Origin of the sequence: Bartonella sp. MF74HXZ (genome assembly GCF_042194445.1) — a bacterium.
Taxonomy (GTDB): Bacteria; Pseudomonadota; Alphaproteobacteria; order Rhizobiales; family Rhizobiaceae; genus Bartonella; species Bartonella grahamii.
Genome location: NZ_JBHIMW010000010.1, coordinates 1 through 54,111, shown reverse-complemented (window position 1 = coordinate 54,111; position 54,111 = coordinate 1). Strand labels below are relative to the sequence as shown.

Here is a 54,111-nt window from a genome sequence, read left to right as displayed (position 1 = left end):
ACCAGCGTCTTTTAACTGCAACCATTACGGACCATGCCGGTAATGAAGCCGATACATTTGAAGCAGAGTTTGATGATAGTGGCAATGATTTAGAGGTTCCGCAAACGGGCAACGCTCTGCAGGTGATCTTTGGCTATGAGAACAGCATCAGTGCTTTTATGGGGCGTTTTGTTGTCAAATCGGTTGTGAGTTGTGGGGGCAGTGATGGAGAGATCTTACGCCTTTGCGGTAAAAGTGCTTCGATGCGCAAAGAACTCAAAGAACAGGCGAGTGAGCATTTTGATCACAAAACTGTTGGTGAGATTGTTGAGACACTGGCCAAACGCCATGGCTATCAAGCAAAGGTCAGTCCTCAGTTCACTCAACAAACTTTACCTTATGTGATTCGTACAGATCAATCGGCTGTTGATTTTTTAACCCGCCTTGCCGACCGCATGCAGGCACGTTTTTTGATCAAGGACAATAAGTTTTTATTTTTAAGCGGAGATAACTTACCAGCACTCGACATCCATAAGCATGACTGTTCCAGCTGGGAATTCACATTAGAGCCACGCACGCAATATGGCACCATTGAAGCTGCTTATTTTGATCGCTCACAAGGGCAGCAATGCCACATCAAGCATCAGACAGGGGTTAGCGGTCCCGTGCGGCGTTTACGGACTTGTTACACTTGTGAGGAGGAAGCACGAGCTGCTGCTGCTTCCGAGTCGGACAGGTTGTGTCGTGCTGTGGGCAGTGGTTCTTTGACCCTTGAGGGGCGACCCGAAATCATGGCGGATCAACCTCTGCTTCTTCAAGGGTTTCGTATGCAAATCAATGGTCCATGGAAAGCTTCCACTGTCACCCACTGCTATGAGAAACAAAGCGGATACACCACAGAAATTACACTCGAAGCACCGGACAAGGGAAACAAAACAAGAGAAAAGGAAAACTCTGAGTGACAAAAAATCAAAGGGTCGACTTGACCCTTTGATCGGTGTTGAAGAGTATTGAGACCAAAATCAAAAGTTCGCACTTTGGTGTGGAGGTAAGGAATAGGTGCAACTTGCACCAATTGCTAAAACGAGAAATAGGATCAAGTTGATCCAATTGCATGAGTACAGCAATAGGATAATGTTTACCCAATTCCTAAAAGGAGCAATGGTGCAAACATTGCACAATTGCAGACTGAAGAGCAATTTGGTCAAGTTGACCGAATTGCTTAAACGCTTTTTCTCTTTTTGATAGTATGCTTAGGATACAGAAAAATTATCAGTCAATTTGATTGATCATCTCAAATTGTGATTTTGAGCAGAAAAGAAAAAGAGGCTTTAAATGATCTTTGAAAGGTCTTTGAAGATCCTTTGAGAACCACTTTAAAACTCTTTGAGAAAAAATAAATTGGTACAAAACCTAGTGGCAAAATATACAAAACCCGCTGGCAAGCTACAGTGGCGGAGGGGGTGGGAACGTTATATTTATATATAATCAATAGGTTATATATAAGTTCGGGAATTTTGATTCCATTGATTCTTTTAACTTATTTTCATGTTTATCCCGAACTTTTTTGTAGCTTTTTGATCGCTTCTATTGCAAGTCGTTTTCTATCAGCTGTTTTGGTATAAAGGGATGCCATTTTATCTTCTGTCCAGCCAAAAAGCGCTTTCATTTGCGAAACTGTCGCACCAGCATTGGCTGCACGTGTTGCTGCTAATTTTCGTAATCCGTGCGCTGATTTTTTAATACCCGCCGCATTACAAGCTTTACGAAACAGATTACCAAAACTTTCTTTGGTCAGTTTTTTACCTTCTTTACCGCAAATAAATGTTTCATCACCTATGGGACCAATTTTAAGGGTTTCCTCTAGTTCTGGTAAAATAGGAAGAAAAACATCTGTTTTAAATTGGCTCTTTTCTGTTTTGAGATAAATGATATTATCTTTGACGTCTTTCCAGCCGATACGAACGGCATCACCACGACGCAAGCCTGTATAAAGAAGAACATCAATCCAGACGCGTTCATGTGTACCATGTGACCAACGGTGATAATATTTGTCTATGTCCTCTTCTAGCCATGGCAGTAATCCCTCACTGTTTAAAGATTTTGGTGCTTTTATATTAAAGGCAGGATTTCTATTTAAAAGGGCATTATCAACCGCCCAATTAAAGAGACCGTTTAAAGAGGTCAAAAAATGTTTTGCCGCCGCGGGGGTCTCTCGCCTTCTATCTACGGCTTCAAGAATGTGTTGTTTGTTTATGCTTTTATATGCACGATCACCGATATGTTTAGAAACATTATTCAGAATTCGATATTTAACTTTTTTAGTAGATTCTGATTGATTATGCCATTGCATGCTTTGTAAATACTGATGCAACAACCAATCGAAAGACCATTCTGTGAGTCTGGTATGCCTCTTTGTTTTGGAGGAGCCATTTTGCGCTTGTTTAATAGCCAGCGTATAATTGTCAACAAATTCTTGCGTTCCATAGGTTCCTTCAATCCGAAACCGTGGTCCATGACCAATACGTACATACCATATAACTTTACCATGGCGTGTACGTTCACGAACAAGATGCGGTGGACGGCGTTTTGGCATGGCTAAAACTTTATACCGTCGACAGAGGGGCAGCTTTTGCTGGTCTCGTAGTCTTCTTGTTCATTTTCAAGCGGTGGAAAATCGTCAATGCTATAAGTATTATCTGTCGTTGTTGGTGTTATGGTTTTATTGATATGAATTAATAATTCCCCTGTAGGTTTGATTTCTATGAGTTCACATCCTTGTTTTTTAGCTTCTCTTAAAGCACGAGCAATAGCTGGTTGCGTGATAGTAGGTGGGCGGTGTGGCATGTTTATTCCCCTTCATTTTAGATGTAATTCTCCCGTGGCGTGAATCACGCTGGTGTTAAAAGGCTGGTTGGTTGTTAAATTTTTATGTCTTGAGGAATTCTCGTGTTTCCGCGAATATTAGCTAATCCACGAATTTCGGCATTTCTAAAAATCTTGACTGCGTCATAAATGCGAGCACTATCATAAACTTTTGCATCTCCAAAAATCTCAACATTTCCATAATTAACATCATCCTCATACGTGAAATTGGAGCATGATATAATGACATCACCATAAACTTTAGCATTGTTATAAATGAGAGCAGGACCACAAATTATTGCGTTCCCATATACACGAGCATTGTCGTAAACCTTGGCACTATTCTTTATTCGTGCATTCTCAAAAACTGCTGCGTCACCATAAATACGTGCGTCATTGTAAACTTCTGCATCACCGCAAACATGAGATTTGTCGCGAACAACAGCATCACCAAAAACATGTGCACTACCAGAAACCTTGGCATTACCGTAAACAACAGCACGACTGTAAACTTGTGCATCAGAATAAACTGAAGCATTTCCACTAATACAAGCGCCATCAAATATCTTAGCATTATGAAAAATGGTAGCGCTTTCATACACCTTGGCATCATCATACACCCAGCAATTACCTTTATGACCTAAGTTATATTCCTTTTCAATAAAGCCACCAAGATCTCCTTTTTTGACATCATCAAAATCCCTTAAAGCACGAATACGGTGAAGAGTTTTGCCCCCAACTTCGATTGTTTCATCAGTAAGTTCGTATTTTTTTTCCATGGTTTATTGCCTCACGCCCGTTGTGATGATTTCATCATTGATGATCTCTGCGTTTCCATGAATAAATGCATAACCACAGATTTGGGCATTTCCCCCAACTTTTGCTCTGATGGAAATCAATGAACCGTCATAAATTTTAGCATTTCCATAAATTTTAGCTTTTCCACTAATAAATGCGCCACCGGAAACTTGTGCATTCTCGTAGATTTGTGCACTGGCAAAAACACGAGCATGTCCAAAAATCTGCGCATTGCCAAAAATATTAGTTTCTCCGGTAACAGATGCACTACCAAAAACACATGCATTTTCGTAAATATCAGCAATGTTATTAATATAAGCATCACCATAAACCTTGGCTTTGTCATAAATTCTTGCATGACCATCTACACGAGCGTTTCCATAAACATGTGCATCACCAAAAACCTTGGCATAACCATAGACTTTTGCATCATCACCTACCCAGCAATTGCCATCATGACTTAGATTGTCTTCTTTTTGTATAAAACCGCCTAGGTCGTCTGCTTTAACATCATCAAAATCCCTTAAAGCACGAATGCGGTGGAGAGTTTTGCCCCCAACTTCGATTGTTTCATCTGTCAGTTCATATTTTTTCATCTGGTCTTTTCTCCAGTTGATATGGCGTTATAGTCATCAACGTGTGCGCTACGATAAACTTCTGCATCACCGTAAACTTTTGCTTCTCCGTAAATTTCTGCCTTATCATAAACACGTGCTTCATCGTAAACGCGTGCATCATTGTAAACTTTTGCACGCCCATGAACATGTGCATTGCCAAAAACCAAGGCATCACCAAAAACCTTGGCATAACCATAAACCTCTGCATTATGGGAAACGCATGCATTACCGTAAACTTCTGCATGATCATAAATTTTAGCATCACCATAAATCCTTGCACTATCGCACACATGTCCGTCTTTAATTTTTGCATTGCCATAAACTTCTGCCTTATCGGAAACATATGCATAACCGTAAACATGTGCATTTTCTAAAACTTTTGCATAATCGTAAACGCGTGCACAACCGTAAACCTCTGCCTTATCGTAAACACGTGCTTCATCGAAAACGCGTGCACAATCGTAAACCTCTGCCCTGCCGTAAACGCATGCCTCACCGTAAACTTTTGCTTCTCCATAAATTTCTGCACGACCGTAAACGCGCGCTTCATCGAAAACGTGTGCGCTCTCGTAAACATGTGCATTATCGGAAACTTTTGCTTCATCGAAAACAAGTGCATTGCCATAAACACGGGCATCTCCAAAAACACAAGCCTTATACCAAATCCAACAATTGCCCTCATGGGATAAGTTGCCTTCATGCTCTATAAGACCGCCTAGGTCGTCTGCTTTAATACCACCAAAGTCTCGTAAGGCACGAATGCGGTGGAGAGTTTTGCCATCAACCTCAGTTGTTTCATCAGTAAGTTCATATTTCTTTTCCATGGTTTATTTCCTTGATTTGCGCACAATCCACCCGTAGCGTGAATCATGCATTACTTAAAAGTTGTTAGGAAAGGGCGGGGGTGCTGGGAGGAGAGAGCACCCCCATATGTTTAAGCAGCTTTTGCCAAAATCTTTTGCATCTCTTGTTCTATTTCCCCTAAAAAAATCTCGACCGCTTTATTGATCTCTTCAATGTGTTTCTCATCACGGAGGACGCGTTTGACTTTCATTCTCAAACCAGTAGATTTGCCTACAAAGTTTGGATTATAGCTAATGAAATCACACCATTTGCGTCCAGTGCATGCCATTTGAAATTGCATCTGTGCGATATATTCAGGTTTGATTTCGTCATACATAAAGAAGCGCAAATGCGTGGTTGATTGTGGACATTTGACTTCGATTAAACCGTCCTCTCCAATGAACCCATCAGGACTTGCACCAGCCATTTCCATTTTTGGGTGTGAAATAAAACCGCATCTTGTGACTTCTGCGTCATAAATGAATTCATATTCTCTTAAGGCATCTTCTTCATGCTCAATACCCCATTGCATAGCAGGTGTTGTATAAGATTGGCTTATTCCCTCTATTAAGCGTTCTGTCATGAGTTTCGTTTTGTAGTCTTCATATTTGCTTGTAGGCAAACCTTTTGCTGTCTTACTGAGTACGTTGTAAACGTTTGAAGCAGTGACTTTTCCTAGCCTTGCTTGAAACCATTCTGCTGTTCTTTGTTCCATCTCACACCGCCGTTTGTTGCTCTTGTGGTGGGAGCGATTGTAGAGCTTTTTCTTTTTGAAAATTTTTTCTTCTTTCCAAATGCCCCAAAACCAATTCTGCTTTTTCACAAGACATATCTGTTAGTTCTTCTGCTTCTGCATAAGAGAGAAGCTTATTTTTATCCGTTTCTGTTTGTTCGATTAATTCTTCGATTTTTATAATCATATCTTGAGAAACCATTTTTTTTGGAATGCTATGGTTTGCTTCATGGATACGTGCGGCTTCATCTTCTTCATAAATACCAGAAAATCCGAAAGCATAGCGAGCACATTGTATAGTGGCTTTGTGACGTAGCATGCGTGCTGGATATTTTTTCCATGCTTCACTTTTTTCTTGTTCGCATTCTTTGAGATATTCGGTGACTTCGATAGGATCCTTAATTCCTTTGAGACGAATAGCACATTTGATAGCAATGAGATTCCCATCCTTATCGAGTTGATCTTGAAAGGTCATGCCATCAAAGTTAGGATTTGATTTGATGATCTTTATCCAACCGTCGATAGAAACAACAGGGATCATGCCGCCGCCTTTTTTAGGAAATACATAAATTTCTTTAGTTAAAGGATTAAGTCCATAAGTATTGGCAACAAAAAGAAAAGTAATAAATTCCGCATCAGTGATGACACTAGCATTTTTATCTCCAATACAAGTTTTTATGATTGTGGTTTGAAATTCTTCAGCAGAAAATCCATATTTTCTTGCTATTTCTTTTAAAAGAGTGGAATTTTTCATCTTGATTTCCTCCTATTTGAGCGCAATTCTCCCGTGGCGTGAATCACGCATGTTTTAAAAAGTTGTTTGTGTGGTTAGAAACGGTTTATAGAGAGACTATAAGATTAGTCGTTCGTATTTTCTCATCTAGTTTGTTCTCTAGTTGAGATGAGGTCAGTATTATCAACATGCCCATAAGCACCTGCATCATTGACAATGTATATAGCATCGCAGTTACCAAAAACACGTACATCACCGTAAACTTCTGTATATCCATAAAAATGTATACCCTCGTAAACTTCTGCATTACCAAAAATCTGAGCATTATCAGAAATTTGTGCATCATCATAAACACGGGCACCTTCATAAACCCATGCATTATCACCAACCCAGCAATCCCCTTCGTGACTTAAATTGCCCTCATGCTCTATAAAACCCCCTAAATCGCCTTTCTCGACGTTTCCAAAGTCTCGTAAGGCGCGAATGCGGTGGAGAGTTCTGCCATTAACTTCGATTGTCTCATCAGTCAGTTCGTATTTCTTTTTTATCATAATAACCTCCTCTTAATGCATGGTTTGTCTTTTAAGCTCTTGAGACAGCACACCAATTCCTTTTGCTGTGATTTTTGCGCAAGGAATGACTTTTTCTATTCCACTTGCGGTTTGAAGTGTGATGGTTGGACAATCCATAAGTTTCTTTTGGATTTTGTCTTGATAAGGAAGCAAATTTCCACCTGCTGCTCGTCTGTAAACCCAACCTTTTTTCTGTAAGAAGAGAATGAACTGTTTTGGTTGCATCTCGAGTATTTTAGCGGCTTCTGTAAGACCAAAAAGCCCATTATGGCGCTGTAAGCTTTCAAGAGCCATTGCCTTTGGTGTTAAATCTTCAATGATGGTGTCTTTTTGATCTATTTGACCTTGTAGGTAATTCAAAAAGCCAATCATAGCCTTTGGACTTGAGTAGTCGATTTGTGGTGTTACTGCTTGCTTTTCCAATTCTTGCCAACGGTCTATAATCCTAGCACGTAATGTCATGCTGTAACCCGAAACTAAGATAAGGCATTCACGTTTAGGAAGGTTGTAACAGTTTTGGGTCTTACCCTGTTTATCTAAATAGGTGGATCCAAATTTGGATTGACCCCCTTCAGGATATAATTCTCCTAACATTTGTCGAATATCACGCATAATATGCGCATGTTGCTTACCGCATAACTCTGCAATTTCACGACTAGACATGGTTGGAACAGTTGTGTTTTGAAAATTGTTTTCAGGTATTGTAATAAAGTTTCGCATCATCACCCCCCTTAATTAAGAAAAACACAAGGTTTTATATAATATTCTGCCATAGTTTCTATGACGTTCTGCTTGAGCAATTTTCCTTGCTGCGTGAATTTTGAAATAATGATTATCGGTTTTATCTGTTTCTATTTCAGATTTTGGACAAATCTTCTGTCTGTTCCATTCTTGTTTTGTAAAAACAAAATCCATGCCTTCTTTTAGATCAAGCTTTTCAACACAATCATTAAACCAAGTGGAAAAATCTTGTTTCAAATGTAAGTACCTATGCATTACATGGGCATTGACCATTTGGACATAACCGATTTTGTTGTCTACCTCGTTTTCAGGCGTGAGATATCCTTCACTATGAATATGAGTATCATGTGTGGTCATAAGTTTACTCTAATCAATTATTGATGGGAAAAGGGGAGGCGCTTTTAAAAGCGCCCTTTAGAATTTTTAAAGCACATCACAAGGACGCAAACGGTGTTGTTGTTCGTAAGTACCGTAAATCTCATCATTATATTTTTCGTCTGCGATCTCGTCTAAAAGTCTATTGTAAACATCACTTTCTTGTATAAAGTAATGAACCTCACTATCTTCATCGAGACGTTCGATATTTTCTTTTACATATGCTTCTGCGATCTCTTCAGAAATGTCTTCACAGTTCTTTTCAGAAGGATTGATGCGAAAGATTTGGATTGCATCATCTGCCTCGTCAATAATTTTTAGAACTTGGCTTTCATCCAGTGGTCCCGACCGACCAATGTTTTGATCATCATTATAGACAACTAATAAAATTTCATCAGAATTTATAAGAATTGGATTTTCCATAATTTCTCCTCCCTAACGCCTCTTGGCAATTGTTTGTGCGTGGTTTATGGAATATATATAATACGCATAATGCATACTTGTCAACAATAAAATATGCGTTATGTGTATTTTATTTTTAAAGGTATAAAAATTTTGTAAGAAGATTTTTTCTAAATGACGATTCTCATGAAAGGGGAAGGTGAATGGTTATGAAAATAATAAAAAGTGATATAGAATTAGATAACAAAATAATGCATCTGGTTTCTACATTTAGTAATGAAAGAAAAAAAGCTTTTATTTTTTTTCTTCTGCATGCAGGCGATTTAAAAGGTGAAGAATTGTTTCTTTATCTGGTTGAGTTGTTTTTTGCAGTAGATTAATAATTTGCTCATCAACAGTTTGTTTTGTGGCAGGAATTGGAAAGGAGGGGCCTTCTCCCTCTCCAGTTAATAACCATCCTTCACTAATTCTAAATGCTTTTGCATATTTCGCAGATGCCCGTGATATTCCTCTTAATCCTTGTTCGTGCTGTATATAGCTAGAGTAGTTCCAGCCAAAATATCTAGCTGCTTCTTTAGCACTTCTAAAACCACGCGCTAAACGCGCTTTTATTAATCTAGCAGATTGGTCTATCGTGTTACTAAGCATTTTTATCTCCTTAATATATTCATATTGCATATAATTGGTATGCATTTCGACTTGACTTTTAAGTACTCATAATGCATATTATTTTTTATGGGAAAAATAGCAGTAAAACAGTTACGTAAAAATCTGAATTTAACTCTGAAAGAAATGGCAGCACGGTTAGGCGTCAACAAGTCAACAGTATGGCGTTGGGAAAAATATGGTGTTCCTTCAAGAGGAGCCGTTGCATATCTTCTCGAAGCGTTATGGAATGAACAATCTCCTCCAACGCCTTCTTTTGTCAAGGGTTCCACTGTTTGCATGAAGCCATGTGAACAAAATGAAATGACGAAGCTTCAATATGAAGAAAGAAAATAAAAATGGACAATTTCGCAACGATTATTGTGCTTTTTACGACCAATGTAATCACGATTTTTTGTTTTTATGTCTCTCATAAAAAAATGCAAAGCTCTACAAAGGTGTTGCAAAGACCATATTACACTTTTCACATTTTGAAAGATTCAATAAAAGAAATGGATTTTCCAGACGGCAGCAAAATTATTTTTTATGATTCTGATTGGAATTTTTCTCTTGATGCAAATGATAATTTGATAGTTCAAAGTACTTTAGGACCTTCATTGTCTATCAGGGCATATAGTGACGCATATGGTTTTAAAAAGTATCTTATAGATAGTTTACAGAAATACACACGATCTGCGCATTTAGTTAGTGCAGCGAGATGAAGCATGCAGTGTATTTTTGAATTGAGTGAGTTCATTTTTTTAAACTTATGACTACGCGCTCTGTCACAGCGCACGCATAAATACGCAACAGCCTTAAGGGGGGATTATGATCACTAATTTATATTTAATGAAAGAAGGGGATGCGCATGTCTAATGGTATGCCATGGATAAGATTCCATTTGTATGACTGGATAAGTGGTACAAATGGAATGACATCTGAACAACGGGGGGTTTATATAACCCTTCTCGTTTACATGTATGAAAAAAAAGAACCACTTAAAACAGATTTTCAAACGCTTGCACGTGTTTGCAATTGTTCACAAAAAAAGTTTGCGACTATTGTCGAATATTTAACGAATAATAACAAACTTCTCCAAACAGATAAAGGGTTGTGGAATACGCGCGTTGAAGAAGAGCTAAAAGATTTTTCTGATAAAAAAGAGCACATATCGCAAGTTCGTAGTGAGGCTGGTAAAAAAGGTGCACAAGCAAAAAACAATACAAAACAACATGTTAATAATTTTGCTGAAGCAAATGATAAGCAAAACGTTTTTTTTGCTGAAGCAAACGCTAAGCAAAATCAAGCTATAAAGAACCAGAATAAGAATATATATAAAAAAACTAAAACTATCGTTTTAGCAAAAAAAGAAATTGGTTCTGAAAGTTTAGAAACAAACGAACAGGTTGACGAGCCAACAGAGGTTGCTGCTGTTGAGACCACATCAGAGCAAATCGCAACCTCATCAGACAACCAACCTCCCATTCACGAGCAAGAGAACGTTCCCAAAAAAGCTAAACGAGCGCAAGCTAATCGCGGTTGTCGATTGCCTGCGGATTTTGAACCCGATTACGATTTTGCCATTGCAGAGGGCTTGCCTCCAGAGCGCGTCAAAGTCGAAATCGCAAAATTTAGAGATTATTGGAATGCCAAGGCAGGTAAGGACGCATGCAAAACGGATTGGCAAGCAACATGGCGCAACTGGGTACGCAGGGCTATCGAGGGTTTAGAAAAAACGAAAAACACGAACAACAATGGTGGAAACAATGGAAATTACACTCAAAAGCAAAAAAGCATTGGGGAGCGTATCGCAGACAGTCTCCTTGATATCGGAAATCGAGGGTATTTTGAAACACATTCATGCGATGATACCTCCGAGCGGTCCGTTTGTTTTGAAGGATGGCAGCCAATTAACGAAACAGCAGGAATCGATTGCTTTAGAGGCTGGTGATCAATTGCAAGAGCTCTTCGCAGTGAAAGCAGGTAAAGAGGATATAGCAAAAGCAATTCGCATGCTGTCGTGTGGTTTGAAAATAGCACAACAATCAGACCATGAGGGAATGGCGTTGACCTATGGAATGGTTTTGGAAAATGTCTCTGCATGGTCACTGATGACAGTGGTCAAACGGATTTTATGTGATGAAATAAATTGTTTATCCGATACGTTTTTTCCGAGCACACGAGAACTTGTCAGGTTGTGTCGAGATTTAGAAAACAGTCTTTTGAGAAAAGCCAATTTTGTACGCAATGCTGTTTTGAGATTCCGTGAAAAGGAGTTGAAAGAACAAGCAGAGAAAGAGCATTCAACGCCTATAACGCTTGTTCACAAGCAAGAGCTTGAAGAAACTTTAAATGGCATTGGTGGGATAATGAAACGCTTTGGTCCGCAGCAAACTAGTGAAAAGTGCTGATGATTTTACGATTAGGCATGTGTTTAAATCGATAAAAAGATACCGTAGGAAATAAATATGTTTACAGATAAGCAGCTAAGAGCCTTGTGTGGCATTATAACTTTTATATTTTTATGTTTTTTAGGAATAAAAAAAAATCCCTACTTTATTCAAAGTATTTTGATATTTGCATCTGTTTCTTTGGTAATAGTCACAACGGTTTTTGCAATTTTATGCAATTCCAATACTCCTTCTGAGTTGCAAAACAACCCAAAATACAAATGCGGAAATACAACAGGTTGGGTGAAACTAACACGTGATTTACAACAATATATGCACCGACTTTTAAAGCTAATAAGTGTAGCGCTTGTCGTTTTAATTTTCCCAAGTAGTTATAAAGAAACGGTCTCTTTACCTATTATTTCTAAGTACGTGGAGTACAAGCTTTCTTTTTCATTGGATACTATACTTTGGTACTCAGATATTGCTCTTTGGTATTCCTTTTTAGTTTGTGTATTGTTTCTTATGTTACATACACGCAGTTTAATAAATATATCTATTTACACACTACAGTGCTCAGTTAAAAAGCCATAGTAAAATTTCCGAACGTTTATAGATAAAATCAACAAGAGCATAAAAAACTATCGTGGGCTGCTTGATTTTAAAGATGCCCTACTTGCTCTAAAGGTGAAATATGTGGGATTGGGCTGTTATGCCGAGCTTGCCACAAATCATGCTTTTGTTGCAATTTAAGCCAGAATTCCGCATCATTTAAACCCGCTTTTTCTAACCGTAAAGCTAAATTAATGCTAATCGCTGCATGGCAGTTTAAGACGCGGGATAAAGTTAAACGTGCAACGCCAAGACGATTTGCAGCTTCTGTTACTGTTAACCCTAATTCATCAAGCAATTCTTCTTTCAAAATGCCGCCAGGGTGTGGAGGATTGTACATCATAATAACACCTCAAAACTCAATGGTAATCTTGATAATCAACCAGTTCAACGTCTGTCCCAATGAAACGAAAGGTAACACGCCAATTTCCATTGACACGCATTGACCAGTAACCTTTTAAATCGCCCGTAAGCGCATGTAGACGATACGATTTAAGAGTAACTTGTTCAGGCGCGGATATTGTATCTAAAATTACTAAAATGTTTGCTAATTTTTTAGCATGCGCGGGTTGTATGCCTTTGCAGACTCCTCTTTCAAAGAATAATTTCAACCCTTTATGCTTAAAACTAACGATTGCCATATATACCCTCTTGATACTTGATACTATACACCATGCATTTATGTCAATTGATTATTTATCAAAGAGCGCTTTAAAACATAATTTTATATGTTAAAAAACAATAATATCCTTTTGAAATAATTGAAAAAATATGCAAATCATGCTAGGATTTTGTATGTATTAAAATACAAGTTTAAGGTAAAAAAACATGCTAAATAAAGTGATGTTAATCGGGCGTTTAGGTGCTGATCCCGAAAGCAAAACAATGAATTCTGGAACAGAAGTAGTCAATTTTAGTATAGCAACTTCTGAAAGCTATACGGATAAAAAAACCAATCAAAAAGTAGAGAAAACAGAATGGCATTCAGTTGTGATTTTTAATCCACATTTGGCAAAAATTGCACTTCAATATCTAAACAAAGGTTCAAAAGTTTACGTAGAAGGAAAATTACAGACACGCAAATGGCAAGATAAAAATGGGCATGACCGTTACACAACAGAGATTATTTTACCGCAATTCAAAGGCGAGTTGTATTTGCTTGATACAAAGAAAGAGCAATCTGCCCCTTCATCTATTACTTCTCAAAATTATGCTATCGCTTCAGGTGCTGCTGATCATAGTACCTCTCTTAATGACAGCATACCATTTTGATTGATAAAATATAACAAAGAGAAACATGTGGGCTCCCACAGATTAGGGGATGTATGAAAAAGAAAGATGCTTACATTTCACAAGTGAAAGTACGTCAAGATCCTGTTAATCAATTGGCAATTGAAATGCGTGCTAAACGCTTTGGTTTGACGATTGAAGAGGCTAAAAATCCGCTTGCTGGTACTTATGTTGGGCGGCTTTGTTTGCAAGGTGTGCTTACTCAAGACCAGTATGATGCTGCGCAAAAATATCTTGAAGTAAAAAATGACTATTTGTGTGCAAAAGGTTTACCAAGCGCTGTTTATGATGAAATACCATCATCTTCTGATGACAAAGCAAGAGAAAAATGGGTTGAATTTGCAACAGAACAGTTTTCTAATATGCAAGAGGCGATAAAAGAAACACAACATCTCTATAGACAGTATAATCTTTATGCAGCAATACAATATATTGTTATAGAAGACCAAACATTACCACATCTTGTGAATTCATTGCGGGTCGCTCTTAACGCGCTTCATAAATATTTTGACAGAAAAACTAAATGGTAAATGTTGTATGTTGTTTCTTTCGCTATGACGCGAAACGTTTTTCTGTACAATTCGTTATATTTGTATTACAGTGAATACAAATATGAGGATTGTGTTATGACGATATCTATTCGATTGCCAAGTGATCTCGAAACACGTTTGAATAATTTAGCTGCTAAGACAGGACGTACAAAGTCTTTTTATTTGCGTGAGATTATTGAACGTGGAATAGAGGAAGCAGAGGATTATTATTTAGCTTCACAAGTAAGAGAGCGCGTTCGAAGGGGAGAGGGTACTTTTTATAGCTCTGAAGAGGTGAGGAAAGAGCTTGGCTTGGACGATTAGGTGTTAGAAAACTGAAGCAAAGGCTGGACAGATATTTTCACAAAAGCTTGTCGCTGTGTTGATTTAAAAGTAATCATCTGAGTAATTTAAATGTTTGAGTTTCTTTTTTAATTCGTCCCGTTCTTCAATCGCCTCATCTCGTTCCCTAACAGCATTGTCACGGTCTTTTAGCACTGAATTATAGGAATTAACTAGATTATTATGAGTATCGCAAAAACTTTTAAATCCTTTTGATGCTAAAAACTCATACAGACCAACAAGGAAGATTGTTATTACTAACAAAATTGTTGTTGGGACTCCGAAAAAATGAAGTATAGCGATTCCTATTACTAGGCAAATTGTGATTTCGATCTCTACATACAAAAGAAACAAAAACAGCATGATTGGTATTGTAATTACAAGTACTATTATTCCCACATCTAAGGACTCGTAGAGAAGGATTCCTGTAGATATTATAGCTATAGATATCAGTACGTGCGTGAAATCACTACTATCATAACAATAATTATCACCTATTTCCCAGTAGGGCGTCGAAAATCTATATCTAAAGATTGACCAGAAAATAGAAATAATCGATATTGCTGTCAAAACTCGAAGAGATAGAGAACCTGATATAAATAGTATATTAATTATTTCTACTATTGCACCCAAATATATTGATATTGGTTCCATAGTTTCTCCCCCGCTTTTTATTAGTTTCTAGTCATATAATTGATTCGTTTAGAAGATACAATTGTGAGTGGTTGGTTGTTAACGACACTAGATTTAGGTGAAAAAAATAAAAAACACACAATATCGTGATTTTTTTGTTGACAGGATATGAAAAATAGTGTTTTATGGCGTTGCTGTACTAGTCGAATTGCGTCTAGAATTACGGTAAAGGTATAACCTTTCTTATAAGTTTATCTGATTATTCAGAGCCCTGCTTTTGCGGGGTTTTTTTATTGTCTTGTTTACAAAAAGAAACACACATGAAAACCACTGAAAAACTTGCAAAAAGAACGCCCCCAAAGGCAGGTCAAGGGCGGGTAAAAGGCGTGCCAAATAAAACGACACGTATTTTGAAAGAAGCAGTGCTTAAGGCAGCAGAGCGCGCTGGTAAGAAATATGGTGATGATGGTTTGATCTCTTATCTCGAAAAACAGGCAATCAAATGCCCCGCTGCTTATTTGGCATTGTTGGGGAAGATTTTGCCTCTTCAAGTGACAGGGGAAGATGGGGGAGCCATTAAGATGATAACGCGTGTAGAAATCGCGCCTTTGGTCAATGACAACACGACAGATTAATATTGTACCAAAGCTTATACCGATTTTTACAGGTAAGGCTTTGGTACGAGCGGCTTGGGGTGGACGAGGGTCTGGAAAGACAAGATCATTTGCCTTGATGGCTGCTTTAAAAGGCTATCAATTTGGTATGCAAGGGATATCGGGCACTATTCTTTGTGCACGTCAGTTTCAGAATTCTTTGGCAGAAAGTTCATTGGAGGAAATTAAGCGCGCCATTGAAGCGCATGACTTTTTAAAGGACTATTACAAGGTTGGGGAATCTTCGATTAAGTCAATTGATGGTCGTATAGCCTTTCAGTTTTCTGGTCTTGACCGCAATATAGCCAGTATCAAGTCTATGGGGCGTATTTTGCTTTGTTGGGTTGATGAGGCAGAGCCCGTTACAGAGACAGCTTGGCAAACGCTTATACCGACTTTGCGTGAAGAGGGAGAGGGGTGGAGAGCAGAGTTATGGGTGACATGGAACCCTCTTCGAGAGAATGCCCCCGTTGAGAAGCGGTTTCGCTTTTCAGACAATGAGGCAATCAAGCGTGTTGAGATCAACTGGTTAGACAATCCGAAGTTTCCCAAGATCTTGAATGAAGCGCGATTGGATGATCTGAGAAACCGTCCAGAGACCTATAAGCATATCTGGGAAGGGGCTTATCTTACAGCGGTTCAAGGCGCTTATTATCAAAAGGAAATGTTGGCAGCCGAGCAGGAGGGGCGGATAGGGCGCGTTGCTCGTGATCCTTTAATGCAGATACGCGCCTTTTGGGATATTGGGGGCACGGGTGCTAAGGCAGATGCCACAGCGATATGGATAGCGCAATTTGTTGGTAGAGAAATCAGAGTGCTTAATTATTATGAAGCACAAGGACAACCATTATCGGAGCATATCGGTTGGTTGCGTCAAAATGGTTATGAGAAGGCATTGATGGTTCTCCCACATGACGGTGCGACCAGAGACCGTGTGCACAATGTGAGTTTTGAGAGTGCTTTAAATGATGCGGGTTTTGAAACGCAAGTGATCCCTAATCAAGGGGCAGGCGCTGTGAAAATGCGAATAGAGGCGGTGCGGCGTATTTTGCCGTCTGTTTGGTTCAATGAAGAGATGACGGTAGCAGGGCGCAAAGTACTGAATTGGTATCACGAGAAATGGGATGAGAAGCGCGGCATTGGTTTGGGTGCAGAGCATGATTGGTCGAGCCATGGGGCGGATGCCTTTGGTTTAATGTGCATTGTCTATGAAGCACCTAGTGTCAAACCCAAGCAAGAGCGTTATTGCACTATGGAAAGAGAAGCGGCATCATGGATGGCATTCTAGATCAAGACTTTCAAAAAACGACAATCCTCGATGAATATGAAATCTATAAGCGTTTAAAGTCTTGGTACGCAGAAGATATTGAACATGTTAATGAATGGCGTGAACAGGCGCGTGAAGATTTTGATTTTTATAATGGTCGTCAATGGGCAGAGGAAGATCTTGCGGTTTTAAAAGAGCAACGCCGTCCTGTCATGACTTTTAACCGCATTGCACCCCTTGTGAATGCTATTGTTGGGGCGGAGCGTAATAATAAGCGCGAAGTACAGTTTCAACCACGGCAAATGGGAGCAGCAATACCCAATGAATTGCTTACTGGAGCAGCAGAATGGTTTCGTGATGAGGCGGAGGCGGAATATGCCGATTCCGATGCTTTTCAGGATATGGTTATTTGCGGTATGGGCTGGACAGATACGCGGCTTGATTATGATACAGATCCCGAAGGGATACCTGCTGTTCAACGTTTAGATCCTTTAAAAATGGTTTGGGATGCCAATGCTGTAAGACCAAATCTCATTGACGCACAGCGTATGTGGTATGTTGATCGCAAATCCGTTGAGGATGCGAAAAGTCTTTTTCCTGATGTTGCTGTTGAAGATCTTAACGCCGATTGGGCTATCGATAGTACAACCGCTTCTGAGGATTCTCATGTGTCGCTTGATGCGTATCATGATGACTCCAATGTGTCTTCTCTCTCAGAGCCGTGTTCTGGGAAACGCTATGTTACGCTGGTTGAATGCCGTTGGTTTGAAAGCGAGCGATATTATAAAGCGCCCGATTTAAGCACTGGAGAACTTCGTGATTATAGCGAGGAAGAATTTAAACAGCTTCAATGCATGATGCCTAATATTCAAGGGGCAGCTTTCAATAAAAAGGTTGTAAGGCGTGCTTTTTTAGGGAGAAAGCTGCTTGAATCCCCCGATCAACCTATGGTTCCAGCTGGTCAATTGGGTTGGGAGTGTATAACGGGATATTTTGACAAGATAGAACGGCAATTTTATGGGGTTGTTCGCCCCGCAAAAGACCCACAAAAATGGTCGAATAAATATTTTAGCCAAGTGATGTATATCCTTAATAGCCAGTCTAAGGGCGGTTTGATGGCAGAACGAGGCGCTTTCGATGATGATCGCCAAGCGTTAGAAAGCTGGGCGCGAACGGATACGATTACTTGGGTTAAAAATGGCGCGCTTACAGGAGGGAAAATTCAACCAAAGCCAAGTGCACAATTTCCCAATGGATTTTTCCAGCTGTTTAATGAATCGCGTGAAGCGATAACGCATGTAACAGGGTTATCGGCCGAGTTTATTGGAACACGGGAGGTCAACCAAGCCAATGTGTTGGAAAATACACGCCGGCAATCAACGCTTAATTTGCTTGCGGGGTTGTTTGATAATCTCAAGCTTTATCGGTGTAGGCAGGGAAAGATTATCCTTTATCTCATTCAGAATTATCTCTCTGATGGGCGTTTGGTACGTATTTCTGGACAAGAGAATGCCCAATATGTGCCGTTGACGCGTGAAGCTGTTACGACGCTTGAGTATGACATTATTGTTGATGATTCACCGACAAGCCCCAATGAAAAAGAGAAAACTTTTGCGGCAATTACGCAGATGTTGCCGTTGCTTGGTGGTTTCTTAACACCGGAGATGATTCCAGATCTTTTAAAGCTTTCCCCACTACCGGCAACATTGGTAGCAAATTTAACGGCAAAAGCACAGCAGGCACAACAAGAACAACAGCAACAACAGATGATGCAACAAAGCCAAGGGGCGCAATTAACTCCAGAGCAACAAGCAAAGATTGCTGTTTTACAGCAGGAAGCGCAAGCAAAGAGCACACTCTATCAACTTGATGCGCAGCAGAAACAAGCGGCATTGCAGCAGAAAAATATCGAACTTTTTTTAAAACAAGAACAAGCACGCATGCAGCTTGAGTTGCAACAGGCAAAAAATGAGATAGCGCAGCGTGATTTAGAACGCAAAGCTTTACAAGCACAGTTGGAACACTATCGAGTTTTGACAAAAAATATAATAGCACGTTGAAGGGACAGAATATGGAAGAAGAGTTTACGCCTGAAGAACAAGCAATCTATGATGAACATTTTGCCAGTGATAATGCTGTTGAGTTGGTCGAGCCAGAACAAGTTGAGGAAGTTTTTGATGCAGAGGAAAGTTCTGAACAGCCAGCTGTAGAACCACTTCAAGAGCAGCCAAATTCTGATGTAATAGAATCTGATAAACTAGAGCAAGAGCGGCAAGCACGCCAAAAGGCAGAACAAAGCGCCATTGAAGCGCGTGAATTGGCTATTGAACTTGCGCAAAAATATGCCGCAATGCAGGAAGAAATCACGCGCCGCCGTGAGGAAAATATTCCCTCCCTAGAAGACGACCCAAAAGCACATTTTGCATGGCTTAGTCATAAGGTACAAGAACAACAGAAATTGCTTGATGAGTTTTCTCATATGAGAGAGAGCCAAGAGCGCATGAGTCAAGAGGAATATGAACGCCAAAAGTTGGGGGATTATTTCGAGGAAGCCAAAGCGCAAGTACAAGATAAATATCCAGATTTAGACAGTATCACGGACTATCTCTATGAAAGAGCAGACAGTGTCTTACAAGCGCAAGCAAGCCTTTATCCGCAATGGAAAGACCCAGAGGCACGGCAACAACAAATTGGTGCTGAATTGCGCCAAATATGCCAGCAGTGTCAGAAAGCCGGTATAAATCCAATTGAGGTGCTGGTGCAAAAAGCGAAAGCTTTTGGCTATAGTGGAGCGCCAGTTAAGGACGAAGTGGGAGCCCTTCAAGAGCGCTCTCAAGCAGCGCGGACGCTTACAGCGCGCGGCGGGCAAGTTCCAACAGGCGGTATGGATGTGAGAACGCTTTTTTCCATGCCGGAAGCAGAATTTGCAGCATGGGTTGAGAAAAATCCCAAAAAATTTGAACAAATTATGAGCAGAGCATGAAGATGTGCGCAATGGCGCGACAGAGAGAACCAAGTGATTGTTATCGTTTGGGGGTGCCGCAAGGCGAGTTTTAAAAACCAAGAAAGGCATTAATTGAAATGGCAGTAACAGAAGTAAAGCTCAATGACCCATTAGCCGTTGGAGTTTGGGCTAAGATGCTAAACACAGAGACCTCAAAAGCGTTGCCTATTGCACCGCTGATGGGGGAGAGCAAAAACAGCATTATCCAAGTGTTGGATGTGCTAGGAAAATCCGCTGGTGACTCTGTGACGAGCGGATTAAGAGTCCAACTTATGGGGGATGGCGTTAGCGAGGGACAAACGCTGGAAGGCAATGAAGAAGCCCTCCAATTTATGAATGAAAAGGTGCGCATCAACGAGCTTACTCATGCTGTGCGCATCAAATATGAAGGCTCTATTGATCAACAACGTGTTCCCTTTAATTTGCGTAAGGAAGCAAAAGATGGGCTTGTTGATTGGTATGCAGATCGCTTAAGTTTGATGTTCTTCATTCAGGCAGCAGGTTATACAGCACCATGGATTCACTTCGAAGGACGCAGCATAACCCTTAAACCCGTACATTATGGTTTTAATGCTCCATTAGAGCCAAGCAAACTGCGTATTATTCGCCCAGCTAAGAAAAAGACTGATGAAGAACTTACAAAAGACGATGTTTTTACATTAGATCTTATAGATCGGGCTGTTGAACGCGCTAAACTTGCTAATCCACGTTTGCGCCCTGTTCGTGTTGAAGGAAAATCGGCATATGTGATGTATCTCCACCCAACACAGGTGACCCAATTGCGTACCAATACAAAGAGTGGTCAATGGTTAGACATTACCAAGGCAGCTTATGATGGCTCTGGAGCTAAGAACCCAATTTTTAATGGTTCTTTAGGGATGTATAACGGTGTCATTTTGCGTGAAGCTGAACATGTCCCCAATGGTATCAATTCAAAGACACAAGAGCCTGTAACATCTGTTCGCCGTGCTGTGTTGCTTGGTGCGCAAAGTGTTATCATGGCTTATGGGCGCGTTGGCAATGGAGCAACAGGAGGCGATGGGAAAGGGGGAACACGCTATAAACTTGTTGAAGAACTGTTTGATTATCAACGTGAATTTGGGGTTGCAGCTAAAACCATTATCGGCATGAAAAAATCACGCTACACCTTGCCTCATTCTGATCAAGGGGGACAGGATTTTGGTACCATTGTCATCCCTTCTTTTGCTGAAGCAAGCTAATTATTAAAGGATGACAATTATGGCAGAAAAATCGCTAATTACACAGGAACCTGTTGAAACCGTTGAGACCGTTGAGACTGTTGAAACCGTTGGCATGATAGATGAGGGATTGCCACCTGTTTTGCAGGGACGTAACAACTCTACGCAGCAGGTTAGTTTTTTACGGGCGCGTATTAAATGTACAGACCAAGGGTTGATAACGAAAATTGGCGTTCTACCCCGAGGGGCTTTTATCAAAAGTATTATAGCTTATACCATAGAGGATTTTGAAGATGTAACGGCTACATTTGGAAAAGAGCCTCATGGTAATGATTATGGAGAAACAAAGCTTAATCAATCTTACAATGGCAATGTGTACATACCCATGGAGGAACGAGATGTTCCATTAGAAGCTGAAAATACGATTTACATGACACGAGACAAGCAAAGCACCAAAGGTGATGCTGAGGTGATTGTTGAGTTTTACACCAATCGTTAAAGGCAAGGGGGCGTTTATTGCTTGCGTCCCCCTACCATAGAAGATGCCCCAAGACATTTGGAAGAGGGTGATATGACAATAATAGTACAGACAGGTGGTCCGATTGGAGACAAACAGACCATTGCTCCTTGGGATAAAAATTTTATCCAGATGTTAAACGATATTCAGGATGAAATAGATGATCAAACAGATGAGTATGTTGATCAAGTGCAAAGGGCGATATTTTCGGCTATTCGCTTTTGTGAACGATTGCCTTTTTATTTCAATGAAAGCCGTGAAGTTGTTTTTACCACTCTAAAGGGCAAAAGCCGTTATGGCGCAGAGGCACATTCCTCTATAACAGGGGCTGTTCGAATTGTTGATGCTTATATTTATGAGGATAATCATAGCAAATCAAAGCTTTTGCATACAGATCCTCTTGTTATTGAGAATCTTGAGGATGATTGTAGCCATGGCATGCCTACACGCTATGCTTATTTTGAACAAAAGCTTGTCTTGTATCCAACACCAGACCGAGTTTATTCTATCAGGCTTATTCTTGACCCTATAAGAATAAAAGATATTGAGAGTGCACAAGAAGCGTCCATATGGTTTTTAGAAGCCTATGAACTGATCAAAACGCGTGCAAAATATGAAATTTATACCAATATTATTAAAGAACCACAGATGGCAGCTGCAGCTTTTGCCATGTTCCAAGAACAGTTAGATGCATTGAGAATTGAGACTTCGCGGCGCAAAAATCTGTTCAAAATTCAACACACGGACTTCTGATGACGTTTATCCCCATTGCTGAATATAGACCAGACACCGCATTTATTAATAGCGGTTATTCTCATGAGATAGTGAATGTTTTGCCTGCACAAAATTCGTATATTCCGTTTCCTATGGTTGCACCGGTCTCAGATCCTTTTCCGGATGTGATTTTGGGGGTCTATGCGGTGCGCTCATTGGGTGGTGTGCGCATCATTGTGGGGGCACCAACAAAGCTTTATGAATATGACAACAGCACGCGCGGCTGGAAAGACATTAGCAAACCTCACACACAATATCACGCCAATGAGACTGCGCTTTGGTCTTTTGCTTCTTTTGGTGATCATATCATTGCTGTTAATAGCAATGACCCACCACAAATGCTTTCGTTAAAAACGGAGGAAAAGTTTTGTGATGTGGGCGGTAATCCCCCGCGTGCTGGACTTGTGCGTGTGTGGGGTGATTTTGTTTGTCTGATGCAACTAACAGATAAGCCAAACCGTGTTCAGTGGTCAGGTCTCAATGATGCAACCCATTGGACAGTTGGGGAGAAAAGTTGCGATTATCAAGATTTTCCCGATGGAGAATATGTTCAAGGATCTACGGAATCAACAAATCCACTTATTTTCATGCGTTCCGCCATTTATCACGCAACCTTTGTACCAGGCTCTAGAATTATCTTCAGTTTTGCAAAAATAAAAGACAAAATAGGGGCGAAAAGCAGTACAGCAATTGCAAGCCGTGGAGACTGTACTTTCTTTGCATCTGATGATGGTTTTTATCAAATCAACAGTGCTGGTGAAATGCTCCCTATTGGCTTTGGAAAAGTCGATAAAACTATCTTCACACTTTACAATAACTTTGCCATTGATGAGATGAGGGCATGTATTGATCCGGTCTATTCTCGTGTTTATTTTTCTATCAATGATAACACCGAAGGGATGCATATTTATGTTTATGATTGGCTCTTACAAATATGGAGTGTCATTAAGGGGCAGAACCTTCTCTTATTTCCCCTTTTTGCAGCCGGTTATACATTAGAAGGCTTAGACGAAGTACAAGAGAGCTTGAAAGATTTACCAGCTTCTCTTGATAGTAAAATGTGGCAAAATGGTGCGCCTGTTTTGGGAGCCTTTACGCCAGACAACACATTTGGTTTTTTTGCAGGTCCTCCGATGGAAGCAGTTATTGCTTCACAAATTGTGGGGGATACGGGCAGGCAAATCAACCTGATGAGTGAGGCTTTTGTTCAAGCGGATACAACAAAAGGTTTTTTAAGTGTTGGGGCGGCTTTTATCATTGATAACAAGAACCAATTAAATTGGGCTAAAGAGCGTTATGCCGGCTATAATATTGGGATGTATAATATCCGCTCACGGGCGCGTTATCACGCTTTGCGTCTGAGAATACCAGAAGGCACGCCATGGACGCATATAACAGGCTTTGATGTAACGCTCAAACCCGCGGGCATAAGATGAGTTTTAAGATCTATAATACAGAAAAATGGAGCGCTGAACAAATGGCGCCCTATTTTGAGAATGTCATAAAATCGATAGCTTACTTTAATCAAAAATTCCCTGATGATTATAATACAGAGACCATTTTAAACGATATTTTGAAGGGAGAAAAAGTTCTTTGGATTATCGTTGATGCGCATGAAAACTTTATGGCGCATGTCACAACACAGTTACAGGAACTCGTCACTGGAGCATTAAGGGCGGTTATTGTCACGCTTGGTGGAAAGGGAGGAGCGCCCTTAACAAAGCTTATCACTCAGATTGAAGCCTATTACAAGAAAAAAGGGGCAAAAGAGCTTGTCATCATAGGCAGGCGAGGGTGGGAAAAATCTCTTAAATCGCATGGATATTTCGTTAATCTTTTAGAATATAGAAAGCAGCTTTAATATGGGAAAAAGTTCTAAACCAATCCAGAATACCCAAAACACGACGCAAACAAATGAACCCCCTGCATGGGCAAAAGGTATTTTTGAACACGCAGCTCAAGATGCCATGACTTTTTATAACCAAGGCAGCGGAAAAGCCGTTTATGACGGGCAGCGAGTTGCGGGTTTAAGTGATCAAACAAAGAATGCGATTAATGGGCTTAGCAATAATACGCATAACTATGATAACAATTATTTAAATGGATTAGCCACAGGGCAAAATTCAACAAGCCAAAACTTAAAGAACATGGCTTCAGGGCAACAAATAGGCAATAACCCTTACTTTGATGAAGCGCTTCAAAACACATTAAATAAGGCAACAAGCTCTATTAATAGTTCATTGGCAGGTGCGGGGCGTTATGGTTCTGGGGCGCATACTGGGGTTCTTGCTAACGAATTGGGGGGCATAGCAACACAAGCTTTATCACAGCAATATAACCAAGATGTCAACAACATGATGAATGCCAATGGTCTCATTGACCAAGCAAATCAAAATCAGTTGGCGGGCGCCAATAACTTCTTTCAAGGTCAAGGTCAGGCAAATCTTAATGCGTTGACGGGAGGGAGTGTACTTGATGCCAATCATCAACGGCAATTGGATGAAGAGCGGCAAAAATGGGAGCAGCAGAACAATCTTGATTGGGACCAGTTAAGTAAGTTGCTCGCAGCTGGTGGGGCTGTTGCTGGAAATTATGGAACGCGCACAGGACAAATGACGACATTGACTCCACAGCCAAAACCTAATCCGTGGGAGATTGTTGGAAATGTTGGAACTATCCTTGGTACTTTTGCTGGGCTTAGCGACATCAGAGCGAAAGAAAATATCGTGCAAGTTGGGCAGCGAGATGGACACAAACTCTATGAGTATAATTACAAGGGCTATCCAGAGCGCTATCGTGGGGTGATGGCGCAGGATGTTTTGAAGTCAAAACCTGAAGCTGTTTTCTTGCATAAGGCGACAGGCTTTTTGCATGTGGATTATGGCAAGCTTGGCTTTGAGATGGAAAGGGTGCAGTGATGGAACAAGAAAACACAAATTCTCTTTTAAAGTTGTTTGATCCAAAATTTTTGCGTCCCTTGATGTATCAGGTCATACCTCAATTGCCAAAGCATTTGTTCGAACAGCTTTCTACGCCTCCAAGCACGCCGTTGGAAGGGCGATACAAGCCAAGTTTTTTAGAACGTGCTGCTTTTAGCACAAACCCTTTTGATGCGAGAAATGGGGATAATACTCCACAAAAATTGAGTCCTACAGAGCTTATTCGTGGTTCTCAAGCAGGAGGAGGAGAAGTTGGGAAAAAAACGCCAGCAGAATTGATTATGTCTACGGATGATTTAAAGCGCCAAATGCCTCCATTACCGGATGTTTCAAAGGATACTGTTAAGATACAAGAGGCGCCAGAGCAACAAAAGCATGACGTCTCAGAGCAGGGAGGTGTTGCATCAATGATTCCTCAATCTCCACTTGTTGCGAACATTGATCAGTCTAGTGGGGATGAAGCTGGGCGACAGCAGAAAAATGTGATGGATTATATTGCTCAACTTAATGAGAAATCTATAGCGGAAAACTCTTTGAAAAACGATTCTGGAAATGATGAGGAAAAACTTTTTGATGCACCTATAGGAGAAGAAAAACATTTGAATGCACACTTACCAGAAGAGGAGCATTTAAAAGCAAGTGCTAAGCCCGAACAGGCAACCGATTATGTAAACGCAGTTGGAAACTTTATTCATAAAGATGCAAATCCAAGTAGTTTATGGGAGCGTTTTAGAAAATCAGAATTTTCCGAGCATTTAATGGATTTTTTTGCGGGGCTTGCATCAGGAAAAACACCGCAAGAAAGTTTTTCAAATGCGGCGCTTGTTATGCGGCAGGGCAATAATGTACGTGCTCAAAATAGACCAATTTTTGAGTTTTTACGCTCTAAAGGATATAGTGATAAAGACGCACAAGCCCTTGTGCAATATCCAGATCTTGCCATGAAAGTTATAGGCAACACGTTAAGCCCTCAAGAAGGCTATAGAACATTGACATCAGAAGAAAAGGCAGAGCAGGGATTGCCTGAGGATATGACTTTCCAAGTCTCAACAAGCACAGGGAAAATTATACCTGTCCAAGGAGGACAGCGTTCCACTGCTTCTGGATTAGGGGGGAATACTGATAACATGCTGTCAAAGCCTGAAGCAGGTTATATGTATATTAAGGATAAAAAAGCACTTGGTGGCGTACGTGCGATGCCGATTGCAGGCAGTGGTGCAGAACATAAATTAATTCAAGAACAGAAGGAGGAGGAGCGTAAAAACCAACAAATGCAAATGAAAATTTTGGAGTCGGCGGAGATGTCCAATCGTATACTCTCGGCATCTAAAGAATTGCTAAAGATTGTTGAGGAAAATCCGCATGTTGTTGGTTTCACGGGTTCTATAATGTCGTTCCTTCCTAATTCTAAGGCAAAAGATTTTATGCATATGCTTGATTCATTAAAGGCGAGTATCGGGCTTGATGCCTTGAGAAAAGCAAAAGCATTTTCACCAAGTGGTGCATCTGGCTTTGGGAATTTGTCTAATATGGAATTGCAAGCATTGCAAAATTCTGTAGCGGCACTGTATCAAGATCTTTCTGCAGAGCAAATGAAGAAGTCGTTAAAAACAGTTATTGACACTTTCAACAAATCCAATGCAGCAACGCGCGCAATTCTTTTTGGTGGTGCAGAAGCAACAAGCGAGCTCGTTCGAGCCGCCTATGGGGAAGATGCTTATAAGGGAAATAAGGGAAATCATGCACAGTCAAATGATCCACTAGAAAAACAGATAGAAGCATTGCCGGAAGGCATGCTGTTCGTTGATAGAGATGGACGCATTAAGGAGAAACAAACCAATGGCTGAAGTAATCCCTCCTCTTATTAATCGTAAAAACACAAGAGTCATTGGGCATATAAGTGACTATACACCAGAACAGCTTCAAGAGCTTTTCGCGAAGAATAAGGAAAGGCTAAGTGGTTCTGTTACAGGAAATAATGGTGCAACAGAAGAAGATAGTCCACATCCGAGTGCAGCGGGTGCTTTTGGATGGGGTGCTCTTCATGGGTTAACCATGGGGTATGATGATGAAATAGCTGGAATATTAGAAGCAGGACCTTGGGATTATTGGATGGGAGATAAAGAGGCAGTCAAAAAATATAATGAAGTAACAAAGCGATGGCGTGACTATCAAAGAGCGGCGAACCGAGATCATTTTTATCTATCTCTTGCGGGGAATTTAACGGGTGCTGCGGCACCCGTAATTGCTTCTGCCCTCTTTCCACCCGCGGCAGGGGCTACTGCTGCTGCTCGTGCGGCAATTGGGGCTGATGTTGTGCTGGGAGGTAGAGCTGGTGTTGCAGGAGCACAAATAACCAGTAAAGCTTTAGCAGCAGGAGAAAGGGCAGTGCAATCTGCTTTAGCAGAGGGTGCGGAACGGGCAGCGGCAAAAGCTGCAGGTGAAGCAGCAATGAAAGCAGTAGCAAGTAAAGAGGCGGCAAAATTTAGCTTGGGGCGTGCAGCAAAAACTGGAGCCATTTATGGTGGAATAGCAGGCAGTGGTGAGGGAGAAGGGCTTGCAGATACTCTAATGTCTGCTGGGTTAGGTGCAGGGCTAGGCGTTGCAACACCATTTGTTGCCAGTGGCGTATCAAAAGTGACACCTTTTGTGACAAAATCACTTAAAGCAGCATTGAGAGGACCTATAAGCCCAGCTGAAATGGCAGCAAAAGCAGCGCTAATGCCAGAAAAAGAAGCATTTCAGATAAGCGATAGAGCGCTTAGGGATGTAAGCCAAACTTTAGGGGATGAAGGTGTTGATAAGCTTGAAAGGGCATTAAAACAGCGAGGTCCTGATTCAATGATTATTGATCTTCATGATGGGCTTGCTACAAGAGCTTTTAAGGCAGCAAAAAAAGACCATGATACATATTCGCTCATAAGTAATCGTTTGAATGAAAGGCAAGATGCGAGTGCACTGCGGGTAAAGGATGCGTTGACAGATGTGATGGGTCCAAAAGTAGATACGCTTAATTTAAAGCAAGAGATTATCAAACAAGCACAGAACAAGGCTGAACCATTTTATGAGAGGGCGAAAGCTTCTCCTATTTCTAATGCTGTCAGTAAAGATTTATCGCGGTTGCAAGAAACTCCTGCCTTCCAAAAAGCATACAAAAAAGCAATTGCGCGAATGCCAAATGAAGCGGATGCAACAGTTATAGGGAGCAATGGATATCCAAAGCTGAATATGCGAATTTTACATAAGATGAAAGAGGTTTTGGATGATCAAATTAATTCTGCGCGCATCAAAGGAAAATGGGGATATGCTCGAGATTTGACTGATTTCAAACAACGCATTCTGGACGTTTTGGATACATCATCTCCAGATTATGCTAAAGCACGGAAAATTTATTATGACGAGCGTACTATCGGTAATGCTTTGGAGCAAGGAAAAAAAGCACTGAATAAGAGTGTTGATCTTGATACAATCAACAGTCAACTTTCAGATTTGGGGTTGATGGAAAAAGAGGCTTTTCAAAAAGGGATGCGGTCACAAATAGAAACTGCGGCAGGCAATGCACAGAATTTTGAACACAGTCTTTTGAGTTTGTTTGACACAAAAAATGGTCAAGAAAAATTGCAGCGGAGTTATGGTGAGGATAAAGCAAAACAGCTTATGAAAATGTTGCGACCAGAAGTGGAAAGAACAAAGCTTTTTGCACGATTGCCAAACCATATAGGTGAAGTGGAAGAGAGGGGGGCACAACAGACTATGGGTATAGGAAAGATTGCTTTCATCAAGGCAGTTGTAAAAAATTTCGCAAGAGAATTTGGACGCAAATTCTCAAGCGTCCATAAAGATACTGAGAGAGATATTGCAGCGCTTATAACAGCGCGGGAAAAAGGAGATTTTGGATTAGCAAGAGAAAAAGCCGTTGAATTAATTAAGAAGTTTCATGAAGCAGAAAAGAAACGCTTAATAACACGAGAAAATTATACGAAATTCATTAATTTTGTTGGCATTATTTTGAATAGCAGCGTTGATAGAACGGTTATAAACTAATGATCAATTTTCATCCGAAAGTGAAGCGTGCTATCTCACAGGCAGCACAAAAATATGGTTTGCCAGAAAGCTTTCTTGAACGTGTTGCTATGATAGAAAGTAATGGTAATCCAAATGCAAGAAATAAGAACAGCAGTGCAGGGGGGCTGTATCAATTTCTCGATTCAACAGCAAAACAGTATCAACTGAATAATAAGTTTGATCCCTTTCAAGCAACCGATGCTATGGCGCGGTTAACGAAGGATAATACACGTTATTTAGCCACAGCATTAGGCAGAGAGCCATCAGAGGCAGAGCTTTACCTCGCACACCAACAAGGACCAGCAGGGGCAGTAAAGCTTATCAAAAATCCACATATTCCAGCAAGCCAGCTTTTAGGTCGACAGGCAGTCACACTCAATGGTGGCAACATGGAAGCTACAGCAGGGGATTTTATGAATCATATTTATGGGCTTTACAATAAAACGGGAGATGCTTTGAAGAGAACGATACAGCAAAACCAAAGCAATGGACAAGTAGTACCAAACGAGGTGGGTCCTTTGCGTGGGGTTGAGAGGTTTCAAAAGACAATTCAAGGTAATCAGGTGGGTAAAGGTGATCAAGGGGGCAACCAATTAATGGCATATGACACGCCATTCCCAAACAGAATGATGGCACCTGAAAGCAGAGACAATTTAACAGGACAGGTTATAGAAACCACACCATTGCAAGGGCAAGGTATTGATGCAGGTGCTCTTAAAAAGGGCTTTTCCGGTTTGCTTCATTTAATGAGAGAGAATGGAGAAAGACAAAAACAGCAGGCACAGATGGTACAACAACAAATGTTGCAGCAACCAGTCATGGCGGGTTTCTCACAATCGACTGGGCGCCCGACAGATTTAACAGCTCTTATTGATCCCTCTAGGCGGCAATCTGTTGGTTCCTATGGGCGGCAAAAAGAAGAGCAATTGCGCGAAGAGCTATTAAGAAGAACGGGGGCTTATCATGTCTGATATTTATGACTGGTCACTCACAGCTGATCAAAATGCCAATTCCGATAGTATCATTAATTGGGCAGAAGGGCAGCCGCCTAGTTCTGTTAATGATAGTGCGCGGGTCATGATGCAGCGTATACGTGAATATCTTGCCGATAATGGTGGTTCTCTTGACTCAAAGTTTATTGTGAATGGAAAGGAACAAACAACATCAATTACGTTGACGACGGTGTCGCCGATAGCAAAATATAAAAACGATATCATTATCCGCTTTAAGGCGCGTGGTATAAATATTGGTACGACAACAATAAACATGAATAATATAGGAACAAAGCCACTCTATAAAGCCACCAGCACGGGAATAGTACCATTGACAGGTGGTGAGTTACAAATGGGTGGTATTTATGAAATAGTCTATAATGATGGTATATCAACAAAAGGTCTTGATGGCTGGTATCTTTTAAACCCTACCCCCATTCCACCACCGAAGGTCGAAACCTTTCCTTCAGGGTTTATTGCGACCTTTGCTATGCAAGAAGTCCCAAACGGCTGGCTTTTATGTGATGGCGCTACTTATGAACGCAAGGATTATCCGCAATTATTCAAGGCGATAGGGGATAAATGGGGAAAAAACAGCGATACAACCTTTAAAGTTCCAGACTTTAGAGGAATGTTTTTGCGCGGCTTTGATAATGGTCGCGGTTTAGACAGAAGTAGAAAATTTGCTGATATACAGCAAGATTGCCTTAAATCGCACACACATGCTTGTAGCGTTGAATCGGCGGGGCAGCACGCACACAATTTTCAGTATGCTGGAGTTGGATGGAGCGCCAATGATATTGGCAGAAGGAACCCCAGTTATCACTATCAAACCCTTACAGGGATAACAGAACCTGCTGGAATGCACACGCACAAGATAACACTTTCTTCAACGGGCGAGGCAGAAACGCGCCCTGTTAATGCTACGGTTGTTTATGCCATAAAATCATAAGGTTTTCAGATGATCAATAATCCGTCTGCTATTGATGATATTGCGGACGCGGAGCAAATCCGCGTCCTTTTTTATGCAAGCAATAGAATGGTTCATGCGCCATTGAATAAGGTGCTTGATCTTGTCAAAAACGATATACAGCATGATCTTTTAAGCGCTTTGGCACAATATCAAGAAGCAACAGATAAACGCATAGAGATCATGCAAAAACTTATTGATGAATTACAGTCTCTCATCCCCCACAACCTCAAAAACAAACTTACTAAGGAATGAAACGTGATGCCATTACCCTATCATACGCATATATTTAAGCTTGAACCAGCAACAAAGAAAGAAGTTAAAGAAGGTGTTTTAGATAGTAAGGCTCTTGCACCCGTTTCAGTGGGGAGTGCAGCAGCTTATGAGGTAGAGTATTTTGCAACTGCTGCTCAAGGAAAAAAGGCTGATGATGCTGTTGCAAAGAGAGATATTGGAGCTCTTGCTTACAAAGATAAGGTCACAATTCACGATATTAAAGCAAGTGGTGAAGCCCGTGAGAATGCGATTTTATCAGGCGCTGGCTGGGTAAAAATATCGCCTTTAGGGATTGGCGATATGAAGGCTGCTACATATGACCCCGACAATGTGGGGTCAAATGCATTTTCTATGGAAAATATGCACGAGGGTCCTACCAAAAAGATCTTAACCACAGAGGAAAGATCAAAGCTACGATGGTTGAGTTCTACGCAGCCAACGATGGAAAAATGGCGGAGGGGAGATGAAGGTGTTTATTATCCCATATCTCCAGTAGATCTCAAAAATACCATTCGTTATTTTGTAGGCTCAAAGTCTGTTGGTATGTCAAAATCAGTTTATGATCCAGATAAAATAGAAAAAGATGCCTTTGATATGGAGAATATGAAAGAGGGGAATACGCATCTTATTTTAACCCCTCAAGAACGTGCACAGGTTGCAAAAATTGATAAAATTGAAGATGTGGCACAGCACGCACAAGAAAGTGCACAACAAGGGCTTTATGCAGCAAGTGAGGCAAGGAGTATAGGGAGTGCTGCATTCAATACAGCGGATTTTGCACAAACAATAGCTGAGTCCGCACAAAAAACAGGAGACAGGGCACAAGCTGTGGCAAGTGTCGCACAAGAAACAGCGGATAGTGTACAGAAAAAAGTTGATCTCATTCAACCTCTTGCAAAAAAAGACTGGATTGATGGCACAAAGACAGTGGATGCACTTATCTCACCAGCCAAACTGATGGCTTCAATCAAAGCAAATAGTAGCAATAGCAGCGGCGCTGGTAGCGGCAACAATGGTGGCGGGGTTAGAAAACCTGTTGAAATTCTGATGACAGAAAGCGGAGATATTCCATTGCCTGATGGTATTACTGCTGACACCGATATCGAAGTATGGGCTTGGGGCGGTGGAGGTGGTGGCGTTAAAGATGGCGGCGGCGGCGGCGGTCAATGCGTGCATGTTAAAATGAAAGGTTCTGATTTAGATAAATTAAAAACAGCTTACATTGGTCGTGGTGGTAAAGGCAATGACAGTAACATTTTATGCAATGGTGGTAAAACAATTATCAAAGGGCTTGTTACTGCAGAAGGAGGATATTCCGTTTCCATGATTTATGTTAACTTTGGAGGGAAAGGCGGGGATGGAGGAGGAAACAGGGAGGGCAGCAGTGGTGAAAGCTTTATTTTTTCTGGTGGTAATGGTGGAGGGAGTGGAATAGACGGCAAGAGAGCTGGTACTGGTGGAAGTTCTTTTCTTGGCGGCGGCGGCGGTGGTGGCGGTAAATGTAAGGGTTCTATCATGGGGCAGGGCGGTGAGAGTTACAAAGGTGGTAGAGGTGGTCGTGGCGGCAATGGAGCTGGCGGCGGCGGCGGGGGATATTTCGATGGGAAATCCGGAGGCGACAAAATTGGCGGCGACGGTGGTGACGGAGCAGTACTCATAAAGGTATATTTATAAGGTGAATTGAACAATGGCACGGAAAATAAGTAAAGACTGTTTATACTGTTTAAAAAAGTGGGAAGGTTTGCGCTTGCAGGCTTATCAAGATACTTCTGGCGTGTGGACGATTGGTTATGGTCATACGAAAAAAGCCGGGAAACCAACAGTTGTTGAAGGTATGGTGATTACGGAAAAAAAAGCCGAAACCATGCTTTTAGCAGATTTGCAGCAATATGAGAGAGCGGTAGAAAAAGCAGTTTGTGTGAATTTAAGCGACGAGCAGTTCGGCGCTCTTGTTTCCTTTTGTTATAATGTAGGTATTGCAGCTTTCCAAAACTCTACATTGCTTAAAAGGCTTAATCGGGGGGATTATGAAGCAGTACCAACCGAATTGCAGAAATGGACCAAAGCAGGAGGCAAACGTTTACAAGGTCTCGTACACCGGCGTGTAGCAGAGGCAGGGCTATGGGCGAAAGGGGCTTATGTTTCTTCTAATTATCAAACAGTAGAAACGAAACAACCAACAGGGTTTCTCAAAGCAGAAGCATTGGCACCGATTATTGGTTCTTTCTCAGGTCTTGGTGGGTTTTTAGCGGGCAATGGACCAATCCAATGGGCTTTAGCCGCCATTATGGTTTTAGCGGCATGTACTGGCATTTTCTTTGTTGCTAAACGCTTTCAGGAGCACCGCCTATGATCTTATGGATGAAAAGAAACTTGATGGTAACAGGTGCGGCTTTAGCCGCTTTTTTTATTGCCTTAGCAAAAGCTTTTACTCTTGGGAAAAAAGTAGAGCAACAAAAGCAAACAGAAAAAGCTTTAAAAGCAGCCACAACACGGCTTGAGGTGGAAAGTGAAGTTAATCAAAAAAGTGATGCTGATGTGCGTGCTGCTCTCTCTCACTGGTTGCGCGACAAATAAATATGTTTCTTCTTGTGTTGGTTGGTTACCTATTTATTTAAGCCGGCAAGATCTGAACACCATTAGCTCAAACTTAGCAAGAGAGATCTTAAAGCATAACGAGCAGGGTCAACGCTTGTGTGGGTGGAAACATGGCTAGAAAAAAAACACAAGACGATATAGAGCTTACAGAAGCAGAAAAAGAAATGCTTCAAGAAATGATACTTACCTACCAAAGTGTGAAAATGATGTCTCGCTTTATGAAATGGATAGCGTTTTTTATCTTTTTGTTGATCCTTGATTTTGCACGCCTCATGGATGCGCTAGATAATGTCATTGCACATTTAAAGCAGTGGTTCTCAAAGAACTGAACAACTGTCATAAAAGAAAAAATTTCGTAAAATTCTTTATTACTATGAATTGGAGATCCAATTATAAACGCAGTTCAGAATGGGAACCAAGTCGTAAAAGCTCTAGTGTTTTGGCATCTGGCTTTCGATAGATCAAAACTAAATCCGGCTTTATGTGACAATCACGACAATTGCGCCACTGACCTGTTAGTGCATGATCTCTCCAATGCGCCTTTAGCGGTTCATTCTCCGCTAACGCTTTGACCACAAGCAGCAAATCCTCCTCTAGTGCATTAGCATATTTACCTTTGCTTTCACGTTTAAGGTCACGGCGGAATGAACGCGTATAGACAATTTCCCGCATAGCAAGCTTAGGTTTGCTTTTCAGATTTACGTGCTTCGGTTCTATCTGAGCGTATCATGGTCCTTAAGCCGTCTAATGATGTACGTTCGACGCGTCCCATTTCGGCATCCTCGATAGCTTGTAATGTTTCCGGATTTGGTTGGAATAGATCAAGTGGTAATGCTCTATCTCTAGCAATGCGGGTCATAAACATGCGCACTGCATCCGATATAGTTAAACCCGTAGACTTAATAACTGCACTTGCAATTTCTTGAACTTCATCAGGTATGCGGGCTTGAATTTTTCCCATTACTAAACCTCCTACTTAATTGTACTACAATGTACTACATTTCAAACCTATGTCAAGAGATTTATCCGTCATGCTATACAACCTTGTGTATTAAGGAGGGTAGGAAGTCAATTTTTAAAAGGAGCTAACCAAAACCTGAGAATTTCTGCTAGAATCACGAGAGAGCTTCTTTTTTAATAGGATTTTTTAGATGCCAACACCATTTGGTAAAACCTTACGCAAACTTCGCATTGATCATTCAGAACGCCTTTTAGATATGGCTAAAAAATTAGATATATCTGTAGCATTTTTATCATCTGTAGAAATTGGCAAAAGATCTGTTCCTGTAGGATTAGAGGAAAAGATAATTGAACTCTACACTTTAGATCAAGAGGTAGCAGAAATTTTGAGAAGAGAATCGGATGCTTGTCGTAAAAGCTTCACTATAAAGCCTTCTAATCCGTTGAGTCGTGAAATTGTTGGCATGTTTGTTAGAAATTTACATAATCTTTCACAACAGGATTTAGCAGAATTTAAAAAATTATTAGAGAAAGTTAGCAAACAAGCATGCGCTTCGTAGAAGCATGTTCGAGAATCCTATTCCCGAACCTTTCTTTACGAATCCCGCACCTTGAAAAAACACACATGAAATCAATAAGCTATAGCACCATAAAAGTGCTGTGGCGGAGGGGGTGGGATTCGAACCCACGGTACAGTCTCCTGCACGCCGGTTTTCAAGACCGGTGCCTTAAACCGCTCGGCCACCCCTCCAAACTGGATATGCTTTTTGACAAATTTCTTGCAAAAGGTCAATCATTTTAATACGCATTTTAAAGCGTTCTTTGTAAAATTATTTAAATTTCAATTAAAATAATTCTTCATAAGTTAATTCTTTGAGTGTGTTATCTAACAGTTTCATTTTTAAACATGATCGTTTTTTCTGAAAAAATGAAAAGTAAATATGATATTTATCATTTCTTTTTTCTGTTTAAAAATTTTTTACAAAGCAATATTTTTTTAAGTTTTAACGACCGATATTCGTAATAATAAGAAATGTTCAGTTGAAAATATTTGATAAATTATATTAAATTCTTTGCGGGCGTGTATTTTTGAATTATTTTATCTTTCCAGATATTTATTCTATTCAAATCGTTCATATCTGCGAAAAAAAATGTTATTGTTTTGACAGTTTATGAGAGATAAATTTGTAAGAATGACATAATATATTCAAGGAAAGTTTTTATTGAGTTTAAATAAGCATAATTCGATAAGAAAGCTCTTTAAAAGATTTTAATTTTCTAAATAAAAATATTTAGATATTTAGTGCGTCTAAAGGGCTGCTTGGAGGGAATGGCTGGTTTGCACTATTTGAAAAAATTTTATGTAAGATTTGCATCGATAGTTTAAAATCTCTTCCAGATATGACTGGAAATTAGGTATATTTATAATGCTTTTTTTGTGGGAGAAGCAAAAAGTTAGTTGGAATAGAAGAAAAGATTATTGAACAATACGCTTAGATCAATAGATAGCTTGCTAAGGTATTGCATAGTTTTTCAAGAATAGAACTTAAAAACGCTAAATTATGCAGAGGCAGAAAGCATAAACTTTAACAGACAAGCTTTTAAAAGCCGATTCATTCATAAGTATGTGTAAAATAAAAAACTTATTTACAAAATAAAATGGTGGGCGATGAGAGAAAATAAAAAGCAAGTAAAATAAAATAGTTATGTCTAATATGAGGGAATAGGTGAATCTTGATTCTATTGAGTTTTTTTGCCTCTATCCCTCATCTTTTTGAAGCTTTTTTATAGCTTCAAGAGCTAGTCTTTTACGATCTGCGCTCTTTGTATAAAGAGATGCCATTTGATCTTCTGTCCAGCCAAAAATTGCTTTGAGTTGTGATACTGTTGCACCAGAGTTAGCTGCGCGTGTTGCTGCTAATTTTCTTAATCCATGCGCCGATTTTTTAATTCCAGCCGCATTACAAGCGTCTCTAAATGCATTCCCAAAGCTTTCTTTGGTGAATTTTTGATTCATTTTACTACAGATAAATGTTTTTTCTCCAATAGGACCAATTTCAAGTGTTTTTGCTAGTTCCGGTAAAATAGGAAGAAAAACATCTGTTTGAAATTTACTTTTTTCTGTTTTGAGGTGAATGATATTATCTTTGGCATCTTTCCAGCCAATGCGTACCGCATCACCACGACGCAAGCCCGTATACAGAAGAACATCAATCCAAACGCGTTCATGGGTACCATGGGACCATCTTTGATAATATTTCTCAACATCTTCTTCTGTCCAAACAGGAAATCCCTCTTTGTTTTTGAGGGGTGGTCTTTTTATTCCTAAAGCTGGGTTATTTTCCAAAAGACCTTGATCAATTGCCCAATTAAAAAGTCCATTAAGGGCTTTCAGGAAGTTTCTAGCCATTGCTGGTGTTTCTTTACGCCGTTCAACACCGGCTATGATATGTTTCTTTTCAATTGCTTGGTATGGAATATTTCCTATGGTATCATATACCTTCATAAGGATGAGTTCTTTTTGTTTTTGGGTGACTTTAGAAAGGCTATGCCAATTGGAGCTGTTAAAGTATTGTTTAAGTAGCCATGCAAATGACCATTCAACAAGTTTACCAGTTTTTGATTTAGGAAGTATAAGCCCTTGTAACTCGGCAAGTGCGCTTTTGTAGTTGTCGACAAACTCTTGCGTTCCATAGGTACCGCGTATTCTAATACGTGGTCCATGACCAATACGTACATACCATATAATTTTACCATGGCGTGTGACTTCTTTGACAAGATGAGGGGGGCGTGGTTTTGGCATAAGCAATTTTAGATCTTAGAAAGCGCGGTTTCGTAATATTCATTCTTTGACAAATCTAAAAGTTTGTCTGGGTGGTTAACTGAATTTGGTATTGGGATATCGGATTTGAGATAGATAAGCAGTTCACCTGTAGGTTTGATTTCTACGAGTTCACATCCTTGTTTTTAGCTTCTCTTAAAGCGCGAGCAATGGCTGGTTGCGTTATAGCAGCTGGACGAGGCGCCATATCTTTTCTCCTTACATTGAGATGCAATTCACGTGTGGCGTGAATCACGCTTGTGTTGAAAGTTGTTAGGAAGGGTGGGGGTGCTCGTAGATATGCGGGGAACAAAACACCCCCATAAGGTTAAGCAGCTTTTGTTGAGAGTTGTTTTATCTCTCGTTCTATCTCTGCTAAAAAGGCTTCAACGGCTTGATTGATCTGTTCAATTTGTTGATCATCACGGAGAACACGCTTGACTTTCATGCGCAAGTGAAAGGATTCCCTCGCAAAACGTGGGTCATAGCTTACGAAATCACACCACTTTCGTCCTGTACAAGCCATTTGGAATTGCATTTGTGCGTGATATTCTGGTTTGATTTCATCATCTATACAAAAGCGCATATGTGTTACTGATCTCGGGCATTTGACTTCGATTAAACCGTCTTCTCCAATAAGCCGTGATGAAGTAGTAAAAGCGCCGCCTCATAAGAATAAGAAGAGTAAGAAGAAGGGTAAGTGAGGTGTGAATAAGATGACAGTTAAAAAGAAGTATGAACTCACAGATGAAACAATTGAGTTTGATGGAAGAACTCTTCACCGTATTAGAGCATTACGAGACTTTAGAAATGTTAAAAAAGGTGACCTAGGCGGTTTTATAGAAAAAGAAGACAATCTAAGTCATGAGGGAGACTGTTGGGTTGGGGACGATGCAAAGGTTTATGGTAATGCCAACGTTTATGATAACGCTCATGTTTATGGCAATGCCATTGTTTATTTTGATGCTAAAGTTTTTGGTAATGCACATGTATACGGTACAGCAATAATTTGTGAAAATGCCCGTGTGTGTGGTGATGCATGGATTGATACAGGTTCTATTAGTGGTTGTGATTTAGTTAATAGTAGTAAAAAGAAATACGAACTTACAGATGATACAGTTGATCTTGGTCCTTTCAAGGTACACCGAATACGAGCATTGAGAAGCTTTGGCAAAGTAAAGAAAGGTGATTTAGGTGGTTGGGTAGAGAGTGAAGAAAATCTCAGTCATGAAGGTAATTGTTGGATTAGTGGTTTAGGGGCTGTTTTTGGTGACGGCAGATTACGTGGTGATGACCTAGTTCCAAACTTTAAGTACATTTCTAATACGACTTATAAATTGTCTATGTTAACACCACAACAATACATGGCATCTCTACCTTGGCACCGTAGAATATGGGAGCGACTCCGTTATTATTGGGAGTACAGAATATGGCTTTAGTTGTTAGAACTATTCATAAGGTGTTTCTCTTTTTTTGAAGAATTTATTCCAAAAAATGTCGTTCTGTTTATCTGTCCACCGGAAAAAACCAAGACAAAACGTAGTCTCAACCTTTTCCTCTGGATCATTACATGAGGTGTGTTCAACTACAATGATTATAGGTTTTGTTAAGCGTGGTTCTTCAGGGAATATATCAAACCACAAAGTCAATTTACTCTCATGTTTTATACTAAAAAGATCAAAAAAACCTGTATACTCAGGCTTTAGTTTTGGGTCTATTAAATCAATGTGCTTTGGAGTTTTTAAGGCGATTTTTGTTGCATTCTTCAATTTCTTAGAGTCTGAGATACCTTCGGTAGGATCTGGATAAAGTGCTTTAGTAAATTTAAACGGGTGATCTTCGGGTATTTTGATGTGATTTATCTTGATGATTTGTTTTGTTGGATTGTGGATGATTAATTCTAGGCGAACTTTAACTTCTTGAAGAGTCTTTGGAGACGTTTGCGCAAAAATTTTACGTACACTATAGCTTTGCAACTTTTGTCCTAAACGTTTTTCTTTTTGTTCTTTGTAGTTTTTATAAAAAACAAAGCTTGCTGAGGCCGTACTGATGATAAAAGAAATAAACCCAGATATTATTGACATATTTTACACGCCTTTTCCTTCCCGCTTTTGGGAAAAAACACTTCTATAAAACACATTTTGTATGTAGAGGTGCTGTGAATAACACGATTCTTTGTTTTGATCTAGGTACCAAAACGGGGTGGGCGATACGTGGTGCAAGTGGTGACATATTCAGTGGTACCGTGAATTTTCAATCGCGCCGTTTTGAAGGCGGTGGGATGCGTTACTTGCGTTTTAAGCAATGGCTATCAGAAATAAAGCAGACAGCAGGTCAAATTGACGCGGTGTATTTTGAAGAGGTGAGGCGTCATAAAGGTACAGATGCAGCGCATGTTTACGGTGGTTTGTTAGCAACGTTAACGGCGTGGTGTGAACAGCATCAGATACCGTATGAGGGGATACCAGTAAGTACGATTAAGAAAGCGACGACAGCAAGGGGCTTTAACAGCTTACTTGTAATCTATTTATATCTGTGTAATAATATACATTATGGATAGATTTATTGGGATAGGTAAGGCCGCTCAAGTTTTGGGTGTTTCGATTAGCACTTTGCGCCGTTGGGAAGGTGAAGGCAAAATTATTTCTGAGCATACGGCAGGAGGACACCGCCGTTATGACCTATCCAAGCTTAGGCCTGAGCTTTTTCATTCGAGAGAACTGTCACAAAGAAAAACCATTGCTTATGCGCGTGTATCGAGCCATGATCAAAAAGACGATTTAGAGCGACAAAAACAGGTTCTTGAGCTTTATTGCGCAAGCCAAGGTTGGACTTATGAACTCATCTCTGATTTAGGGTCAGGGATGAATTATCGTAAAAAGGGTCTTAAACGTTTATTGGATGCTCTCATTGAAAATGAGATAGGTCGTTTGGTGATTACGCATAAAGATCGTTTATTGCGCTTTGGTGCAGAATTGGTCTTCGCCATTTGTGAAGCCAAACAAGTTGAGGTTGTCATTCTCAATCAGGGGGAAGAAAGCAGTTTTGAAGAAGATTTAGCCAAAGATGTTTTAGAAATTATTACTGTCTTTAGTGCTCGTCTTTATGGAAGTCGTTCGAGAAAAAATCAAAGGTTATTAGAGAATGTTCGTCAAGCTGTAGAGGCATCGCAATGATTGTTGCTCACAAAATAGCTCTAGACTTAAACAATAAGCAACGAAGCTACATGGCTCGAGCCAGTGGTTGCGCGCGCTTTGCTTATAATTGGGCACTGAAGGAATGGCAGCAGCAATATGAAGCATGGAAGAAAGATAATAATTTACCAAAGCCTAATGACTATGCGCTACGTAGACAATTCAATTCTCTAAAACGAGAACAATTTCCATGGATGATGGAAGTTACTAAAAATGCTCCACAAATGGCAATTATTCAATTGGGTGTGGCTTTTAAGAATTTCTTTTCAGGGAGAAGCCGATATCCCAGTTTTAGAAAGAAAGGAGTGCACGATCGTTTTACTTTGACCAATGATCAAATACAGTTGCAAGGTTTCAAGATAAGAATTCCCAAACTTGGTTGGGTTCGTCTGCGAGAACAATTGCGATTTCAAGGAAAGATCTTGTCAGCAACCATTAGCCGTAAAGCGGATCGGTGGTTTGTAAGTCTTAGCGTTGAAACAGATAATCAAGAGTCACTGAGCGAGAACCAAGCTATTGTTGGTCTTGATTTGGGCATCAATGCACTTGCAACGCTTTCGACAGGAGAAACCATAGGAGGCGTTAAACCTTATAAGGCTTTGCTAAATCGTTTACGGCGCTTATCACGAAGGCTAAGCCGTAAGCAAAAAGGCTCGAGCAATCGTTATAAGGAGAAACAAAAACTCGCTAAGCTTCATGCACGGATAAGTAATATCAGAACAGATCATTTGCATAAGGTTACAACAGATTTAATTCAGCGTTTTGGTACATTTTGTCTCGAAGATCTTCATGTAAAAGGCTTGCTGAAAAATAAGCATTTATCGTGTGCCCTTGCAGATCAAAGTTTTTTCGAGTTTCGCCGTCAATTGGAATATAAGGCGGCACGTTATGGTCGACAGATTGTTATTGCAGATCGTTGGTATGCGAGCAGTAAGATCTGCCATCATTGCGGATGTAAGATTGAACAATTGCCTCTTAACATACGTGAGTGGAGATGTTCTCATTGTGGTACACACCATGATCGAGACATTAATGCCGCGATTAATTTAAAAAACTTGGCGGTGAGTTCCACCGTATCAGCCTGTGGAGAGGAAGGCTCTGGCCAATGTCCTGTGACTTTGGTGAAACCAGCCTCAAAGAAGCAGGAAATCAACAGTATATTTAATCAGAAATGATCACATTTACATAAGTTTGATAGAACGGAATGCGTCGAAAGAAGAGATGATTAAGGCGGTGCGTGCAAAAGGGCACAATCCGAAAGATGACAACGAAGCAGATGCTTTAGCAATTTTATATTTAGTTAAAGGAAAGGAGGGCATTCATGTCTATTAGTAGAGTTCCTTGCGTAAGATTTTGTTCCAATCAGTTTTTAAAAGAGCTTATGGGAGTCGTCGATTAAGTCAATTGATGGTCGTATAGCCTTTCAGTTTTCTGGTCTTGACCGGAATATTGCAAGTATCAAATCCATGGGGAGGATTTTGCTTTGTTGGGTTGATGAGGCAGAGCCCGTTACAGAGACGGCTTGGCAAACGCTTATACCGACTTTGCGTGAAGAGGGAGAGGGGTGGAGAGCAGAGTTATGGGTGACATGGAACCCTCTTCGAGAGAATGCCCCCGTTGAGAAGCGGTTTCGCTTTTCAGACAATGAGGTAATCAAGCGTGTGGAGATCAACTGGTCAGACAATGTAAGATATAATATCAAAAAACACAATAAAGTCAATAGCTTGTATGCAATTATTTTTATGAATCCACTCAAGAATCCATCCTTTTATACGTGATTCATTTGACCATTTTTTATATAAGATTGCCATGTATGAATAGACCATAAAAAGCAAATCATGGTGCAAATATTATAACGCATGGGTGCATTCAAATGAAATGAAAAGCAGTTATCATTCATAACAGTTCATAAATTTTATGATACGTTTTTATCACAGCAGAAATCGCATACGTTTAAAGATCCCATCTTGTTTTAAAGATTGGATTGTTAATCACATGATAAAAACATAAAATTACAGTTCTCAAAATTAGAAGCGTAAAATAGAGAGCTGTCATAACAGCATCATCATAACAGCGAACATTTTAAAGATTGCATAAAAGGATTAAGTGGAATACAATCCTTCTTTAATTTCATATTCTTCTTCTAAATTTGCTGTAGAGGGCTATACTGGTGGGTTGCGCTTATGGGGAATGCCACAAAATATTCGTGTTTGTTCAATCCAAGTTGATAAAGTTAATACGGATTTTCGTCGCAATTTTAAAGGATTCCCAGAGATACCTCCAGAGAATCTTGCCAAAATGCTTCACCCAGATGACATTGCTTCCGCGGTCAACTTTATTCTTTCCTCATCTAATACCGCACAAATTTCTTCTATACGTCTCGATGCTCCACTTTGGTATCAAATATAAGGATCTATCCAATGAAAATCACGCCCAGAATAGCTCTTGTCTTAACCCTCGTAGGAACCTTTTTTTGGGGTTCCAATTTCCAAGCCACTAAGATAGCTTTAACGACTGTTTCTCCATGGACAGCTTCTTTTGAGCGGTTTCTCATTGCCGTAAGCGCCATATTTTTAATTATGATTTTCAAAGAAGGCTTGCGGTGGCATGTTTTATCGCAAAATTTTATTTCTTATATTTTCCTAGGGATTATCGGTGTGGCAGGGTTTAATGGCGCTTTATTTGTTGGCTTGCAAACGTCAAATCCCATAACAGCCTCCCTCATCATGGCGACAACCCCTATTAGTGCTAATATTATTGAAGCTATCATGAATAAATCTTTCCCAACCTGTGAGAGGGTTATAGGGATGCTCATTAGCATGTTCGGGGTCTATTTAGTCATAACAAATGGGAGATTTTTGTCTAACCATGTTTCCTTTGCCAAAGGAGATATTATGATTCTTTTAGGTTCCATTGGTTGGGCGTTCTATACCGTGGGCACGCGGTCATTTGTCAAGAACGCAACCCCGCTTGAAACAACAAGCTGGACGATGCTCTCTGGCACCGTCGCCCTTGGCGTCCTAACCTTTTTATTCGAATCCCCTCTTCAAGAAACGATGTCTATGTCCGGCGCTAGTTTCTTCGCACTCCTTTGGATGGGGGTTGCAGGATCAGTTTTAGCCTACCTATTTTGGAATATTGGAATAGCGATCCGAGGTCCGGGTAAGACGGCGATATTTTTCAATTTTGTACCTATTTCAGCCTTATTGGTGCAAATCCTGTTCGGCTTCATCCCTCAAATCATGCAAATCATAGGCGTTTTTGTTACGATTTTTGGAGTTCTAATCGGACAAGGCTATATATTCAGCTTACTAGGATCTAGAAAAGCCGTTCCCAATGCGCATAAAGAGTAATATACTTTTTAAGATGAATGGAAATTGGCGTGTTATTTTTCGCTTTATCGGAACAGATGTGGAGCTTGTTGATTATCAAGATTACCATTGATGAAAGGAATGAAAACAAATGACGCATAACCCCGCCCATTCTAGTGAAGTTCTAAAAGTAGCTTTTTTAGAAGAAATGGGGATAACAATACAAAAATTAGCGTATCGTCTTCATATAACAAAATACGTATTTATTGTCAAATAATATTTTATCTTTTTTTGATATTTTTTATATTTTTTAAATACGTTGTGTATTGATAATATCTTATGATTATGAATTGCTTCTTTTATATTTATATGCGTTTAAAGCTATATTATGGGCTTTATGAAACGATTGCGTTATGTTTTGAATCCTATACATCTATAATATTTAAAAAGGCTCTCATAATGCGTATTTTTATCTTTATAACCTATCAGTTTTTTTACTAAATGAATTTAAATTTTTTTGTGAATTTTGTTTATAATACATTTAAAATTTAATAGCCTCTTATAGGTGCTCTCTTTATAATCAATGCGTTCATTTACAGTTTAGTTATTTGAAGCTGCTGTTTTTACGCATTTTCTATAGCTGTTATATGCTTTATAGCCATGGCATCATTTTTCATTTTCATAAGAGAAACGATAAGTAGGATAATTGTAATTTATAGACTGTTATGAAAACATCTAAAGAGAGATTGATAATTATAGAGATCAGTAAAATTCCTTTTAATAGGCTTTTGTCAGTGATGTCAGTTTTGTCAGTTATTTTTAGACCCTCTATTATTTTTTTTGAATGGTAAAAAATTAAAATCAATATATTTCAATATGTTAATATCTTTAAAACATAACTTATATCAAGAGTACAATCTTTAAAGATAGCCAATGATGTGAATTGATTAAAACTTGTCAGTTATGTGTCAGTAAATTGAACTGACAAAAGTGATCATTTTAATGAGTCATTAAAACGTGTCTTATGAAAAGCATATGAAATTAAAAACTGATTACGTTATCAAAATCCTTTTTATGAATTTTATCAGTTCTTTTGAATGATAACCTTATGATTTAGAGAATGATTATAACGTGCTTTATGAAAATCATGTGATCCTTTAAAGCCTTTCAAAAGATGGTTTATAACTCATAAGAAATGCTATCAAGATCATTAGGTTATGAGTTTTGGGGGTGCTTTTTATACGTATTATTTTATTTTTTTAATTAAAAATAAAAATCATTATATTTCAATGCGTTAATGTTTTAAATAAACAACCTATATTAAATACAATCCGTAAATACAATCTATAATATATATAAAAAGGGGTTTTGTAGGGGTTTTGGGGGTTTTAAGAACCTACAAAACCTATAAGTAATATAAGAAAATGAATATACATAACTCTTTTTAAACAAAGCTTTTGAAAAGGATAAAGTTATCATTTTAGATTACGGTATAACCTCTTAAAGGCAATGTAAAAAAATCTAATTCTATTTAAGAGTGGGTTTCTTAAAAGTCTTAAAGCAATCCAAATAAGAGTATCTAAAAGTGCAAGTTTCTTCTTTTTAGAATAACGCATGATAAATTATCCTTTTAAAGATTGTACGTAAGCAATGTATAAAGGGGGTATAGAACCTATAGGTATAAGACCTTTTACCCCTTATAAGGTTAACATACCCATTATGTGGCATACCAAGTCTATTCAGTTTCTCTAATTTCCAATTTTGGTAGTTTTTTTACGATTTTCATGGTTTCTAAACTTACGGTAATAACCCTTTGAAACAACTCTAGAGGGTAGGCAGGGTTGCCAATGGTTTCAACGGCATAACGATTGGCATCATTCACAATGCCACTCTTTTTATCAGTCTTTACACATTGACGCCCCATAACCCATTCAAGAGCGGGTCTACCATTGACAATATACTCATAAGCTTCTGAAGCGGGTCTTGCGTCAAATAGGCAATGACAAACTTTTCAAAAGCAGCTTGCTTTTCTTGCTCTGATATCGCTTGATCACGATAGGCTTGTAAGAGAGAGCGTAAAGAGACATGTTTATTATCAGAATAAAGAGGGTGAGACATAAAGAATAGACTCCATGACAATATATTCTACTGATTAATTCTCTTCAAAAGAATCAAAGTGAAGCCAATTAAATCCATTTGGGATAAATAGCGAGTGTCAGATGAGGTGAAATTCTTGCAAAACCAGAAATTTTTTTTCAAAAAGGCTTTTAAAAGGTACTTATCCACAGCCCATGACATGGAATAAGATCAGCAAAGTAGTGAAATTTGCTGTTCGTTTCACGTATTCATCAAGATAAATGTACTACGTGCTTTAAAATATCAGAATGAGTATTTTGATAGGTTTTGTAGGTTCTTAAAACCCCCAAAACCCCTACAAAACCCCTTTAAATATATATTATAGATTGTATTTATTGATTGCATTTAATATAGGTTGTTTCTTTAAAACATTAACATATTGAAATATAATAACTTTTATTTCTAATTAAAAAAATAAAATAATACCTATAAAAAGCACCCCCAAAACTCATAATGGGGAGTGCTTTGAAGAGTTCACTGTTATATTGTTAATGTTCTATAAGATTTCCAAATTGCCTCAGTGTGATGTTTTATGGCTTGTCATTAAGGGATTCCATTCATAGCGTATGGTAGGGCGACCGCCTTGTGAGCTCTTGTCTCCAGAGATTTCACGTATATAGTTACAACGGCATAAAAGCTCTAAAGCTTGCTTAACGGCTCCATTATCTTTGAAACATTTCCAATCACGTTTATAAATATCCCTTGTTGTAAAAACATCGGGTAAATGATCACAACGTTCGACAATTAATTTTGCCCCCTCTGTTGCTAAGCTATCCGCCGCCGCATAAAGACGTTTGACATGACTTAACAAATATTTTTCCCAATACAAGGCTCTTTCAAGGGCATCTCTATTGATTTCAAAACGCCCACCCTCAACCAGTTCAAAAATCAACGCAAGGGTTGGTATGGTTTGATTCATTTTCAAAAGATGCGCTTGTAAACTTGATGAGAAATGACCATCATTTATTTTTTTCTGAAAATTTTCCCACTATTCACGAAACATCTCTTGGGCATCAGTAGAAAAGCGTATGGTAATGGGGTGTTTTGGTGATCCTAAAGGTTTATCATAAAGAGAACGAAAGACTCCTTGATAGCTTTCCCATGCCTGTCTATCAACCCATAACCGCTCTTTTCGTTCATCGCGGGTCACACCAGCATTTGAAATCGTTGCAATAAGCCGTCATTATTTGTTCCATGGTGCATTGCTTGAATAATGGGAATAATCCGTGAAGGTTGAATGCCCCCAATAATGGAAATGGTTGCATAGGGAATAAAAATGGTTCCACGTTCAATACGGTCATAGGTGTATGATTTTTTGCCATTAAAAGCTGTTAGATAAAAAGAACGGTCTGATTGATATTCCTTCCATTTCAAATCGGATAAAAAACCAGATAATTCATCACGAACCAACAATAAACCACGGGGGGTTTCTTTTAACAATTCCCCAAGCTTTTCGACGGTCACATCATTGACAATAAGACGTCGTTTATTAAGCGTGTCATCTTCCTCACTTTCTTTATGTTCAAGAGATTGTGAAAGAAGGGCAAGGGCTTGTTCCTCGTCTTGATCTTTGAGTGCTTTTTAGGCTTGTTTTTTCTTTTCTCTTTTGTCTAATTCAATAAGAATATCTTTTGTTTCTTGCTGTTTTTTCTTCTTTAACCATTTTTGATGCCATTCCTCCTGAAAAACATCGAGAGGTGCTAAAGCAGCTTCCATGGTATCTGTTTTCATAGTTTGAATGTTCCCCCACCATGGCACCCCAGAGATTAGGAACAATTTTCCAATTGGCGTGTTGTTTTGGAGCAACCCGCACGCCATTTCCAATGACAGCAGACAATCCACATAAAGCAGAAACAGCAACAAAATCGATAGAAGATTGTTGAATATCAGCAACGTCATAAACATAGTTTATTAACGGCGTTGGAAGCAGGAATATTTTAAAAGGCTCGACGGGTAAGAGAGCCGTAGCAATCGGTTTTTTAATTGCCCCTAACCATTTTGTTGCAAGGCTTGTTCATAAGAAATGGCTTTTAAACAAGTATTTTCGTTTAAAGAGACATTATCGTTATCATTGACGGGAGTATTTTCATTATTGTTTTGTAAATTACTATCTTTCATAGTTTCCCTCTTTTAAGAAAGTAATACGTTATTAAAATCAGTTCCTTTTGGAGCTTGCATCATAAAGACCTCAAAGCCTTGTCTATAGGCACGTGCAGCGAGGGTAAAACCTGCTTTACGACCAGCCTCATCGCCATCCATTGCAATTGTCAGACGCCCTTTTGTAGGAGGTAAATTCACATGCATCATGCCATGGGTTGAAAGGGACGCCCATAAATCAACGGGCTCTGATAACAACCCAGACAGCAGAGCCAGACCGGTTTCAATGCCCTCACAAATGACCAGATGTTTTGGATTGGCTTGACTTAATTGCACCCCACCACCCGTGATAGAACCCAACATGGCTTTGGCTGGTTTTTGATCTGTTTTGCAGCCATTGTCTTTTAAAAAGGTTCTATGAATGGCAAAGGAACCAGCCCCCTTAACAAGAGCAATCAACGCGGGCAATGTACCCCCAGAGGGGTGTAGACATTTGTCGTAAAAGCGTAAATCTGTAGGCAAATCACATGTAATACCCCGCATACGTAAATAGGTTTCTGCTAAAGTATTTTTGATTGGTTGGCTTTGTTGCCAAATTGCTTTTGCTCTCTCTGCTTTCTGTTTTGCTCGTTTGAGATCAGCACAAAACTGTTTTGAGAAAGAGAGCGTGTGATCATAGGCTTTATCAAAAAAGGCTTGTTTTCCAAGCAACCCAATTCTTATGAGCGCTTGTATGATCTCTCTAAAAGAGCAGCCAGCATAACAAGTGAGTAAAAGACGCCCATCATTTCCATTAGAAATAGATAAACTAGGCAGCCTATCATCATGAGCAGGGCAACGGGCTGTTCCATAACGCCCATGCCAAACCCCGCGCAAGGCACGTGTAATGCCCTGCGCATTCTTAAAAGAACACATCATTTTAAATCCTATAACGTTGCGTCATAGGACGGATTGTGCTATCTCTAGGGTGATGAGTTTGAGAAAGCCTTGTCCGTCCTTACGTGACAAGGTTTTTTTATGCCGCGTCACTTTGACGTTGCTGTTTTGCTTGCTCGATGACATTCAAGAGATCTGATTGTAACCAACGGGATAAAAAACCAAATTTTAAAGGTTTTGGGAGAGAGCCATTGGTTACATGACGGCGGAAAGTTGAGACACTCATATGAAGCAATTTTGCACTTTCACGGTCTGTTAAAAGAATATCATTTTCTGTCATACTAAAATCCTTTCATTTTCAAAAAATAGAAACAAATCATGCCCATTTATTAACCACATTTTTGTTTATTTTTGAAGGTATTTTATTTATAGAAAACAATATTTTATCATATAATTTGTGATGTAATAATTTATGAGTCTTATTGAGAAAGAATGAGAGAGAAGAGAGCTAAAGTTATCCACAGATAATGGGGTTATTCACCCCATATCTTAAGATTGACCCGTGACATATGCCGCCCATTTATCCATATAAACACGGCGCTGTTCTAGATAGTCAGTACGACGATAGGCACGCTCTACTTGCCCTCCGACCGTATGACTTAAAATGGTTTCAGCGACCTCATAGGGGGCATCGGTTGTTTCAGCAAGCCAATTGCGTAAACTAGAGCGAAATCCATGGGGGCAGGATTCAAGTTTATTTTTTTTCATATAAATTGACATACACTTTTCAGCAAGGGGATTCCGACCGGTTGCAGAAAAGAAGAAATCATTACGAGAAAGCCCGCGTGCTTGTTTTAGAATTTTTAATGCTTCTGTTGATAAAGGAACGCGAAATTCTTTTGTCGTATCACGCTTTCCTTTCATACTCTCAGCAGGAATGGTCCATATATCCCCATCAATCTGATTTTCACGAATATGACGTATGGGATTGGTACGAACCCCTGTAAGGATAAGCAAACGCAAAGCCAGTTGTGTCACGGTTGTTGTTTGGCAAAGTGTTTTATAAAAAGCGGGAATGTCTCTCCAATCCATAGCTGGTATATTTTGTGCTTTATGGAGTTGTTTTCCTAAGAGAGAACGTGCTTTTTCTACAGCAGCTTGTAAATCAACATCTAATTTTGTATAAGCAAAGATGTCGATTATATCGGATTCAGCCCGCTCGATACGTCGTCATTTAGTTTTTCTAGAAAAAATAATACAAAGGATCGATCTAAGGCTTTAAGAAACAAAACTCTTCCGCCAAACGCCTCACTTTTTCATTTGAGAGATGAATTATCAAGGAAAGAATCCCCCTACAGATTTATATAGATAAAAAGTTCCAAGAAAGGAAAATCTCATGGACGTCACAAAATTTTGTAAATTGTATTAATTATTACTTAGGCGAAAATTCTACGTACGTTTCGTCGCCGTTAATGTGTTTATTTCCATTTTCATCCTTGATATTGGACTAATGGAGATTTAAAAAATTGCTTTTATTCAGAAGCTTTTGGGAACCTACAAAATTATGAGGCAATAGATTGGTCTGCTCAAAGCGTTTAAAAATCTTTGAAAGAATCTGGCGCATGTAGCGGATGTCGTGGGAAGGTATTTTGTGGATAAGGTTAAGCAATTTAAGATTTATAGTGTTAGCAAGTCTACTGCTCTAGTGGTTGCTGTTTTACCACTTTTTTTGTCGGAAAAATTGCATTTGTCGCAAGCGGATATTGTTTTAATCGGTAGTTATTTTTTATTGCTTCCTTTGATCTTAGAAGTCCCCTTGGGTTTATTATCAGATGTTTATGGAAGTAAGCGCGTTATTTATACTGGGCTGTTTTTCTTTCTTTGCGGTTTTTTAGCTCTTTTTATGAATTATGCATATTTTGCTTACGCCACTTATTTGTTGTGTATTACATTAGCAACCGCTTGTTTCTCAGGTGCGGAAGATAGTTTACTCTTCTCTGTAGTACCAAAGCATCGCACACTGTTTTCCGTTAAGTCCGAAGTGGCTGCTGTTACCTATAGTGTGACAACGGTACTTATTTTTTTAGGGGGAATACTTTATTATGTGCATCCTGCATTGCCTTTGATTTTTCAAGTCCTTTCATTAATTTTTGCTATTTTTATGTTTTCAAAACTGACGAAGGGATTAGATAGTTTTCATATCAACGCTCATCCGAATATTTTCACAGTTATGTGCGCCAGCGGTAAAGAAGTCAAAAATCCCTATCGCTTCACTCTTATTTTTTTAAGTGCAGTTTCAGCTTTTGCTATTTTGGTTAATAATCGAACTGTTTCTATCGCATTTTCTGATTTTTTGCCATTTCAACCTGCTATTTTGGTTTCGATTATTTTTATCATTGGGAATTTTTGTTCAGCAAGTTCCAATATATTGTTTCAGAAGTATTTTTCAAAGTTTCAAAATCCTATTTTTCCCGTCTTAATGATTGGTTGTATGGTAACCATTGCTTTTTTTCTCATGTCATTTCAAATCATTGCGGCTCTTATATTAGGATTTTTACTGCTATGTGTTTTTAAGTCTGCTTATCGATCTTATCTGTCGTCTCTTCTTATAAATTCACTGATTGATCCCAAAGCTATCGCGACTGTTTTATCATTTACAGCCATTATTACAGCTGTTGTATCCTTTGCATTCAGTTTTTTATACGGTCATGTTTTTTCAACATTCCGGCAAGCTAATTTGTGGTTGGCAGTGATTATGGCTGTGATTTTTGGGGTGTCTGCTTTAATTATTTTTGTCAGAAAACAAGAAATCATTTGGTTACAGCCTGAAAATGCACAATCGTCAAAACAACATTTCTTGAAACGCAAGCATCAAGAGTTTTGCTATGGGCAAATTTATCCGGAAGCATCGTGCATTAATGAAAACATCAAGGATGGCTCTTTTCGACAAAGTCTCTATCCTGCACCAAATTTGATAACACTTTGCGATGAAGTAGTCGAATGGGAGTTTATCCGAGGTACTGTATTGAGCCAAATGGATTTGCTACATCAAAAGGCGATTATTGATCAAATCAATAAGATCTTTCAAGATCGATTAAGCAAGAATATAATCTTATCACATGGAGATTTACATCCTGATAATATCATTGTTACTTCTGATAGTTCTTTTATGGTAGTGGATTGGGATTTATGTCAAGAAGCCAGTCCGGAATTGGATATCTTAACATTTTTCACCAGTCCAAGATTATCTCTCAATTTAGAAGAACGGATAGACTATATTTCTCATTTGCTGTCTATATCAAAGGATGAAGCTTTACCAATGATAAAAGCGTTTGTGGCTAAAAAAATTTCTGATCTTTGTCTATACCAAAATATTTTCATGAAACAATTAGTATTGGATTATATGAACTTGAATAAGAAATTTCATGGGCGATAATATTGTAATTTGTAATAAAAATTGCAGTGCGGGCTGCAATCATTGTCCGTATTCGATGGAATGTATGGTGAGAGATGACGCGTTGCCTGAATCTTTATATACAATAAATGACATAAAATCTGATTTTATTATTCTTTCTGGTGGAGAGCCTTTTGAGCTCGATTATGATTTACTTCATAAATATACTTGTATGTGTCTCATTTGTAAAAAATATTTTCGGATTGCAACAGGGGGGCATATCTATATTCAACCATATTTGAAGCTATTAAAGAGTAATCCGTTCTTTTTAGGGATACAAATAGGCACAGATGTTATTTCAGAGATAAGAAATCTAGACAGTAAAAAATATAAACAAACGTGGGTGCGTAACATAGAATGTATGAAAAAATATAGCGTACCATATAGTGTGACGATTACTTTATCGGAGAGATTCGATTTGGCAGAAGTGTTAGCTCTAATATGTATCGCTACTCCCGAGTTCATTTTAGTTAATTTTGAAAATAGAAAAAAGTACGAGAATACATTTCAGTTAAATATGATACGGGATTTTTTTTCTGGCTGTGAGATAAAATATGGATATACGCATCAGAGTTTACACCAATAAATATAAACTATCAGCTTCTTTTCACAGTTCTTCTGGTGTGTTAAGAGTGCATTGACAGAAGTTCAAGAGAAGGCACAGAGGAACAGTGACAGTCTTTCTGAACTTCAAGGTAAGGTAGGTTCTCTTTCCACTAGTTTTTTAGAGGATGTGCGTTTTCATCAACCTGACAGGATTCTGGAAGCCGATCCGACAAATAGAAAAGGTATTGTGATCAATAAAGGGGTATGTTTTCGCTTTTATCATGATGGTGAGAATGGGGGTAGGTACCTCTTTTACCGCGTTCCAGGGCGTGGAAGGATGTCTTTTGACGAAGATCTTGAAG

General features: G+C 39.4%; 58 protein-coding genes, 1 tRNA gene and 9 pseudogenes. 40 read left to right on the top strand and 28 right to left on the bottom strand.

The window, feature by feature from the left end:
* Window positions 1–941, top strand: a 941-nt coding sequence (locus ACFIJ8_RS08255) for a phage late control D family protein (protein ID WP_375639362.1), incomplete at its 5' end; no start/stop codon positions are given.
* A gap of 590 nt (window positions 942–1,531) precedes the next feature.
* On the opposite strand, the gene ACFIJ8_RS08250 is transcribed toward ACFIJ8_RS08255, so the two are convergent.
* The 12 genes from ACFIJ8_RS08250 to ACFIJ8_RS08195 form a co-directional block, all read right to left on the bottom strand.
* A complete protein-coding gene (locus ACFIJ8_RS08250) occupies window positions 1,532–2,575 on the bottom strand; it encodes a tyrosine-type recombinase/integrase (RefSeq protein ID WP_375629921.1) in 1,044 nt (347 codons plus the stop codon).
* Between the two features lie 2 nt (window positions 2,576–2,577).
* Window positions 2,578–2,826, bottom strand: coding sequence for a hypothetical protein (locus ACFIJ8_RS08245; protein ID WP_015857131.1), 249 nt, complete (start codon window positions 2,824–2,826; stop codon window positions 2,578–2,580).
* A gap of 74 nt (window positions 2,827–2,900) precedes the next feature.
* Window positions 2,901–3,623 carry a hypothetical protein gene (locus ACFIJ8_RS08240; RefSeq protein WP_375639361.1) on the bottom strand — a complete coding sequence of 241 codons (723 nt, stop codon included), beginning with the start codon at window positions 3,621–3,623 and terminating at the stop codon, window positions 2,901–2,903.
* A 3-nt stretch (window positions 3,624–3,626) separates the two neighbouring features.
* Window positions 3,627–4,238 (bottom strand): hypothetical protein, encoded by a 612-nt coding sequence (locus ACFIJ8_RS08235; RefSeq protein WP_375639360.1) that lies wholly within the window; start codon window positions 4,236–4,238, stop codon window positions 3,627–3,629.
* Window positions 4,235–5,083 (bottom strand): hypothetical protein, encoded by an 849-nt coding sequence (locus ACFIJ8_RS08230; protein ID WP_375629912.1) that lies wholly within the window; start codon window positions 5,081–5,083, stop codon window positions 4,235–4,237. The genes ACFIJ8_RS08235 and ACFIJ8_RS08230 overlap by 4 nt, the downstream gene beginning before the upstream one ends.
* Window positions 5,084–5,193: 110 nt before the next feature.
* Entirely contained in the window at window positions 5,194–5,817 is a 624-nt protein-coding gene (locus ACFIJ8_RS08225) for a lambda exonuclease family protein (RefSeq protein WP_375639359.1), read from the bottom strand.
* A 1-nt stretch (window position 5,818) separates the two neighbouring features.
* Window positions 5,819–6,589 carry a phage recombination protein Bet gene (gene bet / locus ACFIJ8_RS08220; protein WP_375639358.1) on the bottom strand — a complete coding sequence of 257 codons (771 nt, stop codon included), beginning with the start codon at window positions 6,587–6,589 and terminating at the stop codon, window positions 5,819–5,821.
* A 122-nt stretch (window positions 6,590–6,711) separates the two neighbouring features.
* Window positions 6,712–7,119, bottom strand: coding sequence for a hypothetical protein (locus ACFIJ8_RS08215; protein ID WP_375629903.1), 408 nt, complete (start codon window positions 7,117–7,119; stop codon window positions 6,712–6,714).
* Between the two features lie 12 nt (window positions 7,120–7,131).
* Entirely contained in the window at window positions 7,132–7,860 is a 729-nt protein-coding gene (locus ACFIJ8_RS08210) for a Rha family transcriptional regulator (protein WP_375639365.1), read from the bottom strand.
* Window positions 7,861–7,875: 15 nt separating this feature from the next.
* Window positions 7,876–8,238 (bottom strand): antA/AntB antirepressor family protein, encoded by a 363-nt coding sequence (locus ACFIJ8_RS08205; RefSeq protein WP_375639357.1) that lies wholly within the window; start codon window positions 8,236–8,238, stop codon window positions 7,876–7,878.
* Window positions 8,239–8,304: 66 nt separating this feature from the next.
* Entirely contained in the window at window positions 8,305–8,679 is a 375-nt protein-coding gene (locus ACFIJ8_RS08200) for a hypothetical protein (RefSeq protein WP_375639356.1), read from the bottom strand.
* A 273-nt stretch (window positions 8,680–8,952) separates the two neighbouring features.
* Window positions 8,953–9,306 carry a helix-turn-helix domain-containing protein gene (locus tag ACFIJ8_RS08195; protein ID WP_004859838.1) on the bottom strand — a complete coding sequence of 118 codons (354 nt, stop codon included), beginning with the start codon at window positions 9,304–9,306 and terminating at the stop codon, window positions 8,953–8,955.
* Window positions 9,307–9,393: 87 nt separating this feature from the next.
* Between ACFIJ8_RS08195 and ACFIJ8_RS08190 the strand changes: the two genes are divergently transcribed.
* The 4 genes from ACFIJ8_RS08190 (at window position 9,394) to ACFIJ8_RS08175 (ending at window position 12,287) form a co-directional block, all read left to right on the top strand.
* On the top strand, window positions 9,394–9,660 hold the full coding sequence (locus ACFIJ8_RS08190) for a helix-turn-helix domain-containing protein (RefSeq protein WP_375637121.1): 267 nt from the start codon (window positions 9,394–9,396) through the stop codon (window positions 9,658–9,660).
* A 511-nt stretch (window positions 9,661–10,171) separates the two neighbouring features.
* Window positions 10,172–11,254, top strand: a complete 1,083-nt coding sequence (locus ACFIJ8_RS08185; protein ID WP_375639355.1) for a DUF1376 domain-containing protein — start codon at window positions 10,172–10,174, stop codon at window positions 11,252–11,254.
* Entirely contained in the window at window positions 11,196–11,714 is a 519-nt protein-coding gene (locus ACFIJ8_RS08180; RefSeq protein ID WP_375613834.1) for a hypothetical protein, read from the top strand. Before ACFIJ8_RS08185 ends, ACFIJ8_RS08180 begins: the two co-directional genes overlap by 59 nt.
* 57 nt (window positions 11,715–11,771) lie before the next feature.
* The gene (locus ACFIJ8_RS08175) at window positions 11,772–12,287 is read left to right on the top strand and encodes a hypothetical protein (protein WP_375639354.1); all 516 of its coding nucleotides are present in this window, start codon (window positions 11,772–11,774) and stop codon (window positions 12,285–12,287) included.
* Window positions 12,288–12,354: 67 nt separating this feature from the next.
* On the opposite strand, the gene ACFIJ8_RS08170 is transcribed toward ACFIJ8_RS08175, so the two are convergent.
* Together ACFIJ8_RS08170 and ACFIJ8_RS08165 are read right to left on the bottom strand one after the other, a co-directional pair.
* Window positions 12,355–12,648 (bottom strand): HigA family addiction module antitoxin, encoded by a 294-nt coding sequence (locus ACFIJ8_RS08170; RefSeq protein ID WP_004856691.1) that lies wholly within the window; start codon window positions 12,646–12,648, stop codon window positions 12,355–12,357.
* A gap of 16 nt (window positions 12,649–12,664) precedes the next feature.
* A complete protein-coding gene (locus ACFIJ8_RS08165; protein WP_252619286.1) occupies window positions 12,665–12,946 on the bottom strand; it encodes a type II toxin-antitoxin system RelE/ParE family toxin in 282 nt (93 codons plus the stop codon).
* Window positions 12,947–13,133: 187 nt separating this feature from the next.
* Between ACFIJ8_RS08165 and ssb the strand changes: the two genes are divergently transcribed.
* The 3 genes from ssb (at window position 13,134) to ACFIJ8_RS08150 (ending at window position 14,449) form a co-directional block, all read left to right on the top strand.
* The gene (ssb, locus tag ACFIJ8_RS08160; RefSeq protein ID WP_375639353.1) at window positions 13,134–13,577 is read left to right on the top strand and encodes a single-stranded DNA-binding protein; all 444 of its coding nucleotides are present in this window, start codon (window positions 13,134–13,136) and stop codon (window positions 13,575–13,577) included.
* Between the two features lie 53 nt (window positions 13,578–13,630).
* Complete coding sequence (locus ACFIJ8_RS08155) at window positions 13,631–14,125, top strand: hypothetical protein (protein ID WP_375639352.1); 495 nt, start codon at window positions 13,631–13,633, stop codon at window positions 14,123–14,125.
* Between the two features lie 96 nt (window positions 14,126–14,221).
* Window positions 14,222–14,449 carry a DUF6290 family protein gene (locus tag ACFIJ8_RS08150; RefSeq protein WP_007346764.1) on the top strand — a complete coding sequence of 76 codons (228 nt, stop codon included), beginning with the start codon at window positions 14,222–14,224 and terminating at the stop codon, window positions 14,447–14,449.
* Between the two features lie 63 nt (window positions 14,450–14,512).
* Here ACFIJ8_RS08150 and ACFIJ8_RS08145 read toward each other — a convergent pair whose 3' ends face one another.
* Complete coding sequence (locus ACFIJ8_RS08145; protein WP_375639351.1) at window positions 14,513–15,121, bottom strand: hypothetical protein; 609 nt, start codon at window positions 15,119–15,121, stop codon at window positions 14,513–14,515.
* Between the two features lie 299 nt (window positions 15,122–15,420).
* On the opposite strand from ACFIJ8_RS08145, the gene ACFIJ8_RS08140 reads away from it, so the two are divergent.
* From ACFIJ8_RS08140 to ACFIJ8_RS08050, 19 genes are all read left to right on the top strand, one after another.
* On the top strand, window positions 15,421–15,735 hold the full coding sequence (locus tag ACFIJ8_RS08140; RefSeq protein WP_015856329.1) for a hypothetical protein: 315 nt from the start codon (window positions 15,421–15,423) through the stop codon (window positions 15,733–15,735).
* Complete coding sequence (locus ACFIJ8_RS08135) at window positions 15,716–17,041, top strand: PBSX family phage terminase large subunit (RefSeq protein WP_375639350.1); 1,326 nt, start codon at window positions 15,716–15,718, stop codon at window positions 17,039–17,041. Before ACFIJ8_RS08140 ends, ACFIJ8_RS08135 begins: the two co-directional genes overlap by 20 nt.
* Window positions 17,026–19,080 (top strand): portal protein, encoded by a 2,055-nt coding sequence (locus tag ACFIJ8_RS08130; RefSeq protein ID WP_375639349.1) that lies wholly within the window; start codon window positions 17,026–17,028, stop codon window positions 19,078–19,080. The genes ACFIJ8_RS08135 and ACFIJ8_RS08130 overlap by 16 nt, the downstream gene beginning before the upstream one ends.
* Window positions 19,081–19,091: 11 nt before the next feature.
* The gene (locus ACFIJ8_RS08125; protein ID WP_375628472.1) at window positions 19,092–20,003 is read left to right on the top strand and encodes a hypothetical protein; all 912 of its coding nucleotides are present in this window, start codon (window positions 19,092–19,094) and stop codon (window positions 20,001–20,003) included.
* A 98-nt stretch (window positions 20,004–20,101) separates the two neighbouring features.
* Window positions 20,102–21,244: a N4-gp56 family major capsid protein gene (locus tag ACFIJ8_RS08120; RefSeq protein ID WP_375627856.1), complete on the top strand. Its 1,143-nt coding sequence runs from the start codon at window positions 20,102–20,104 to the stop codon at window positions 21,242–21,244.
* Between the two features lie 19 nt (window positions 21,245–21,263).
* Complete coding sequence (locus ACFIJ8_RS08115; protein ID WP_375628468.1) at window positions 21,264–21,722, top strand: hypothetical protein; 459 nt, start codon at window positions 21,264–21,266, stop codon at window positions 21,720–21,722.
* Between the two features lie 72 nt (window positions 21,723–21,794).
* A complete protein-coding gene (locus ACFIJ8_RS08110; protein WP_375639348.1) occupies window positions 21,795–22,493 on the top strand; it encodes a hypothetical protein in 699 nt (232 codons plus the stop codon).
* Complete coding sequence (locus ACFIJ8_RS08105; RefSeq protein ID WP_375639347.1) at window positions 22,493–23,950, top strand: hypothetical protein; 1,458 nt, start codon at window positions 22,493–22,495, stop codon at window positions 23,948–23,950. The genes ACFIJ8_RS08110 and ACFIJ8_RS08105 overlap by 1 nt, the downstream gene beginning before the upstream one ends.
* A gap of 41 nt (window positions 23,951–23,991) precedes the next feature.
* Window positions 23,992–24,375 carry a hypothetical protein gene (locus ACFIJ8_RS08100; protein ID WP_041581411.1) on the top strand — a complete coding sequence of 128 codons (384 nt, stop codon included), beginning with the start codon at window positions 23,992–23,994 and terminating at the stop codon, window positions 24,373–24,375.
* A 1-nt stretch (window position 24,376) separates the two neighbouring features.
* Window positions 24,377–25,432, top strand: a complete 1,056-nt coding sequence (locus ACFIJ8_RS08095) for a tail fiber domain-containing protein (protein ID WP_273788009.1) — start codon at window positions 24,377–24,379, stop codon at window positions 25,430–25,432.
* Window positions 25,432–27,300 carry a hypothetical protein gene (locus ACFIJ8_RS08090; protein ID WP_375639346.1) on the top strand — a complete coding sequence of 623 codons (1,869 nt, stop codon included), beginning with the start codon at window positions 25,432–25,434 and terminating at the stop codon, window positions 27,298–27,300. Before ACFIJ8_RS08095 ends, ACFIJ8_RS08090 begins: the two co-directional genes overlap by 1 nt.
* Window positions 27,293–29,497: a hypothetical protein gene (locus tag ACFIJ8_RS08085; RefSeq protein WP_375639345.1), complete on the top strand. Its 2,205-nt coding sequence runs from the start codon at window positions 27,293–27,295 to the stop codon at window positions 29,495–29,497. Before ACFIJ8_RS08090 ends, ACFIJ8_RS08085 begins: the two co-directional genes overlap by 8 nt.
* Complete coding sequence (locus tag ACFIJ8_RS08080; RefSeq protein ID WP_375639344.1) at window positions 29,497–30,489, top strand: transglycosylase SLT domain-containing protein; 993 nt, start codon at window positions 29,497–29,499, stop codon at window positions 30,487–30,489. The genes ACFIJ8_RS08085 and ACFIJ8_RS08080 overlap by 1 nt, the downstream gene beginning before the upstream one ends.
* A complete protein-coding gene (locus tag ACFIJ8_RS08075; RefSeq protein ID WP_273788005.1) occupies window positions 30,482–31,462 on the top strand; it encodes a phage tail protein in 981 nt (326 codons plus the stop codon). Before ACFIJ8_RS08080 ends, ACFIJ8_RS08075 begins: the two co-directional genes overlap by 8 nt.
* Before the next feature lie 9 nt (window positions 31,463–31,471).
* A complete protein-coding gene (locus tag ACFIJ8_RS08070; RefSeq protein WP_273788004.1) occupies window positions 31,472–31,735 on the top strand; it encodes a hypothetical protein in 264 nt (87 codons plus the stop codon).
* A 6-nt stretch (window positions 31,736–31,741) separates the two neighbouring features.
* Window positions 31,742–33,430, top strand: a complete 1,689-nt coding sequence (locus ACFIJ8_RS08065; protein ID WP_375639364.1) for a hypothetical protein — start codon at window positions 31,742–31,744, stop codon at window positions 33,428–33,430.
* A 13-nt stretch (window positions 33,431–33,443) separates the two neighbouring features.
* The gene (locus ACFIJ8_RS08060; protein WP_375639343.1) at window positions 33,444–34,109 is read left to right on the top strand and encodes a lysozyme; all 666 of its coding nucleotides are present in this window, start codon (window positions 33,444–33,446) and stop codon (window positions 34,107–34,109) included.
* A complete protein-coding gene (locus ACFIJ8_RS08055; RefSeq protein ID WP_273788001.1) occupies window positions 34,106–34,333 on the top strand; it encodes a hypothetical protein in 228 nt (75 codons plus the stop codon). The genes ACFIJ8_RS08060 and ACFIJ8_RS08055 overlap by 4 nt, the downstream gene beginning before the upstream one ends.
* Window positions 34,334–34,464: 131 nt before the next feature.
* Window positions 34,465–34,683: a hypothetical protein gene (locus ACFIJ8_RS08050; RefSeq protein ID WP_273787999.1), complete on the top strand. Its 219-nt coding sequence runs from the start codon at window positions 34,465–34,467 to the stop codon at window positions 34,681–34,683.
* Between the two features lie 61 nt (window positions 34,684–34,744).
* On the opposite strand, the gene ACFIJ8_RS08045 is transcribed toward ACFIJ8_RS08050, so the two are convergent.
* Together ACFIJ8_RS08045 and ACFIJ8_RS08040 are read right to left on the bottom strand one after the other, a co-directional pair.
* Entirely contained in the window at window positions 34,745–35,026 is a 282-nt protein-coding gene (locus ACFIJ8_RS08045; protein ID WP_273787998.1) for a type II toxin-antitoxin system YafQ family toxin, read from the bottom strand.
* Between the two features lie 7 nt (window positions 35,027–35,033).
* On the bottom strand, window positions 35,034–35,315 hold the full coding sequence (locus tag ACFIJ8_RS08040) for a type II toxin-antitoxin system RelB/DinJ family antitoxin (protein WP_015856349.1): 282 nt from the start codon (window positions 35,313–35,315) through the stop codon (window positions 35,034–35,036).
* Between the two features lie 190 nt (window positions 35,316–35,505).
* Here ACFIJ8_RS08040 and ACFIJ8_RS08035 point away from each other — a divergent pair, with 190 nt between their 5' ends.
* The gene (locus ACFIJ8_RS08035) at window positions 35,506–35,874 is read left to right on the top strand and encodes a helix-turn-helix domain-containing protein (protein WP_273787997.1); all 369 of its coding nucleotides are present in this window, start codon (window positions 35,506–35,508) and stop codon (window positions 35,872–35,874) included.
* A gap of 101 nt (window positions 35,875–35,975) precedes the next feature.
* Here ACFIJ8_RS08035 and ACFIJ8_RS08030 read toward each other — a convergent pair.
* The 4 genes and pseudogenes from ACFIJ8_RS08030 to ACFIJ8_RS08015 all read right to left on the bottom strand — a co-directional run.
* A tRNA-Ser gene (locus ACFIJ8_RS08030) sits at window positions 35,976–36,065 on the bottom strand.
* 1,008 nt (window positions 36,066–37,073) lie between these two features.
* A complete protein-coding gene (locus ACFIJ8_RS08025) occupies window positions 37,074–38,117 on the bottom strand; it encodes a tyrosine-type recombinase/integrase (protein WP_375639342.1) in 1,044 nt (347 codons plus the stop codon).
* An 8-nt stretch (window positions 38,118–38,125) separates the two neighbouring features.
* A pseudogene (locus ACFIJ8_RS08020) lies at window positions 38,126–38,343 on the bottom strand (hypothetical protein).
* Window positions 38,344–38,463: 120 nt separating this feature from the next.
* A pseudogene (locus tag ACFIJ8_RS08015) lies at window positions 38,464–38,775 on the bottom strand (YqaJ viral recombinase family protein); the annotation flags it as partial.
* A 76-nt stretch (window positions 38,776–38,851) separates the two neighbouring features.
* Between ACFIJ8_RS08015 and ACFIJ8_RS08010 the strand changes: the two are divergent.
* Window positions 38,852–39,574, top strand: coding sequence for a hypothetical protein (locus ACFIJ8_RS08010; protein WP_375639363.1), 723 nt, complete (start codon window positions 38,852–38,854; stop codon window positions 39,572–39,574).
* Window positions 39,575–39,583: 9 nt separating this feature from the next.
* Here the strand turns inward: ACFIJ8_RS08010 and ACFIJ8_RS08005 are convergent, their stop codons facing one another.
* The gene (locus tag ACFIJ8_RS08005; protein ID WP_375639341.1) at window positions 39,584–40,219 is read right to left on the bottom strand and encodes a hypothetical protein; all 636 of its coding nucleotides are present in this window, start codon (window positions 40,217–40,219) and stop codon (window positions 39,584–39,586) included.
* 74 nt (window positions 40,220–40,293) lie between these two features.
* Here ACFIJ8_RS08005 and ACFIJ8_RS08000 point away from each other — a divergent pair, with 74 nt between their 5' ends.
* From ACFIJ8_RS08000 to ACFIJ8_RS07965, 8 genes and pseudogenes are all read left to right on the top strand, one after another.
* Complete coding sequence (locus ACFIJ8_RS08000; protein ID WP_375639340.1) at window positions 40,294–40,695, top strand: hypothetical protein; 402 nt, start codon at window positions 40,294–40,296, stop codon at window positions 40,693–40,695.
* Complete coding sequence (locus ACFIJ8_RS07995; RefSeq protein WP_375624374.1) at window positions 40,688–41,311, top strand: IS607 family transposase; 624 nt, start codon at window positions 40,688–40,690, stop codon at window positions 41,309–41,311. Before ACFIJ8_RS08000 ends, ACFIJ8_RS07995 begins: the two co-directional genes overlap by 8 nt.
* On the top strand, window positions 41,308–42,504 hold the full coding sequence (locus ACFIJ8_RS07990; RefSeq protein ID WP_375639339.1) for an RNA-guided endonuclease InsQ/TnpB family protein: 1,197 nt from the start codon (window positions 41,308–41,310) through the stop codon (window positions 42,502–42,504). The genes ACFIJ8_RS07995 and ACFIJ8_RS07990 overlap by 4 nt, the downstream gene beginning before the upstream one ends.
* 210 nt (window positions 42,505–42,714) lie before the next feature.
* Window positions 42,715–43,023: pseudogene (locus tag ACFIJ8_RS07985) on the top strand (phage terminase large subunit); the annotation flags it as partial.
* Window positions 43,024–43,435: 412 nt separating this feature from the next.
* Window positions 43,436–43,738, top strand: a complete 303-nt coding sequence (locus ACFIJ8_RS07980) for an SDR family NAD(P)-dependent oxidoreductase (protein ID WP_375639338.1) — start codon at window positions 43,436–43,438, stop codon at window positions 43,736–43,738.
* An 11-nt stretch (window positions 43,739–43,749) separates the two neighbouring features.
* Window positions 43,750–44,682, top strand: coding sequence for a DMT family transporter (locus tag ACFIJ8_RS07975; protein WP_375639337.1), 933 nt, complete (start codon window positions 43,750–43,752; stop codon window positions 44,680–44,682).
* A gap of 13 nt (window positions 44,683–44,695) precedes the next feature.
* Window positions 44,696–44,773, top strand: a pseudogene (locus ACFIJ8_RS07970) (Killer protein); the annotation flags it as partial.
* A gap of 18 nt (window positions 44,774–44,791) precedes the next feature.
* Window positions 44,792–44,896 (top strand): annotated as a pseudogene (locus ACFIJ8_RS07965) (transcriptional regulator); the annotation flags it as partial.
* 1,479 nt (window positions 44,897–46,375) lie between these two features.
* On the opposite strand, the pseudogene ACFIJ8_RS07960 reads toward ACFIJ8_RS07965, so the two are convergent.
* The 6 genes and pseudogenes from ACFIJ8_RS07960 to ACFIJ8_RS07935 form a co-directional block, all read right to left on the bottom strand.
* Window positions 46,376–46,612: pseudogene (locus tag ACFIJ8_RS07960) on the bottom strand (type ISP restriction/modification enzyme); the annotation flags it as partial.
* On the bottom strand, window positions 46,546–46,758 hold the full coding sequence (locus ACFIJ8_RS07955) for a hypothetical protein (RefSeq protein WP_375639336.1): 213 nt from the start codon (window positions 46,756–46,758) through the stop codon (window positions 46,546–46,548). The gene ACFIJ8_RS07955 and the pseudogene ACFIJ8_RS07960, both read right to left, overlap by 67 nt.
* A gap of 535 nt (window positions 46,759–47,293) precedes the next feature.
* Window positions 47,294–48,894: pseudogene (locus ACFIJ8_RS07950) on the bottom strand (DUF3987 domain-containing protein).
* Window positions 48,895–48,906: 12 nt separating this feature from the next.
* Window positions 48,907–49,791, bottom strand: a complete 885-nt coding sequence (locus ACFIJ8_RS07945; RefSeq protein ID WP_375639335.1) for a toprim domain-containing protein — start codon at window positions 49,789–49,791, stop codon at window positions 48,907–48,909.
* A 97-nt stretch (window positions 49,792–49,888) separates the two neighbouring features.
* The gene (locus ACFIJ8_RS07940) at window positions 49,889–50,089 is read right to left on the bottom strand and encodes an AlpA family transcriptional regulator (protein ID WP_007347209.1); all 201 of its coding nucleotides are present in this window, start codon (window positions 50,087–50,089) and stop codon (window positions 49,889–49,891) included.
* 209 nt (window positions 50,090–50,298) lie between these two features.
* Window positions 50,299–50,925, bottom strand: a pseudogene (locus tag ACFIJ8_RS07935) (tyrosine-type recombinase/integrase); the annotation flags it as partial.
* Between the two features lie 475 nt (window positions 50,926–51,400).
* Here ACFIJ8_RS07935 and ACFIJ8_RS07930 point away from each other — a divergent pair.
* From ACFIJ8_RS07930 to ACFIJ8_RS07920, 3 genes and pseudogenes are all read left to right on the top strand, one after another.
* A complete protein-coding gene (locus ACFIJ8_RS07930; RefSeq protein ID WP_375639334.1) occupies window positions 51,401–53,185 on the top strand; it encodes an MFS transporter in 1,785 nt (594 codons plus the stop codon).
* Complete coding sequence (locus ACFIJ8_RS07925; protein ID WP_375639333.1) at window positions 53,175–53,789, top strand: hypothetical protein; 615 nt, start codon at window positions 53,175–53,177, stop codon at window positions 53,787–53,789. Before ACFIJ8_RS07930 ends, ACFIJ8_RS07925 begins: the two co-directional genes overlap by 11 nt.
* A 51-nt stretch (window positions 53,790–53,840) precedes the next feature.
* Window positions 53,841–54,111, top strand: a pseudogene (locus tag ACFIJ8_RS07920) (hypothetical protein); the annotation flags it as partial.

Bases quoted from the DNA above. Each gene is read 5' to 3' on its own strand.
- ACFIJ8_RS08250 (WP_375629921.1), bottom strand. From the start codon at position 2,575: ATGCCAAAACGCCGTCCACCGCATCTTGTTCGTGAACGTACACGCCAT.
- ACFIJ8_RS08245 (WP_015857131.1), bottom strand. From the start codon at position 2,826: ATGCCACACCGCCCACCTACTATCACGCAACCAGCTATTGCTCGTGCT.
- ACFIJ8_RS08240 (WP_375639361.1), bottom strand. From the start codon at position 3,623: ATGGAAAAAAAATACGAACTTACTGATGAAACAATCGAAGTTGGGGGC.
- ACFIJ8_RS08235 (WP_375639360.1), bottom strand. From the start codon at position 4,238: ATGAAAAAATATGAACTGACAGATGAAACAATCGAAGTTGGGGGCAAA.
- ACFIJ8_RS08230 (WP_375629912.1), bottom strand. From the start codon at position 5,083: ATGGAAAAGAAATATGAACTTACTGATGAAACAACTGAGGTTGATGGC.
- ACFIJ8_RS08225 (WP_375639359.1), bottom strand. From the start codon at position 5,817: ATGGAACAAAGAACAGCAGAATGGTTTCAAGCAAGGCTAGGAAAAGTC.
- bet (WP_375639358.1), bottom strand. From the start codon at position 6,589: ATGAAAAATTCCACTCTTTTAAAAGAAATAGCAAGAAAATATGGATTT.
- ACFIJ8_RS08215 (WP_375629903.1), bottom strand. From the start codon at position 7,119: ATGATAAAAAAGAAATACGAACTGACTGATGAGACAATCGAAGTTAAT.
- ACFIJ8_RS08210 (WP_375639365.1), bottom strand. From the start codon at position 7,860: ATGCGAAACTTTATTACAATACCTGAAAACAATTTTCAAAACACAACT.
- ACFIJ8_RS08205 (WP_375639357.1), bottom strand. From the start codon at position 8,238: ATGACCACACATGATACTCATATTCATAGTGAAGGATATCTCACGCCT.
- ACFIJ8_RS08200 (WP_375639356.1), bottom strand. From the start codon at position 8,679: ATGGAAAATCCAATTCTTATAAATTCTGATGAAATTTTATTAGTTGTC.
- ACFIJ8_RS08195 (WP_004859838.1), bottom strand. From the start codon at position 9,306: ATGCTTAGTAACACGATAGACCAATCTGCTAGATTAATAAAAGCGCGT.
- ACFIJ8_RS08190 (WP_375637121.1), top strand. From the start codon at position 9,394: ATGGGAAAAATAGCAGTAAAACAGTTACGTAAAAATCTGAATTTAACT.
- ACFIJ8_RS08185 (WP_375639355.1), top strand. From the start codon at position 10,172: ATGTCTAATGGTATGCCATGGATAAGATTCCATTTGTATGACTGGATA.
- ACFIJ8_RS08175 (WP_375639354.1), top strand. From the start codon at position 11,772: ATGTTTACAGATAAGCAGCTAAGAGCCTTGTGTGGCATTATAACTTTT.
- ACFIJ8_RS08170 (WP_004856691.1), bottom strand. From the start codon at position 12,648: ATGATGTACAATCCTCCACACCCTGGCGGCATTTTGAAAGAAGAATTG.
- ACFIJ8_RS08165 (WP_252619286.1), bottom strand. From the start codon at position 12,946: ATGGCAATCGTTAGTTTTAAGCATAAAGGGTTGAAATTATTCTTTGAA.
- ssb (WP_375639353.1), top strand. From the start codon at position 13,134: ATGCTAAATAAAGTGATGTTAATCGGGCGTTTAGGTGCTGATCCCGAA.
- ACFIJ8_RS08155 (WP_375639352.1), top strand. From the start codon at position 13,631: ATGAAAAAGAAAGATGCTTACATTTCACAAGTGAAAGTACGTCAAGAT.
- ACFIJ8_RS08150 (WP_007346764.1), top strand. From the start codon at position 14,222: ATGACGATATCTATTCGATTGCCAAGTGATCTCGAAACACGTTTGAAT.
- ACFIJ8_RS08145 (WP_375639351.1), bottom strand. From the start codon at position 15,121: ATGGAACCAATATCAATATATTTGGGTGCAATAGTAGAAATAATTAAT.
- ACFIJ8_RS08140 (WP_015856329.1), top strand. From the start codon at position 15,421: ATGAAAACCACTGAAAAACTTGCAAAAAGAACGCCCCCAAAGGCAGGT.
- ACFIJ8_RS08135 (WP_375639350.1), top strand. From the start codon at position 15,716: ATGACAACACGACAGATTAATATTGTACCAAAGCTTATACCGATTTTT.
- ACFIJ8_RS08130 (WP_375639349.1), top strand. From the start codon at position 17,026: ATGGATGGCATTCTAGATCAAGACTTTCAAAAAACGACAATCCTCGAT.
- ACFIJ8_RS08125 (WP_375628472.1), top strand. From the start codon at position 19,092: ATGGAAGAAGAGTTTACGCCTGAAGAACAAGCAATCTATGATGAACAT.
- ACFIJ8_RS08120 (WP_375627856.1), top strand. From the start codon at position 20,102: ATGGCAGTAACAGAAGTAAAGCTCAATGACCCATTAGCCGTTGGAGTT.
- ACFIJ8_RS08115 (WP_375628468.1), top strand. From the start codon at position 21,264: ATGGCAGAAAAATCGCTAATTACACAGGAACCTGTTGAAACCGTTGAG.
- ACFIJ8_RS08110 (WP_375639348.1), top strand. From the start codon at position 21,795: ATGACAATAATAGTACAGACAGGTGGTCCGATTGGAGACAAACAGACC.
- ACFIJ8_RS08105 (WP_375639347.1), top strand. From the start codon at position 22,493: ATGACGTTTATCCCCATTGCTGAATATAGACCAGACACCGCATTTATT.
- ACFIJ8_RS08100 (WP_041581411.1), top strand. From the start codon at position 23,992: ATGGCGCCCTATTTTGAGAATGTCATAAAATCGATAGCTTACTTTAAT.
- ACFIJ8_RS08095 (WP_273788009.1), top strand. From the start codon at position 24,377: ATGGGAAAAAGTTCTAAACCAATCCAGAATACCCAAAACACGACGCAA.
- ACFIJ8_RS08090 (WP_375639346.1), top strand. From the start codon at position 25,432: ATGGAACAAGAAAACACAAATTCTCTTTTAAAGTTGTTTGATCCAAAA.
- ACFIJ8_RS08085 (WP_375639345.1), top strand. From the start codon at position 27,293: ATGGCTGAAGTAATCCCTCCTCTTATTAATCGTAAAAACACAAGAGTC.
- ACFIJ8_RS08080 (WP_375639344.1), top strand. From the start codon at position 29,497: ATGATCAATTTTCATCCGAAAGTGAAGCGTGCTATCTCACAGGCAGCA.
- ACFIJ8_RS08075 (WP_273788005.1), top strand. From the start codon at position 30,482: ATGTCTGATATTTATGACTGGTCACTCACAGCTGATCAAAATGCCAAT.
- ACFIJ8_RS08070 (WP_273788004.1), top strand. From the start codon at position 31,472: ATGATCAATAATCCGTCTGCTATTGATGATATTGCGGACGCGGAGCAA.
- ACFIJ8_RS08065 (WP_375639364.1), top strand. From the start codon at position 31,742: ATGCCATTACCCTATCATACGCATATATTTAAGCTTGAACCAGCAACA.
- ACFIJ8_RS08060 (WP_375639343.1), top strand. From the start codon at position 33,444: ATGGCACGGAAAATAAGTAAAGACTGTTTATACTGTTTAAAAAAGTGG.
- ACFIJ8_RS08055 (WP_273788001.1), top strand. From the start codon at position 34,106: ATGATCTTATGGATGAAAAGAAACTTGATGGTAACAGGTGCGGCTTTA.
- ACFIJ8_RS08050 (WP_273787999.1), top strand. From the start codon at position 34,465: ATGGCTAGAAAAAAAACACAAGACGATATAGAGCTTACAGAAGCAGAA.
- ACFIJ8_RS08045 (WP_273787998.1), bottom strand. From the start codon at position 35,026: ATGCGGGAAATTGTCTATACGCGTTCATTCCGCCGTGACCTTAAACGT.
- ACFIJ8_RS08040 (WP_015856349.1), bottom strand. From the start codon at position 35,315: ATGGGAAAAATTCAAGCCCGCATACCTGATGAAGTTCAAGAAATTGCA.
- ACFIJ8_RS08035 (WP_273787997.1), top strand. From the start codon at position 35,506: ATGCCAACACCATTTGGTAAAACCTTACGCAAACTTCGCATTGATCAT.
- ACFIJ8_RS08025 (WP_375639342.1), bottom strand. From the start codon at position 38,117: ATGCCAAAACCACGCCCCCCTCATCTTGTCAAAGAAGTCACACGCCAT.
- ACFIJ8_RS08010 (WP_375639363.1), top strand. From the start codon at position 38,852: ATGACAGTTAAAAAGAAGTATGAACTCACAGATGAAACAATTGAGTTT.
- ACFIJ8_RS08005 (WP_375639341.1), bottom strand. From the start codon at position 40,219: ATGTCAATAATATCTGGGTTTATTTCTTTTATCATCAGTACGGCCTCA.
- ACFIJ8_RS07995 (WP_375624374.1), top strand. From the start codon at position 40,688: ATGGATAGATTTATTGGGATAGGTAAGGCCGCTCAAGTTTTGGGTGTT.
- ACFIJ8_RS07990 (WP_375639339.1), top strand. From the start codon at position 41,308: ATGATTGTTGCTCACAAAATAGCTCTAGACTTAAACAATAAGCAACGA.
- ACFIJ8_RS07975 (WP_375639337.1), top strand. From the start codon at position 43,750: ATGAAAATCACGCCCAGAATAGCTCTTGTCTTAACCCTCGTAGGAACC.
- ACFIJ8_RS07955 (WP_375639336.1), bottom strand. From the start codon at position 46,758: ATGTCTCACCCTCTTTATTCTGATAATAAACATGTCTCTTTACGCTCT.
- ACFIJ8_RS07945 (WP_375639335.1), bottom strand. From the start codon at position 49,791: ATGATGTGTTCTTTTAAGAATGCGCAGGGCATTACACGTGCCTTGCGC.
- ACFIJ8_RS07940 (WP_007347209.1), bottom strand. From the start codon at position 50,089: ATGACAGAAAATGATATTCTTTTAACAGACCGTGAAAGTGCAAAATTG.
- ACFIJ8_RS07925 (WP_375639333.1), top strand. From the start codon at position 53,175: ATGGGCGATAATATTGTAATTTGTAATAAAAATTGCAGTGCGGGCTGC.